Origin of the sequence: Pseudoalteromonas sp. R86517 (genome assembly GCF_042466295.1) — a bacterium.
GTDB lineage: Bacteria > Pseudomonadota > Gammaproteobacteria > Enterobacterales > Alteromonadaceae > Pseudoalteromonas > Pseudoalteromonas atlantica.
Genome location: NZ_JAXHCB010000001.1, coordinates 2985607 through 3043277, shown reverse-complemented (window position 1 = coordinate 3043277; position 57671 = coordinate 2985607). Strand labels below are relative to the sequence as shown.

The following is a 57671-nucleotide window of genomic DNA, read 5'->3' as shown; positions in this document are numbered from 1 at the left end:
GCAAGTAAACGAGTCATTAAAAGCAAAATTTGACGTATCTCGCTCAACAGCTGAAAACGACCGTGCTGGTAATGACCGCTTTAACGTAGTGGGTATTATTAACAGCTACAGCTTTGACGGCACCGGTAGCGTTCCTACCGTACAGCATGATGGTTTTGAAAATGGCTCGCTGCCAGATGCAAACCTTGCGCGCCTTCACTACAACGAAATTGGTAACCAGTTTACTGATGAAGATGAAATTACCGAAATCAAAGCCGATTTTGAATATGTACCAGATAAAGGCCCTGTTGATCGCATTAACTTTGGTGCTTATCGTCAAGAACGTGAAAAATCAAGCTTCCAAATTTTTGGTAGCCAATGTCAATTTTGTGGTTACGGCACTGAAGCACCACTTGATGAAATTGATTTTGAAGCTTACTCAGCAAGTAACTACTTCCCAGGTTTAATCGATACATTTTATAGCTACGACGGCGATAAAATGCTTGATTACCTTGCTGACCAAGGTTTCCCTGTAGAGCCAACACTACAAAATAACCGTTACACAATTAACGAAGACATCACTAGCCTTTACATGGACTTTACCATTGGTTTTGACCTAGCTGATATGCCAGTTACGGTTAACATGGGTGCACGTTACTCAGAAACTGATATTGAAGTAGCTGCTGTACAAAGCTTTATCAGCGATGTTATTCCTACCTCTGATGCCACTTTATTCCAAAACGTATTTGGCCCGGCAACAGACATTCAAGAAGGGACGAGTTACTCAAACTTACTTCCTTCTTTTAACGTTAAGCTTGAGCTGCAAGACAACATGATTTTACGCTTTGCAGCGTACGACAGTATTACTCGTCCTACTATGTCACAGTTATCACCTGCGACCACGTTTAACGAGCCTCGTCGTCAAAACTTAACAGCAAGTGGTGGTAACCCTGCACTTAAGCCGTTCCAATCTGAAAACTGGGATATCTCTTACGAGTGGTACTACAACGACGCTAACTTATTTAGCTTTGCCGTATTTAGTAAAGAAGTGGATGACTTTATTGTTACCCTAACCGGCGACGAAACATACGACATGACTGACCGTACAGGCCCTGATTTTGCGTGTACAACCTGTACTGATCAAACCGATGCCGAACTTAACGGTAGCTCAGAAGTTTACACTGTAAGCCGCCCGCAAAATGGCGAGTCTGCAACGGTAACGGGTTACGAAATCGGTGTAACTCATATGTTTGAAAACGGCTTTGGTTTTATTGCTAATGCCACGGTAGTAGATAGCGACATTAGTGTTGATGGCGATACAAGCCAAACATTTGCGCTTGAAGGGTTAGGTGATTCACAAAACTTAGTGCTGTTTTACGAGCAAGATAACTGGCAGGCACGTGTTGCATTTAACAACCGTGAGGGCTTTTTACGCTTAGTTGATAACGGCTTTAACGGCGAACCAGTGAATGTAGAAACGTACGGTCAATGGGATATTAGTGCAAGCTACGATATCAACGAAAACTTCACTATTTTTGCCGAAGGCATCAACATTACTGAAGAAGAGCTAGTGCAAACGGGCCGTTTTGCTAATCAAATCTACTCTGTAGAAGATAATGGCTCACGTTACGCGTTTGGTATTCGCGGTACGTTTTAATTGATAGCAGAGGCAGCGATTGCCTCTTAGTTTTCATTGCAGTGCATTATAAGTACTGTTACTAATAAAGTTAGTAGCTAATTTGCACAAAATGAGACTAATTTAAACAAATGCCCGAAAGGGCATTTGTTGTCTAACCGGTTATCAATAAAGTACTCAAAGAGTAGTCCGTTATGAATAAAGCAATAAAAACAATCGCCGTAATTGGTGGCGGCACAGCAGGATGGCTGAGCGCTGCAATTATCGCTTCGTATCACCAAGGTAATAAGGGTGATGGCTTAAAAGTGATGTTGGTAGAATCATCTGATATTCCAACAATTGGTGTAGGTGAAGGTACCTGGCCCACTATGAAAAACACGCTTCAGCAAATTGGTTTGCGGGAAGTGGATGTATTTAAAGCCTGTAATGCCACCTTTAAACAAGGCGGTAAATTTGTAAACTGGACGCATGGCAACAACGATTTTTACTACCATCCCTTTACGGTACCGCTAGGCTACGGCCGTATAGATTTAGCCCCCTATTTAGATAATGTTGAAAACTTTGCTCAGCAAACTAATTTTCAGCACGATATTTGCGAAGCAAACCTAGCACCGAGAGGCATTGCGCAAGGCGAGTATCAAGCAAATTGTAATTACGCATATCATTTAGATGCCGGTGCCTTTGCTGAGCTATTAAAGCAACATTGTAAGAGCAAACTCGGCATTGAGCACATTATTGGCACCGTTGATCAGGTAAAGCTTGATGAAAGCGGGGCTATAGACACCCTTACCTTAACCGATCAAACCCGCACCATAAACGCCGATTTATACATAGACTGCACGGGTTTTTCATCGCTGTTACTAGGCCAAGCCCTTAACGTGCCATTTAAAAAAATGGATCACGTATTATTTAACGACAGCGCCCTAGCTATGCAAGTCCCCTACGATGAAGGTGATGAGTCACTGGCCAGTCATACCATTGCCACCGCACAAAATGCTGGGTGGATTTGGGATATAGGCCTAACGCATCGCCGTGGTGTAGGGCATGTATATTCAAGCAAGTTTTTATCAGATGAAGAAGCCGAGCAAAACTTACGCAACTATTTAGGTGATGCCGCTAAAGGCTTAACTGCCCGAAAAATAAGTTTTGAGTCAGGCTATCGCGAAAAGTTTTGGCACAAAAACTGTGTTGCCGTGGGAATGTCGGCAGGTTTTGTAGAGCCCCTCGAAGCAACCGCCATTATGTTGGTTGAAATTTCGTCTCGCTTTGTTGCAGAGCACATGCCAGCCGATACCCAAGTAATGCCCATTGTTGCAAAGCGCTTTAATGAGCAAATGGATTATCGCTGGCAGCGTATTATCGACTTTTTAAAACTACATTACATGCTAACTAAGCGCCCAGAGCCTTATTGGCAAGCGCACGTACAACCACAAAGCATTCCGCAAAGTTTACAAGAAGATTTACTGCTTTGGGGGACGCGTGGCCCTCTTATTCAAGATTTTCATGGCGCATTAGAGCTATTTCCTGCCGCCAGTTACCAGTATGTTTTATACGGTATGGGCTTTAAGCCCGACTTTACTAAGCAAGCGTATTTGTACTCAAACGATGCGCAAGCAAATCAAATAATTGAACGTAACAGCCAGCTTACACAGCAGATGTTGCAAACGTTGCCGCCTCACCGTGCTTATATTGAGCAGTGGCTTGCGGCTAACCCAGTTTAAGGATGTGTAACTATGGCAATTAGTGAACTATCAAATACTCAACACCAAGCAATAAAAATTAACCCTAATGCGGGTGTTGAATACGCAAAAACACAGCATTTAGTTAATCTACGTGCAAACGAAGTAGCAAAAGCAGCCTGCGATTTACCTATTTTTTTAGCGCGTAACGCACACAACGGCAGCTACACCATTTCCGGCTTAACCAGCTTTAGTGCTCAGCAAAGTTTATTTGTGAGTAACAATCAATGGCAAGCGCTGTACACGCCTGTGTGCATGCAAACCCAGCCGCTTTATTTACTCACTCGTGAGGCAAATAGCAGTGATTACTTTATTGCTATTGATGAGCAAAGCTCAGCCGTTAATACCCAGCAAGGCGAGCCGTTATTTGATGCCAAAGGCAACCCAAGCCTGTATTTAAGTGCGCAGCAAAAGCTACTAGAAAGCGATTTAAAAAATGATTATCAAACGTACCAATTTACCCAAGAAATTGCCCGCTTAGGGCTTATTAAAAACATAGATATTGTTTTGCAGTTTGAACAAGGCGAGGCGCAAACTATTCAAGGTTTGAGCACTGTTGATGAAGATAAACTGCAAACTTTAGACAGCGATACCATTGCCAATTTACACAAACAAGGTTACCTGAGCGTACTTAACAGCATGCTTATTTCGTTGTTTCAGTTAAATGCGTTAGTAAAGCGTCACAACCAGCATCCTGAACTTATGCCATTAAAGCAAATTAAGTTAGAACTAAGTCGAGATGCACACGCACTGTAAGGTGCAATTTATTAATTAGCCTTGATAGGTTAATACGTTCACATAGACAGACATTGCGTTTAACGCGCTGGAGACACACACATGTCAGACAACATTTTGCAGTTGGTGGTTTTTTTCTTTGTAACCGCTTTAATTGGTGGACTTACATATTGGAAGTGCCGAGGCCAAAACCGTAATAGTGGTGATAATCAAACAAAAGAGTATTTTTTAGCGGGCGGTGGCCTTACTTGGATGTTTGTAGCAGGCTCAATTACGCTCACAAATTTAAGTACCGACCAGCTGGTGGGCATGAATGGCAATCAAATGGCCTTGCTCGTGTGGTGGGAATTGGCGGCTATTTTAGGGCTTATTATTTTAGCCAAAGTATTTATTCCTGTTTATTACAAGTACAACTGTACAACCACCACAGAGCTGTTAGAAAAACGCTACAACAACAAGCATATTCGCGCTGTTATTGGTGGCTTATTCTTTTTAGGTAATGCGCTAATTTACATGCCTGCGGTTATTTATTCTGGTGCGCTATTTATGCAAACCATGTTTAAGGTTGATATTCCGCTAATGTACATAGCGACCGCTTTTGCTTTAGTAGGCGCTATTTATGCATTTTTTGGTGGCTTACGAGCGGTTGCCGTATCCGATACCTACAATGGTTTATTAGTGTTAGGTATGGCAATACTGGTCGTATTTTTAGCGCTTAACGCGATTGATTACGACTTTAGCGGCATTCCACAAGAGCGCTTAACATTAATTGGTGATGCTGACTCGCCAATCCCTTGGCCTACGCTTTTAACTGGTATGATCTTTATTCAAATGTATTACTGGGGTACTAACCAAACCATTACCCAGCGTGCAATGGCTGCGCCAAACGTTAAAGAAGCGCAAAAAGGGATATTTGCAGCAGCGGGTATTCGCTTTTTAATTGTACCGGCGATTGTGGTGCTACCGGGTATTATTTCGTACAAACTGTATGGCGACATTGGCGATGCAGCTTATGGCCGAATTGTAGGTGATGTAATGCCTGCTTGGTTAACGGGTGTGTTTGCCGCAGCAATGGCGGCAGCAGTGCTTTCTACTTATAACAGCTTATTAAACTCGGCTACGGCACTTTACGTGTGTGATATTCACGAAGCTTACTTTAATAAAGAGCCAAGTGTAGTAAAGCTAAGTGGCTACGTTACGTTGTTACTTACTAGTTTAACGCTTGTGCTTGTGCCAATTTATCAGCAAGCTGACAGCATTATTAACTTACTACAACAGTTAAACGGCTTGTTAAGTATGCCTATATTCTCAATTTTTGTAGTGGGCTTATTGTTTAAAAATGTGGATGCGCGTGCAGGTATTGCCGCGGTAATTTTAGGCGTGGTTATGTATGGCATGCTGACGTTTGAAAATTCGCCACTACATACTGAACTACACTATATTCACTTAATGCCAATTACACTGATTGTATGTGTAGCCTTTGCGTTAATCGTTAATAAAGTGGTATTTGGTTTAAATGCACAGTGGGCAGGTAAAACACCTGCTATTGAAGATACGCCACCAGTGCACGCACCAAAATAACCAGCAATAAAAAGTTAAGTCACTTTTTATTAGCCAGTTAACACATTCCTAAATCGGCCTAAGGTAACTTAGGCCGATTTTTATTTATTCAATTAATCGACACTGTAGATAACACCTGTGGGCAATAATACTTAATCATTTTGCGGGGCTAAACGTGTGACTACCTGCTGGGGCTTTAAAGGCTACCCTAGGCTAAAAGCGCACTAAATATAATATTGCTCAAGGTGGTATTAAATTTTTTAACCGCTGTTTAAGTTAATTACTGGTATAGCCAGTAATAATATTGGCTAAATTACACCGTAAACACTATCTAAAAGTAATTTGTATGATATATACTATTATTTTAAAATCACTGACTGCAATTTGATGCAGTAAGCGGCGAGTAAGCACACATATAATGTACTCGCGTATTAAACTCATCTTCATTAAAGAGGACAGGAGAATCATGGCTGATATTAAACCATTCTTTCGATTAGACAGCGCAAACAGCACCGTTATTTTCGACTGCCAGAGCAAAACCCCAGCGTTACTTTATTTTGGTAAGCGCCTAACTGAGCAAACAACTGAAACAATGCTAACTCAGCTTGCGACTCGTCAGGAAGTAAAATGTGCCGTGGTTGAAGAAGCACCTATTTCTCTTTCTCCGCTATTAGGTGAAGGCTTTACCGGCGCGCCAGGACTAGAGCTGTCAAACGACACCATAGCTTGGTCAGTTGGGCCTGCTCTTCAAGATGTTCGTCAGCCAACCCCTTCTAGTTTAGAGTTTGTAAGTGTTGATGAGCTGCGTGGTATTGAAGTAGTGCACAGCATCACACTTGATAGCAACACCGATGTGCTAAGTGCGCATACCGTATTAACTAATTTAAGTGATGCACCGCTAAGCGTTAATTTTTGCGCCGCACCTACGTTCCAACTACCCGATAGCATGAACAAACTAGTGAGCTTTGAAGGACGTTGGTCTAACGAATTTCAACGCCAATCGGTTGATTTAGTATTAGGCAGCTTTGTACGCGAAAACCGCAAAGGTAAAACATCGCACGACGTATTCCCTGGCTTATTAGTTCATAGCGAAGGCGCAGGCGAGCAACAAGGCGAGTGTTATGGCTTTCATTTAGGTTGGAGCGGTAACAACAAGCTACGCGCTGAGCTATTACCAGAAGGGCGCCGTTATGTGCAAATGGGTGAGTTATTATTACCGGGCGAGCTAACCCTTGCTAAAGGCCAAACGTATCAAAGCCCAAGTATTTATGGCTCGTTTTCGAGCGATGGCTTTAGTGCACTGTCGCGTAATTTTCATCGTTTTGTTAAAGCTAACTTACTTAGCCAGGCGCAGCGCGAAAAAACACGCCCAGTGCATTACAACACGTGGGAAGGTATTTACTTCGATCATGATGTAGACACGCTAAAGCAGTTAGCCGATAAAGTAGCGCCATTAGGTATTGAGCGTTTTGTACTGGACGACGGTTGGTTTAAAGGTCGCCGTGGTGATTATGCAGGCCTAGGTGATTGGACCGTAGATTACGAAATTTACCCAGACGGCCTATCGCCAGTGATTGACCATGTAAACAGCTTAGGCATGGAGTTTGGTATTTGGTTTGAACCTGAAATGGTAAACCCAGATAGTGACTTATACCGCGCTCATCCTGATTGGGTATTAGGCTCAGAAAATAACGAGCAACTTAGCTTTAGAAACCAGCTAGTGCTTGATTTAACGCGCACTGAGGTTGTTGAATACCTATACAAAGCGATTGATGACATTTTAGTTGAATACCCAACAATTAAGTACATTAAATGGGATATGAACCGCGATATAAACCACGCGGGTAACTTCTCAGGCAAGCCTGCGGTGCATCAGCAAACACTGGCACTGTATCGCTTAATCGATCGCATTAAAGCGGCTCACCCTGGCCTTGAAATAGAAAGCTGTTCGTCAGGTGGTGCCCGTGTAGATTATGGTGTGCTTGCACACACAGACCGTGTATGGACGTCAGATTCTAACGATGCACTTGACCGTCTTGAAATTCAACGCGGCTGTTCGTTCTTCTTCCCATCGTCGGTTATGGGTGCACACGTAGGCCCTCGTGATTGTCATATCACAGGTCGTAATGTCAGTATTGAAATGCGTGCTGCGGTATCTATGTTTGGCCATATGGGTATAGAAATGGACCCACGTGAGCTGACCGATCACGAATACAATGCGCTTAAAGCGGCTATTTCGCTGCACAAAGAGCACCGTGAATTTATTCATGCTGCCGATTTGTACCGCCTCGATAGCGACGATTTATCAATTAACTTTGGTTTAATCGACGAGCAAAAATCAAAAGCGTTATTTGCGTATAACAGTGTACGCGAAACACCGCGCACTGCGCCTAATAAGCTTCGTTTTGTTGGTTTAGATGCAGATACACAGTACACACTTAATTTAGTGTGGCCTGTTAAATTTGAAGAATACCGACCTTCGTCTATTGCCGCTGTTAACGGGCAAACCTTTACGGGTGAAGCGTTGATGGAATTTGGCCTACAAATGCCAATTTCATTCCCGCAAACATCACTTATTTTTGAGCTTAACAAAGCTTAAAATATAGCAAGCAGTAAAAAGGGAGCTAATTAGCTCCCTTTTTACTAATGTTTTTTAAGCTATTAGTCGAGTTTAGACTCAATCAGCTCAAGCGCTTCTTCTAAAATAGTTTCTACTGCTTTTTTAGCGCGCTCTGGATTACGCGATTTAATCGTATCTAAAATATCAGCATGCTTTGCAACGTCGGCCCCTGGCACACCTTTAATGTGGTTGGTGTAACGAATACTTACGCGCAGCGCGGTGCTAATAAATTCAGTGAGCTGTACAAAAAAGCGGTTATTACTGGCTACTAAAATACTGGTATGAAAGGCAATATCGGCTTCAAGCGGATCGTCTAAGCCTTGGTCTGCATCGGCCATGCGGGCAAGTGCGTTGTCTATTTCAGCAAGTTGTTCGGCGCTGGCATTTTCAGCTGCTAGGGCAGCGGCTTGTGGCTCAAGTGCGACACGTACTTGCGTAAACTCTTTTAATAAAGAAAGCGACGGTTTACTGCTTAAAATCCAGCGCAGTACATCTGTGTCAAACATATTCCAGCTACTTTCTGGCAGTACGCGGATCCCTTGCTTAGGGCGAGAAGATATTAAGCCCTTAGCAGAGAGCATTTTTACAGCTTCGCGTGTTGCACTGCGGCTCACATCGTATTTTACGCATAGGTCAGCTTCTGAGGGCAGGCCTTCGTTAACAGGGTAAACGCCACGCACAATTGCAAAGCCTAAATCATGGGTTAATTGTTGTGTTAAATTTTGACGAGGTTGGCTTTTCATTGAGCGTTATCCGAATGAGTTATTGCTTTATTATATATCATATATCATATTAATGTACGAAAGGATATGTTATAAACTTTGTTAAAGGCAAGTATTTTAACACAGCTGTAACAGTAATCCTCTTTAGCAAATAATTATAAATATTAAGAGGGGCAGTCTGTATTATGGAGAAACGCATTTGAATAATCACGCTCACTACCCCAGTATTTCTGGCAAAGTTGTTTTTATTACCGGGGGCGCTTCAGGCATTGGCCGTGCAATGGTAAAGGCGTTCGCCGCTCAAGCTGCCAAAATTGCCTTTATAGATATTAATAACGAGGCTGCCCAATCTCTTATAGCCTCACTGCCTAATGCTAAATTATGGTTTAGGCAGGTTGATGTAACCGACTCAAATGCTTTACAGCAATCTTTGGTAGATGCATGTGCTGAACTAGGCGCTATTAATGTACTGGTAAACAATGTAGCCAATGACCGCCGCCAAGCCAGTGAAGACGTTACAGTACAAGATTGGGATCAATGCCTACAAATTAACTTAAATCCGGCGTTTTTTGCCTCGCAAGTCGCTATGTCTTTTATGAAAAGCGAAGGCGCGGGGAGCATTATTAATTTTAGCTCTATCAATGCCATCATGGGGCAGCCACAAATGGCGGGTTATGTAACGGCAAAGGCCGGTTTAATCGGCATGACTAAAGCACTGGCACGCGATTATGGTGAGTTTGGTATTCGGGTGAATGCTATTTTACCGGGTTGGGTTGCCACCGACCGCCAATTAGCCAGTTGGTTTACCGAGCAAGAGCAAGTGAAGTGGATGGAAGCCATGGCACTTAAAAAGTTAGTAACCCCTGAAGATGTAGCTAATTTGGCACTTTTTTTAGCTGCCGACGAAAGCAGTATGATCACCGGCCAAGGTATTAAAATTGACGGTGGGAGGCTCTAAGTTGCAGCACTTAAACCTTTTTATAGCCGTAGATTGGGGCACGAGTCATTTACGCGCCTATTTATGCAGCGTAAATACCACAGGGCAGTTAACTTTAATTGCTCAGCGCGACGGCCCAGGTGTGATTAGAGATAAACAAAACTTTGAACATACTTTAATTGGTGTCGTTGCGCCATGGACCAGCGAATACGGCGTTTTACCTATTTATATGGCAGGGCAAATCACCTCAAGTATTGGCTGGAAAGAAACCCCTTATTTAGCGTGCCCTATAAACCCCGAAAGCCTGCTTAGTGGCGCAATTAATTTTGATTGTGCAGGTAATAAAGTCAGTGCTTTGCCTGGTACAAAATGCACATTACAAAACAATTTATTTGATGTAATGCGCGGCGAAGAGCTGCAAATATTAGGTTTTTTAAAACAAAACCCGGCCTATCAGCACGGCAACGTACTCATTTGTTTACCCGGTACCCATACTAAATGGGTGCTGTTAAAAGATGGCCAAATTATCTGTTTTAAAACCGCAATGACCGGCGAATTATACGACTTGCTATGTCATCAAAGTGTGCTTATTCCTAACGACTGTGAAGCAGGGGAGTTTGATTGGCATGCATTTGAGCAAGGCTGTGATCTCACGTTAGGCAGTGACAGCGGTAATTTGGCGCACGGTATTTTTAGTGTCCGTACGCGCCAACTTTCAAAAGAGTTAACACCAGTGCAAGCCAAGGCATACTTGTCGGGCGTGCTTATTGGTAGTGATGTACGCGCTGCACGCCATGCAAGTGAATGGCAATTGGTGAATAATTCTAAAGTAGTGGTTATTGGCACAGAGCAACTAAATACCTGCTTTACCCATGCGTTAAATTGCATTGGTGTGCAATGTTTAGAGTTTGACGTGAAAGAGGCTACGTTAAGTGGTTTTAACTACTTATTTAATAGTAATAAAGCCAAGCAAATATAAAAAAGCCCCCAATATTGATTGTGCAATCATTGGGGGCTAGTTCTTAAATTAAGTAAGGGTTAAAGCTGCTGTTAAGCTGTTTTAGCCGCTTGGCTTTGCGTAATATAATGATTAAGCGTTGCCACTTGTGCTTCATTAAAGCGCAGCCCTAGTTTACTTCTGCGCCATAAAATATTGTAAGCGTTACCCGCCCATTCTTCATTTAGTAAGTAATCGACTTCTGCTGCAAATAAGCCATGACCAAAGTCTTGGCCTAAATCACTGAGCTGGGTTGCACTGCCTAAAATTAGTTTTGCACGAGTCCCGTAGGTACGTACAAAGCGTTTAAGAGTGATTTCTGGTAACCAACTATAAGTCGCTTTAAGCTCATTGGTCAGCGCTTCTACCGAGCTAAAATCGCCACCAGGTAAGGCGCTGTGTTTGGTCCACGCTTCACTCATTTGCGGGTAAAATTCTTCAAGCTTATTCACTGCAGCTTCGGCAAGTTTACGGTAAGTGGTAATTTTGCCACCAAACACACTTAACAGTGGTGTGTGTTTGCCTTCACTTGAAAGTTCTAACTTGTAGTCACGCGTTACTTTTTGTGCATTCACTGATTCGTCATCAAGCAGTGGACGCACACCCGAAAAGGTATGTACTATGTCTTCGCGTTTAATGTGGTTTTTAAAGTAGCTGTTAGTAATATCGATTAAGTAATCGATTTCTTCATCACTAATTTTTACATCTTGTGCTGCGCCTTTGTGTTCAACATCGGTGGTGCCTACTAGCGAGTAGTCATCCTCAAACGGTATAACAAACACAATGCGCTGATCTTTATTTTGTAAAATGTAGGCTTGTTTTTCATCGTGAATACGCGGCACAACAATATGGCTGCCTTTAACAAGGCGAATATTTTGTGGCGATTTTTCTATCAGTGCTTCGTCAAATAATTTTGCAACCCACGGGCCTGCTGCATTAACAATACCTTTGGCTTTAATAGTTTGTTGTGCCTTAGTTTGTTGTTGCTCAAGCGTTACCTGCCATTGGTTATCGATGCGTTTTGCACTTACACACTTGGTTTGCGTAGCAATGGTTGCGCCTTTGTTTTGGGCGGCCAAGGCGTTTAAAATTACCAAACGTGAATCATCAACCCAGCCATCTGAGTATTCAAACCCTTTGGTAATTGAAGGTTCTAATACGCTGTTTTCACCAAATTTAATGCCACGCGAGCCAGCAAGTGTTTCGCGCTTAGCTAGGTTGTCGTACATAAATAAGCCAATGCGGATCATCCATGCTGGGCGTAGGTGCGATTGGTGCGGTAGTCTAAAGGTAAGCGGCCACATAATATGCGGGGCATTTTTAAGCAGCACTTCGCGCTCAGCCAAGGCTTCTTTTACTAATCTAAATTCGTAATGTTCAAGGTAGCGTAAACCGCCGTGGATCAGCTTAGAACTATTTGAAGACGTTGCACTGGCAAGGTCTGATTGTTCACACAATAGAACTTTTAATCCTCTGCCTGCTGCATCAGCTGCTATTCCAGTGCCGTTTACACCGCCACCGACGACGAGTAAGTCGTATTCGTTATCTGCTAATTCCACCGAGCTAACCTTTTTATTTGTAATATAAATAAGACATATAGCATCATAAAGCTGCGGCTCTTATTTGACAATAGATAACCGCGCTTTTTGCTTGTTAATTTTTAATCCTGATCTTTTTAAAACATACAGCGTACAACGCGCCATTTAAGCGCTGTTGCCGGTGTTTTGTAAGCCGCTAATTTTAATTAGCGGCTAGGCGTATTACGCTTGTTTGCTATCGTCACTAGAGAGGCAAACTTGCGCTACACAGTGCTGCCACTTTGCGTATAAATCGTTACGTTCGTCAGCGCTCATTGTTGGCTCAAAGCGACGGTCGCAGGTCCACATTTTTGCTAATTGCTCAGTTGACTCATACACACCGGTTTGTAAGCCTGCTAAGTATGCTACGCCTAAAGAGGTGGTTTCGGTCACTGTTGGGCGCTCTACCGTTGCGCCTAAAATGTTTGATAAAAAGGTCAGTACCCAGTTATTTTTAACCATACCGCCATCTACCCGTAACACGCTTGGGCGTAAGCCATCACGTTCCATTGCTTTTTGTAAGTCTTTGGTTTGATACCCAACCGATTGCAGCGCAGCAGCAACAATGGTGCTAATGCCCGAGTCGCGGGTTAAACCTAAAATAGCGCCACGTGCATTTGGGTCCCAGTAGGGCGCGCCTAAACCTGTAAACGAAGGCACTAAAAATACCCCATGATCAAGCGGTACATCTTTTACTAACGATTCGCTCTCTCCGGCATGGCTTAATAGTTTTAAGCCTTCAACAATCCACTGCATCGTGGCGCCTGCCATAAAAATGCTGCCTTCAATGGCGTATGTTGGTTTGCCGTTTAGCCTGTAAGCCACCGTGGTTAGTAAGCGGTTTTCAGAGGTAAGTGCTTTTTCGCCGGTATTCAGCATTAAAAAACAGCCCGTACCGTAAGTACTTTTTGCCATGCCTTGTTCAAAACATGCGTGGCCAACAAGGGCTGCTTGTTGATCGCCGGCAATACCACATACGCGTATTGGTGCGCCAAAAATCTCATCGCTGGTTGAGCCAAATTCGTCGGCTGAGTCCATCACTTGGGGCAGCATAGATTCAGGAATTTCGAATAAATCGAGTAGTTCTTGATCCCATTGCTGAGTATGAATATTAAATAACATAGTGCGTGATGCATTGGTGGCGTCGGTGCGGTGCTCTTTACCACCGGTTAACTGCCATAGTAAGTAGGTATCAACGGTACCAAACGCCAGTTCACCTGCAAGGGCTTGTTCGCGTGCGCCTTCAACGTTGTCTAAAATCCAGCGTACTTTAGTGGCCGAAAAATACGGGTCTAGCAGTAAGCCGGTTTTATCGCTTATGGTTTGGCAAAGCTCGTCAGTGCTTAGGCTTTCGCAGTAATCGCTGGTGCGGCGGTCTTGCCACACAATGGCGTTATAAATAGGTTTGCCGGTTTTTTTGTTCCACACTAAAGTGGTTTCACGTTGGTTGGTGATACCAATGGCAATAATTTCTTCAGGCTTAACGTTTTTATCTGCTAATACTTCGCGGCTGGTACTTAGCACGGTTTGCCAAATATCGTTAGGGTTGTGTTCTACCCAACCATTTTGTGGAAAATGCTGCGAAAATTCTTGTTGTGCTGAGCCAAAAACGTCTGCATCTTTTGTAAACAAGATGGCCCGAGAGCTTGTGGTTCCTTGATCAATTGAGAGTATGTATTTTGACATGATATTTGTGTTATTTATCTTATCTTATATATGACTAGATTGCCTTTAACTTACATTAATGGCAATGATTTTTTCTTAAAATAGCCGTTTAAAAAATAAGCACGCTGTTTTTATTTGCTAACTCTTTTAAATAACAGGTGTTTTATAGCAGCATTATTTTAAGTGCGTATGCGGCTAAATATAAAAATAGCCGCCAAAGTTTGTGTTACTTGGTGCGCGGTTTAGCTTGTTGCCAATCCATACCAGTAGAAAAACGATTATCAAACCCATGCCATGCTGGCAGTGGCTTACCATTAACCACAGCTTGGTCGCCATTTTGTGGTAAGTCTAGGTATTCACACTGGCTGGTAATGCCTTTTACGTGGCAGTCCATCATAGCAAGTACAAAGTGTTTGTTGGTCTCGTTTAGGGTGCGCATTGACCACGATGGCTCGTAGTAATGGCCTATATCTAATTCGCTGCTACGTTTGGCAATAGCAGGAGCAGGGTGCGGCGCAATATTATGGCGCGCATTTTTGTAAGTAAGCAGGTACTTGTCGGGGCTGCCCGTTTGGTTATATAGGTTTTTAATGCCTTCATAACCGGATATATCATCTAAGTTACCCGCTACATAAAGCGAAGGCACTTTAATGTTTTGCATAGCACTGGCATTAAATAAGTTATGTCGCCCGCCCCAAGGCGCAAAGGCCACCATAGCTTTAATACGCGAATCGACTTGTGGGTTTTTATATTGCCCACCCGCACAGCTATTGAGTAATTGCTGCACTTGTTTAATTTGTGCCGAATCTTTTATACCGGTAAACATTGCAGTGGTTTGCTCGTTAAAGTCATAACAGCCACCAATTGTATTAACCGCGCCAAAACCACCCATAGAGTAACCAATTACGCCTGCTTTTTTGTTATCTACTTGCTTGCTGGCAAAGTTGTTTTGTTCGTTAAAGTAGTTAAGTACAAATTGTTGATCGCGTGAGCGGTTTATAAGGGTACTAAAAAAGCCCGAAAACGGCGCATTTTTAAAATCAACATCTGCATTGGTTGAGTCGGTATGATCTATGGCTGCCACAATGTACCCATGCGATGCTAAATGTTCGCCCAAGTAATACATAATTGTACGATAGCCGGTATAACCGTGTGAGAGCACAATAACAGGGTAGTGCTCTTTGTTATTAATGGCTACATCGCGCATGGCATCGGCTTGTAAGGTAAACGCTTTACCTGTACGGGTTATGTCGCTGTAGCTGGTTAAGGGTGCGTTTGCACTGTTTGCTGCTGGGTACCACACTTCTACTTTTAAAGGGCGATCTTTTTTCCCTTGGGTTGCAGGGTCAAACTGCGCGGGATTTATTAAATCAAGCGTTTGTACGCCAACGCTGTAACTACCTTTAGCAGCAAGCTCAGGAAGTACTTCGCTGGTTAAAGGTGGGTAGAGTTGCTCTGGCGTTTTTTGATCTGCAAAAACAGTACTTGCTGTTAAGCAGCCCGTTGCTAGCAGCAAGGCTTTTGAAAGCACCTTTAACGTGTGTGTGGTTGTCATTGTGTATCCTTGTTGTGTGTATTTTTTATTATTAATCTAGCTCATGGGCTTCAACGCTATCGCTATATTTAAGCTGCCACTGCGCCCGAAGCGTATCCATTATGTGCATTACCCGCAGGCTTGTGCTGAGCGGTAATACATTGCTTTGTGTTTGTTGTTGTAAAATACATTCGCTAACGTGCGCAATTTCAAATTTAAAGTTTTCATCGTCATTAAAGCTAAAATCAAACTGCTGTACTTGTTGTGCGTTTAAATGAAGCTCTAGCGACTGTGCACCAACAAATTCAGCAATGCGAATATACCCGTGCTCCCCTAAAATACAGGCTTCGGTAGGGCCATTTTGTTGTAACGCGCTACTAAGCTGCGCAAATTGCCCTTGGCCGTAATTTATAAGGGTTACACTGCGCTCATCTACGCCGGTCGTGCTTTTGTGTACTAATGATTTAATTTGTTCAGGGGCTTTATTAAATACCACATCGGCAATCGATATAGGGTAAATACCTAAATCAAGCAATGCGCCACCTGCGGTCGCAGGGTTCATTAAACGGTGTGAGTCAGCAAAGTTGCCCGCAAGGCTAAAGTTGGCATTAACACTGTGTACTTTGCCTATTACGCCCTCGCTTAATAACTGCTGCAGTTTTACTATGGCAGGTAAAAAGCGCATCCAAACACCTTCCATTAAAAAGCAGTTTTGTTGCTCGGCTAACTGGCTAAGGGTTGTGAGTTGCTGTGCATTAACAGTTATGGGCTTTTCGCTGAGTACATGCTTATCGTGCACTAAGCATTGCGCAATAGTTTTAAAGTGTTGCTCGTGGGTATTAGCAATATATATGGCGTCAATGTGTGGGCATTGCATAAGGGCCTGGTAGCTCTCATAGCCTTTAACTGAATAGTGTGTGGCAAATTCTTTTGCGCGTTGCTCGCTTGCAGCGCCAATAAGCTGTGCATTAGCGCAATGCGCAATGCTTTTAGCAAAGGTGTGAGCAATATTGCCACACCCAATAATACCCCAATTAACCTTTGCCATGCTTATTCCTTAATGATGTTTAAAAAGACGTAATTTGTAATCCTGAACCTGCTGAACATACGTAAATGTCGGCATTTAAATTAAAACGCTCAAAGTAGTGCTGCTCAACCGCTGCTTTGATAAGTGGTACTTCTGCATCACGGCATAAACACACAATCGCACCGCCAAAACCGCCACCGGTCATACGTACTGCACCGCGTTCGCCCATCGCTTCTTTACAAATTTCTACTAGGCCGTCGGTCGCTGGCACGGTTACTTCAAAGTAATGTTTAAGCGATTGGTGCGATGCCGCCATTAGCTCGCGCAGCGTATCAATGTCGTTATTTTGCAGCGCTTTAGTTGCTGCAATTACACGCTCGTTTTCGCTAATTACATGGTGTGCACGTTTGTATTCGTTTTCGCTTAGTGCATCTTTAGTTGCTTCAAGCGTGTCCATGGTGGCTTTACGAAGCGTGGCTACATTCATTTTTGCAGCTGCTTGCTCACAGTCAACACGACGTTGGTTGTACTCGCTATCTACCAATTTGCGTGGGTAGTTAGAGTTAACAATAACAATGTTTAAATCATCGGGTACTTTTACTGATTCAGTCGCTAGGTTTTCACAGTCAATTAAAAGCGCATGGCCGTTTTCGCCTTTTGCCGAAATAAGCTGATCCATAATGCCCGATTGGCAATGCATAAAGTCGTTTTCGGCTTCTTGGCCTAGTAAGGCAATTTTTTCTTCGCTTAAACCAAGCTGTGCAATATGGTTAAACATACCACCAATGGCCACTTCTAATGCCGCCGATGACGATAAGCCACTGCCTTGCGGTAAGTTACTGTCAATAAGTAAATCGGCGCCGCGTAAAGTATGGCCCGCGCGCTTTAGTACAAATGACACGGCACGGATATAGTTACCCCATTGCGATTGCCCTTCGCTGATGTCTTCATCAACACTAAAGCTGTCTTTTTCGCCTGGGTAATTTAACGAATGCACAGTAATGATGTTGTCGTCGCGCTCTTTAAACATAACTTGAGTACGAAACTCTAACGAGCACGGAAATACAAAGCCGTCGTTGTAATCGGTAAATTCGCCAATTAGGTTTACACGCCCAGGTGCTGCAGCAATACCTTGAGCAGGCGCACCGTACAGTGATAAAAATTGTTGTTGAAAATCGTTAAGCGTCATCTGTGTGTCCTGCTGTTTTTTTGTAGTGTGTGGTACTGGCTGCTTGTAAAATAGAGGCAGCTGTTTCTGCGCTTAAATCGCGCTGGCTTTCACCTAGCATTTCGTAGCCAACCATATGTTTTTTAACGGTGGCAGAGCGAAGTAGTGGCGGGTAAAAATGGGCATGTAAGCGCCAATGTTGCTCATCTGAGCCACGATTAGCCGGTGCATTGTGCCATCCCATAGAATACGGGAAGCTACAATTAAATACGTTGTCGTATTTAGTGGTTAATACTTTAAGCGCTTGTGCTAAGGCGTCTGTTTGCGCATCGTTTAGCTGGCTAAAGTTTTGAATGTTATCTTTAGTTACAAGCAGTGTTTCAAACGGCCATGCTGCCCAAAATGGCACCACAACAAGCCAGTGCTCGTTTTCAAATACGACGCGGGTTTTATCTGTTTGCTCTTTTTGCACATAATCGGCAAGCATCGCGCTGCCATGCTTTTTATAATAAGCAAGCTGCTGGGTATCTTCGGCCTCTATTTCGGTTGATAAATGCGCGTGTGCCCATACTTGGCCATGTGGATGAGGTTGCGAGCAACCCATGATCTCGCCTTTATTTTCAAATACCTGAACACACTCATAGTGTTGTGCAAGTTCTGTGTAGTTGTTTTTCCAGGTTTTTACTACTTCGTGTAGGGCATCGTGCTCAAGCTCTGGCAGTGTTTTGTTATGCTCTGGCGAAAAACAAATCACACGGCATTCGCCGCTTGCTTCATCAGCAATAAATAAATCGCTGTCTGAGTCTAAGCTTTGTGATTGCTCGCTCTCATTAGGGGTAAGTGCGCCAAAGTCATTTCTAAATACATGGGTGTATTTGTAATCTGGGTTGCTGTCGCCATTTGCACGGGTGTTGCCTGGGCAAAGTGGGCAGCTTTCATCGTGTTTTGGTAATATGCTTTCGTTTACTGCTTCTGTAGCACCTAACCACGGGCGGTTATTACGATGCGGTGATACTAATACCCAGCGCCCCGTTAGCGGGTTTTTACGTCTGTGAGTACTTTCTAATAAAGCCATGTTAACTCTCCAACCCACTTGGGTAATTAGTTTGCCAGCGCCATGTGTCGTTGGTCATGTCGCTCAGTGTTAGTTCTGCGTGCCAGTTAAGGGTGGTTTGCGCTTTTGTGGCATCGGCGTAATTACAGGCAATATCGCCTGCACGGCGCGGTGCACTTTTATACGGAATATCTTTATTGGCTGATGCGCTAAATGCTTTGATCATATCAAGCACCGAATAACCTTGGCCTGTGCCTAAGTTGTAAGCATGAAAGGCGGTATCTGTTTTGTGTTGCATAAAGGCCGCTACATGGCCTTTAGCTAAATCTAAAACGTGAATATAGTCGCGCACGCCGGTGCCATCTTTGGTGTCGTAGTCGTCACCAAAAATATTAACCACTTCGCGTTTACCTACCGCAGTTTGAGCAATAAATGGCATTAAGTTATTTGGGATACCATTTGGGCTTTCGCCTAATAAGCCGCTTGGGTGTGCACCAACAGGGTTAAAGTAGCGAAGAGCAATGCCCATAAATTGGCTGTTGGCATTACATACGTCTTGCATGGCTTGTTCAACCATAACTTTGGTCCAACCGTAAGGGTTAGTAGCGCGTATAGGGTGTTTTTCATCAATAGGTAGGTAGTCTGGCTCGCCGTACACAGTGGCCGATGAGCTAAATATAATATGGTTAACGCCTACCTCTTGCATGTTTTGTAGCATGCTTAATGTGCCCGACACATTGTTTTGGTAATAACGCAGTGGTTGCTCGGTTGATTCACCTACCGCTTTAAGTGCTGCAAAGTGAAATACAGCCTCAGCTTGGCTGTGTTTAAGCGCAAGTTTAAATTGCTGTTCGTCTTGAATGTCACCTAAAATAAACTCAAAACGGGTGCCGGTAATTTTTTCGAGTTGATCAAGCACACGGGGGCTTGCGTTAGATAAGTTGTCGTAAATGACTGGGGTAATGCCTGCCTCATGAAGGGCAATACATGTGTGGCTACCTATATAACCCATACCGCCTGTAACTAAAACTTTCATGTGTTTTCTCGAAAAGTGTATTTATATGATAAATACTACTATTAAGGTAATTTAAAAACAATAGTTATGATTGCCCGTTATTTCAAATAAACGCTTAAAATTCACCCAAGCAAAGGCACAATGGCTATACCTACTTAATAAGGGCGCATAGGTTTATCAATTAATTCTATAAACTGATTCTACTGAGCCACTAATTATTAGTCGCTAAAAGTGGTGGTACTATTAATAAATAGCAGTGAGCTAATGCGTGTGTAATTTGTCGTTAATGCAATGGCCAAAGTCTTAATATAAAAAGGAACGTTCAACATGAAAAAAACAATTTTATTAACCGGTGCCACCGACGGTATTGGCCTAGAGACCGCTAAAATGTTGTTAGCGCAAGGGCATACTGTATTATTACATGGCCGCGACCAAGACAAGTTAAATACCGTACAAGCAAGCTTAAACGCTGATTACCCGCAAGCAAGCACAGCCACCTACATTGCCGATTTAAGCGATATGTCGCAAGTAAACACCTTGGCTCAGTCAGTGTTAGCCGACTTACAAAACGCGAATAAAATACTTGATGTAGTTATTAATAACGCCGGTGTTTATAAATTGGCAAATATCACTACTGTAGATGGGCTAGATGCACGGTTTGCAGTTAATACGTTAGCGCCTTATTTACTTACTAAAGCGTTACTGCCTGTAATGAACAAGCAATCACGCGTGGTTAACGTGTCATCGGCTGCACAAACCAGCGTTAACTTTGACTCGTTAGTGGGCAAAAAGCCGCTATCAGATAGCGCAGCCTACGCGCAAAGCAAATTGGCTATTACTATGTGGTCGCGTCATTTAGGTTTAGCACTTAAAGGCAGTGGGCCGTTAGTTGTTGCGGTAAACCCTAAGTCGTTACTAGGTAGTAAAATGGTAAAAGATGCCTACGGGCTTGCTGGTGGCGACTTAAAACTAGGCGCCGATATTTTTTGCCGCGCCGCATTAAGTGACGAATTTAAAGATGCCACTGGCCTTTATTTCGATAACGATGCAGAGCGCTTTGCACCGCCACATCCAGATGCGCTTAACCCTGCTAAAAATCAGCAGTTAGTTGATACGTTAGATAGCCTGCTTGCTCAGCTAAATGCTGATAGCTAGTAGCAATTTAACGCGAAAAGATTTTACTCATGCCTTATAAGGCCTAGTTGTTTTTATAAAGCCGATATGTGCTTTAAATGTTTTACCCTTTGTTGATCGTCAAAGAGTTCACCTAACGGTGAACTCTTTTTTTTGCGTGCAACATTACTCTTGTTGTAAACGCTCGTACAACCAATCTTTTAATTCTGAACGCTCATGTTTTAGTTGATTCATTTGCTCATCGCTAATGGGCGCATCTTTAAGCTCTAAAACACGAATCTCTTTATCTAGCTTGTCGTATTTATCTGCCTTTTTAGCAAATTCTGTGTCGCTTTTGTTTAGCTCTGCAATGGTATTTAGGTACTGCGGAAAGTCATTGGTAAGTGAGTGGTCTTCGCCTAACATATTCGCTCCTTAGTAGGATAAATGAGTTACTTAAGTGAATTACTACCTTTTCATATATTACTCTGGGGCTTAGACAATAATAAATCAACCATAGCTAGCTTAAATTGATATAGCGCAGCGACTGTGTAGGATTTTGTTTAATGCCTACTTTTAAACAGTGATAGAGTGATTTTTAAACTCTATTATAAATATTATTTTGAAACTGATTGTGTGTTTAGCCTTATTATCATTTGTAAAGGGTGTGTCTAGAATGAAGCTTCATTACATAATTACTTATCAACAGATAACAGAGGCAATACCCATGAAAGCAATGACAATTAATAATTTTGGTGGCACTGAAGAGTTTGTAGCAGCTGAGGTTGCAAAACCACAAGTAACAGCAGGTAATGTGTTAGTTCGTATTGCCGCAACAAGCGTAAATACAATTGATATGATGATTCGTCAAATGGGTGCTGACTTACCCTTTGCTCCAAAACTACCAGGCATTTTAGGGATGGACTTTGCAGGCACCGTTGAAGCTGTTGGCGAAGGCGTAACAGACTTTGCAGTAGGTGATGAAGTATATGGTTGTGCTGGTGGCCTAGGCGATTTACCAGGTGCACTTGCTGAGTTTATTCTTGCTGATAAGCGCTTAATCGCTCACAAACCTAAAAATCTAAGCATGAAAGAAGCAGCCGCTATTCCACTTGTAGGTATTACAGCACTTGAAGGCTTAACACGTGCAAGTGTAAGTGCAGGCCAAAAAGTATTAGTACACGGCGGCGCAGGTGGTGTAGGCCATTTAGCAGTACAACTAGCTAAGCATTTTGGCGCTGATGTTTACTCAACTGGCGGTAACGCAGAGCAACTAGCACTAATAGAAAGCTTTGGCGCTACAGGCATAAACTTTAAAGACGAAACCGTAGAGCAGTACGTTGAAAAACACACAAGCAACGTTGGTTTTGACATGGTATTTGACACCGTAGGTGGTGGTAACCTGACTAACTCATTTGCTGCAGCAAAGCTAAATGCACAGGTATCTACAACGCTTTCTTTATTAGAAGTAGATTTAAGCCCTGTACACTTTAAAGGGTTATCGTTAAACGTAATCTTTATGCTTATTCCAATGATCCACGACTTTAACCGTCAAGACCACGGCGACAAACTTACTAAACTTGCACAAATTGTTGAAGCAGGTGGTATGCGCCCAGTACTTGATGAGCAAGACTTTAGTTTAGAAGAAGCAGCTAAAGCGCATGACCGCTTAGCAAGTGGCCAAGCTATGGGTAAAGTTGTTATTTCTGTACAATAAATTATACCAATCCGCATAATTAAGTGATCTATTTTGAGGATGGAAAAGCGTGTTGATAGCAAGGCAAAAAATTCGCTATTTAGTTGCTCTAAATGAGAATTTTTTAACGTAGATAGCGACACGTTTAGCCCCTGAAAATGATTAAGTATTATTGCGGATTGGTATCATTAAGGCCGGCATCCTCGCCGGCCTCTTTCTTTTTTATGCCCGCCTGATTAACGTTTGCGCACCCTTTTTTATAACCAAATATAAACAATAGTGCTTTTATTAATCGTATATAATTACGCTTTAAAATGAGTTGTTAATATTTTAGGGTCAGATCAAGCGTTTATATGAAAATATTCACTAATAAATTTGCCAGTAAAGCTAAGCAGTTTTATATCGGTATTGTGCTGGTAGGCTGTGTACTGTCTGCGATGGTTTATTATCAGGCAGAAACCATTAAGCGCACCTCATCGACCTTAATGGAACAACAAATTCCGGCGCTGCGCGATATTCGTTTAATCGAAACCTACCTAGTAAAGCAAGAGCGCTTATTATATGAGTATTACGCAACGAGTAAGCGTGAACTTTATTTAATCGACTTTTTAGAAAACCATGTACGTATACTTGCGCTAATAAAAAACCTAGATCAAAACCACAGCACATTAGCGCTAGAAAGCAGCTTAAGTGATGAATTTAAAAGTGGTTTAGACTTAGCACTTAAATTACACGAAAACCTATCAAGCAGCAGCACTAGTTGGGATTTAGCCAGAGAACAACTAGAGCAACTCACCGAACTGCAAGCCCAAGTGATGGGGCACTTAACAAATGCAGAAACGGTTATTTCAAATGCGGTTGATAGCGGCTACAAAGACACCGAAAGCAACCTGCACACCACAGTCAATATTGTGTTTTTGTTTACGTTTGCCATAGTGCTGGTAAGCATTTATACAGGGCGTTACGCATCTAAATTTATAAAACTTAGTACCCGTAACGAACGTTTAGCGCTATTTCCAACGCGCAACCCTAACCCAATTGTGAGTTTAAGCGCCAACCTTGAGCTTAACTACTGTAACCCTGCCGCTATTGCTATGCATAAAGCGTACGTAAGCGATAAACATAGCACGCCCATTGCATTACTAAGCCCTAATATAAAGCAGCAACTAATAGACACTAAACAGTCGGCTAGTCATGTTGAGCGTTTTTATACACAGCTAGATAACCATTACCTCACTTACCAAGTACATTGGCTGCAAGAAATAGATGCCTTTGATATACACATACGCGATGTAACAGAGCAATTTGAGGCAGAGCGCTCATTAGAGTATTTAGCCTTTCATCACCCGTATTCAAAGTTGCCAAACCAAGCCAGTTTAGAAACATACACCAATGAGCTAATTTCGCTTGAGCAGCCTTTTAGTTTAATGCTGATTGATGTAAGCCACTTTAAGCTATTGCTTGAGCAATATGGTTTATCGGGCGCTAACGAGTGTATAAATGCCTTTGCTATGCACTTATCGCACAGCGCTAATAAATTTTCTCAGCAATTAAAAAGCAAAAACAAACTGACCTTCTACCACATTGCCGATGCAAACTTTGTGGTTATTTATACCGAGCAAGATTGCTCAACAACCCTAGATGACTTACTCAAAGGCGTACAAAGCCGTTTAAGCCAGGCTATCAGCACACCGTACGGTGAAATGCGCATGAGCTTTAACTGCGGTGTAACACGCTACCCAACTAGTAATGACTATAAAACGCTTCTACTGCACGCCAATATTGCCTTAGAAGAGGCGGTAAAACGTAATATTCCCTACGCTCATTTTGATACCGAAAGCGGAGTTAAGCACGCCCAACAGCTGCATATTGCTCGGCGCCTTGATACCGCGATTGAAAAGCAGCAGTTTGAGCTTTATTTTCAGCCTAAAATGCACCTTAAATCGCAAACCATAAACAGCTGCGAATGTTTAATTAGGTGGTTTGATGATGGGAAATTTGTCTCTCCGGCGCAGTTTATTCCTATTGCCGAGCACAGCGGGTTTATATTGCCATTAGGCGAATGGATACTTGATAGTGCCTTTGCCCAAGCTAAAAAGTGGCATCAGCAAAACTTAAATATCCGCTTGGCTATTAATATATCGGCAAGGCAATTTACACAGCAAGACTTTGTGCAAAGCATAAAACAGCGGTTGGCGCACTTTAACGTGCCCGCGCATTTAATTGAGCTAGAAATTACCGAAACCGCCATTATGGACGATGAAGCGTTTGGTATTTCAGTACTGCAGGCGCTGAGTGCACTGGGTATTAGCTTATCAATTGATGACTTTGGTACGGGCTATTCGTCGCTGGGTTACTTACAGCGTTTTCCGGTTAATAAATTAAAAATAGATCAGTCGTTTGTGCGCAATATGGCCACAGACACACGCGATCAGGCTTTAGTATTGAGTATTTGCCAATTAGCTAAAAACTTAGGGCTCGATATTATCGCCGAAGGCGTAGAAGAGCATGCCCAACTTGAAAAACTAAAAGAGTATAACTGCGACCTAATTCAAGGGTACTTGTTAAGCCGGCCAATACCAGCAAACGAATTTGAAGCACTTTTAGCTAAAGGCGTAAGTTTTTAAGGCGTTTTGCTAATGTATGTTGGGTAATTATTAGTGATAGAATGGCCCTATAAAAGCTTCTATCGCTCATTTTACAAGCCACACATGTGAGCAAAGAGCACTACATTATTAAATAAGGTCGTTGTGTAATGCTGTTGATGATCGACAACTACGATTCGTTTACTTATAACCTAGTACAATACTTTCAGCGCTTAAACCAAGAGGTGCTGGTAAAGCGTAATGACGAAATATCTGTTGCGCAAATTAAGCAACTTAACCCCAAGCATATTGTTATTTCTCCGGGGCCATGTACGCCAAACGAAGCGGGTGTGTCACTCAATGTCGTTGAGCAGCTAAAAGGCATTTACCCTATTTTGGGTATTTGCTTAGGGCATCAAACTATAGCGCAAGCGCTAGGGGGCAAGGTTATACGTGCTAAGCAAGTCATGCATGGTAAAACCTCACCTATTGTTCATAATAATAAAGGGGTATTTACCGGTTTAGAAAACCCGCTTACTGTGTGTCGTTATCACTCGCTGGTGGTCGAAAAACACAGTTTACCGAGTGAATTAGCCATTACCGCATGGAGCCAAACCGAGCAAGGTGAGTTTGACGAAATTATGGGGCTACTTCACACAGAGCTTGCTCTTGAAGGCGTGCAATTTCATCCCGAGGCTATTTTAACAACTCAAGGGCTCGAATTGCTTGCTAACTTTTTATCTCGCTTCTAACCTTACAGTAACCACCGAATGGTAATACTTATACTGAATGGACTTTATGACTGAACTTGCGTCGCAAAAGCGAATAGCCTCAATGCTTGACCAGCGTGCTCACGACTTGCTGCTTGGCCATAGTTTTGCACATCAACAAATTGGCTTTATTCATACGCTGGAAATTGATTATGGCGAACCAATGAAGCAACGCACTTTATTAGAAGTAGAAGTTGCCGCACAGCATAAACGTCAGCAAAGTAGCACCGCGCATCATAAGTACCGAGCACAAGCGAGCAAACAACTTCATAAAGTAATAGAAACAGCCATATTTAAGCAATTAGAAGATATGGATGCTGTTATTCAAAACACCATAGGCATAGAAGATAACGTTGCTACCATGCTAGATATACTGGCGGTTAAGTCGGCAAGTGTTGGGCGTTTAGAGCCATTGGTAAATGATTCTAGTTGGCTTGGCCGCGAATTAGTGTCATTGGTAAACCTGCCTTACTACCGAAAGCAGCGCAGCAAAAGTACCTCAGTTAAAGTAGACAGCCCCGCACTTGCACTGCGCTATATTGGCCTTGATAACTTACAATTGGTAATTCCTACTTTTGCTATGCGCCATTGGATGCCACACAGCACAGAGCCATTTCCATTATTAAAACGCCGCCTGCGCGATGCCGCCATGGCTAATGCAATTGCGGCGCAAAAAATTGCAGAGCTTAACGATGTAAACCCCGTACATGCGTTTACACTGGGCATGCTTATAGATGTTGGGCGTATTGCCTTAGTGCGTTTGTACTTAAAAACCTTTGAACAGGTATGGCAACGCAAAGTGCAAATAGCACGCGAAGCACAGCAAAAAGATTTACACACGGCATTGATGGAGCTAAAGCCAGATCCCTTATTTTTAACCACGTTGTTAAGTAATAAGTCGCTTGAGTTAAGTGCTAAAGTTATACGAAAAATGGCTTTTAAGTTTTTGCCGTTTAATCATGTTATGGCGCAACTTGTTCATGGTATTGAGCAAAGTAGTGATGTTTTCCCTATGAGTGAAGTCATGCTTAAAGCGCGATGCTATTCGCAGTATTTAAATCTAAAACAGCACCAACTTATTGAACAAGATGAAATGCAGGCATGGTTTTCGTATCACCAATTCACTAAAAATGAGCTAAAAGCCCTCGAAACAAGCAATTTTACCAACCTTGCTATTCAAATTGACTAAAAAGCAGCTTACTCGCTGGTCCTTATATCGGTAAATTGCCGTTGGTGGCGGCAAATTTTCATTAACTATTGAATTTTTTGTTAATTTTTTTGCGACTATTCATTCATTAACATCTCCCCAAGCACACCTCGCTTTAAGCACTTAATGTAAGGCGCGACTCACTGCGCAGGCGCATAAGTATTAAAAAATGGCATTTATTTTCTATGCAGATAGTTATTCACTATCTATGAAATAATATCCCAAGGCCTTTATTTTAAAGGCCTGCATGAAAGTTTTTAACGAGACAGCACCACAAATATCTGAAATAATGAGCGCCTGAAAATTGAACCACAAGGCAGTTTTACGCTCAACCTTTTGCTATTTAGTGCGTAAATATCTTGGTTACATTTATAACCAAACACCTATTTTGATGTTTTGTGTTGCTCACAATTAAGAGGAAAAAAAATGACAGTCAATCGCGAATTATTTGATCACGTAATGGTTCCTAACTACGCGCCTTCAAGCGTTATTCCTGTTCGAGGCGAAGGCTCTCGCGTATGGGATCAACAAGGTAAAGAATTTATCGACTTTGCCGGTGGTATTGCTGTTAACTGTCTTGGCCATTGCCATCCTGCATTAGTAGGTGCATTAAAAGAGCAAGGCGAAAAAATTTGGCACCTATCAAACGTAATGACTAACGAGCCTGCGCTGCGTTTAGCTAAAAAAATGGTCGATGCGACCTTTGCTGAAAAAGTTTACTTTGCAAACTCAGGCGCAGAAGCAAACGAAGCTGCACTTAAATTAGCTCGTCGTTTTGCACTTGATAAATTTGGTGCTGAAAAATCACAAATTATCTCATTTAACAAAGGTTTTCACGGTCGTACGTTCTTTACCGTAACCGTAGGCGGTCAAGCTGCATACTCAGATGGTTTTGGTCCTAAGCCAGGCGACATCGTACATTGTGATTACAATGACCTAGCTGCATTCGAAGCGCTAATTAGCGACAAAACATGTGCCGTAATGATGGAGCCACTGCAAGGTGAGGGCGGTATTATTTCGCCAACTGACGAATTTGCACAAGGCGTTCGTGAGCTATGTACTAAACACAATGCACTGCTTATTTTTGATGAAGTACAAACAGGTGTTGGCCGTACTGGTGAGCTATACGCATACCAAGGTTTAAACGTAGTGCCTGATATTTTAACGTCAGCTAAAGCACTTGGCGGCGGTTTCCCTATTGGCGCTATGCTAACGACTACTGAGATTGCACAGCACTTAAAAGTAGGGACTCATGGTTCTACTTACGGTGGTAACCCTCTGGCGTGTGCAGTAGCTGAAGCCGCATTTGATACTGTAAATACCCCTGAAGTACTGGCGGGCGTAAAAGAAAAAGCAGCATTATTTAACGAGCTTCTTAACGCGGTAAACGAAAAGTACAACGTGTTTAGCGAAATTCGTGGCCAAGGTTTATTAATTGGTGCAGCCGTTAACGAGCAATACAAAGGCCGTGCTAAAGAGTTTTTAGTAGCAGCTACCGAGCAAGGGCTTATGTCGCTTGTAGCGGGTGCTGATGTAGTACGCTTTACGCCATCGTTAGTAATCACCGAAGCGGATATTCGCGAAGGTATGGCGCGTTTTGAAAAAGCAGTAGCAAGCGTAGTAAACGCTTAAGCGCGTTAAACCACCTTATTAAGGGCAAGCCTGCTTGCCCTGCATATTCTATTTACCGTTATTGATAAGGGAGCAAGCGGACTCATGATGATCCTTCGCCCAATCCAGCAAAATGATTACGCAGCGTTATTAAAAATTGCCCACGAATCGGGTCATGGTTTTACATCTTTGCCGTTAAACGAAGAGTTACTGCAAAAGAAAATTGACCATTCTGTAAGTTCATTTGCTAAACAAACGTCACAACCTGGTGACGAAGGCTACCTGTTTGTTCTTGAAGATACCGAAACCGGTGAAGTAGTCGGTACTTCAGCTATTGAAGCTGCAGTAGGGCTTGATGATGCGTTTTATCATTACCACTTAAGTAAAGTAATTCACTCATCACGCACGTTAGATGTATACAAAGCGGTTGATATTTTAACCCTATGTAACGACTACACCGGCGCGACAGAACTATGTACCTTATTTTTGAAAGATGGCTATCGTAAAAATTGTAACGGTAAACTTCTTTCAAAAGCGCGCTTTATGTTTATAAAACAACATGAGCAGCGTTTTGCACAAACAGTAATAGCAGAAATGCGCGGCGTGTCTGACGAAAACGGCAGCAGCCCGTTTTGGCAGTGGCTAGAAGAGCACTTTTTCTCAATGGACTTTCCTACCGCCGATTACCTAACAGGTATAGGCCAAAAAGTGTTTATTGCTGAACTAATGCCAAAGTACCCAATTTACGTAAACTTGCTGAGCAAAGACGCTCAAGCGGTGATTGGTAAAGTACACGACAACACACGCCCAGCTATCGAGCTATTAAAAAATGAAGGATTTACCTTCAACGGTTACGTCGATATTTTTGATGCGGGCCCTACAGTAGAAGCAAAAGTAGATAACATTGCCACTATTCGTAATGCAAAAGACTTTAAAGTAGAAATAGGCGAAGCATCGGGCGATACCATGGTACTGCTTGCTAACGGCAAGTTAGAAGATTACCGTGCAACGGTTGCAGCGCTTAGCTTTGATGAGCGTGCAAGCAGCCTTATTTTATCGCAACAAATAGCCGATGCCCTACAGCTACAATCGGGCGGCACCGTAAGCGCAACCCCAGTTTAATTAAGGAGAAAGTATAATGACTCATCCTGCACAATTTATTAATGGTCAGTGGTCACAAGGCCAAGGCAACGCATTTAATTCAGTAAACCCTGCAAATAACGACGTTATTTGGCAGGCATCTTCAGCGACTGCAGAGCAAGTAGATAGCGCGGTAAATTCGGCGCGCGAAGCATTTTACAGCTGGGCAGATAAAAGCTTTAACGAGCGCCTAGAGATAGTTAAAACCTTTGCAGCAACACTTAAAGAGCACAGCGAAGAACTTGCTGTTGCGATTGCCCAAGAAACCGGCAAGCCACTGTGGGAAACGCGTACAGAAGCGGGCGCAATGGTAGGTAAAATTGCCATTTCTGAAAAAGCATTTTTAGAGCGCACTGGCGACGTTGAAAACGCTATGCCAGTAGGGCGTGCGATGATCCGTCATAAACCACATGGTGTAGTTGCCGTATTTGGCCCATATAACTTCCCTGGGCACTTACCTAATGGCCACATTGTGCCAGCGCTTTTAGCCGGTAACACCGTGGTATTTAAGCCATCAGAGCTTACGCCAATGGTTGCTGAGCTTACGCTTAAACTATGGGAAAAAGCCGGTTTACCTGCCGGTGTAATTAACCTTGTTCAAGGTGAAGTAGAAACAGGTAAAGCCCTTGCTGCGCATAAAGGCATAGATGGTTTATTCTTTACAGGTTCTTCGCGTACTGGTCATATTTTACATGAGCAGTTTGCGGGTCAACCGGGTAAAATTTTAGCGCTTGAAATGGGTGGCAATAACCCACTGATTATTAAAGATGTGGCAGATACTAAAGCCGCGGTACACGATATTATTCAATCGGCGTTTATTTCAAGCGGCCAACGTTGTACGTGTGCTCGTAAAGTATTTTTACCTAAAGGCCAGCAAGGCGATGACATTTTAGCGCGCCTTATCACTGCAACTAAAGCTATTAAAGTAGGCAACTACGATGATGAAGATCAGCCATTTATGGGCTCTATGATCTCATCTGCGGCTGCAGCAGGCATGGTAAAAGCACAAAACGAGCTTGTTGAACTTGGCGGTGAAGTACTAGTAGAGCTTGAGCACACAGCCAATACAGGTTTTGTAACACCGGGTATTATTGAGTGTTCAGCAATTAGCGACTTCCCAGATGAAGAGCACTTTGGCCCATTATTAAAAGTGTTCCGCTTTGATGACTTTGACCACGCTATTGATAAAGCAAACGATACCAGCTTTGGTTTATCAGCAGGTTTATTAAGCGACAGCGAAGCCGACTACAATCATTTTTTACGTCGTATTCGTGCCGGTATTGTTAACTGGAATCGCCCAATTACAGGCGCATCAAGTGCAGCCCCATTTGGTGGTATTGGCGCATCAGGAAATCACAGAGCAAGCGCATATTATGCAGCCGACTACTGTGCATACCCTGTTGCATCGGTAGAACTTGAAAAAGTGACGATGCCAGCAACACTAAGCCCAGGCTTAAAAATAGATTAATTACTGTTCTATTTATAGTTATAAAGAATGAGAAAAGCAGCTTAGGCTGCTTTTTTTGTATTGGTATCGCGCAAAGCTAGTAATTAGTGGCGCTTTCTGCTTAAATCTATGCAATTAGTTATTCAAAGGTGAAAATCACAATGGTTTTAGACAGGCAAGGGTACGATGACTTGATCATGTATCTAACTCAAAATTTAGCGTTATTTGAGAAGCCAGGCGAAATCAAACCCGGTGCCCCTACCGTTATGGAACTCATAGAAGACGTAATAGCGCATAACGTTATGCTAATTTGTGAACAACATACCAATCTTAATACCGAACAACGCAGCCAAATAGTGCGCGAGGTAGACGGTATTGTTTACGACTTACAAGAAGTGCTAAGCAGCATAACCTCACAACCCGTTACGGTTGAACAACACGCATTTATAGATGAGTTTGCTGGGCTTATTAAAAACTTATTTGATAACGCGGTAACACAAACCTCTTAACGTTACCCGTTAACACAGCGCAGTATGACCTAATGACTGCGCTTCTATTACTTCTCGCCTTATTAATAACACCACTAAATTTAATCTCAGCGCTCACGTATCGTTGCAGATTGTTATACAATCAACAAAATTTTTTTAGAGATAAACACATGCAAGCAAATGTAAAATGGGTTGAAGGCGACACCTTTATTGGCCGTTCTAATTCTAATCACAATGTAGTTTTTGATGCCGGCAGCGACAGCGCTGCACCAAGTCCAATGGAAATGGTACTTATGTCGGTAGGTTGTTGCTCGTCGGTAGATGTTGTAAGTATTTTAAAAAAAGCCAAACAAGATTTTTCTGATGTGCAAGTACAACTAAGCTCAGAGCGCGCCGAAACAGCGCCTCGTGTATTTACTAAAATTAATTTACACTTTGTTGTTACAGGCAATAATGTCTCGGAAAAACACCTTGCGCGTGCGGTTTCGCTCTCTGCTGAAAAGTATTGTTCTGTTGCTTTAATGCTTGATAAAACAGTAGAAATTACCCACAGCCACGAAGTTGTGCAAGAACAGGTAAAATAACGCTTTTTCCGTGAGGAAAATTCGTATAAAATCCGCGAACTTTTCATTCTGCAGGTGCAGATTTCACTAATTTATAGGTTGGTTTATCATGAACAAACCCTTCGATAAACTTAAACTTCATGGCTTTAATAATTTAACCAAAAGTTTAAGCTTTAGTATTTACGACATTTGCTACGCAAAGACCGAGCAACAACGTAAAGAATATATTGAATATATCGACGAGCAGTACAGTGCAGATAGACTAACCGACATACTAGGTGATGTTGTTGATATTATTGGTGCTAACATTTTAAATGTGGCGCGCCAAGATTATGAACCACAAGGCGCAAGTGTGACTATTTTGGTTTCGGAAGAGCCGGTAGAAGAGCAGCAAAATTACGATGCTGACGAAGCGCCAGGCCCATTACCAGATTCAGTTGTTGCGCACCTAGATAAAAGCCACATTTGTGTACATACCTACCCAGAAGCGCACCCTGATGATGGTATTTGTACATTCCGTGCTGATATTGAAGTATCTACCTGTGGCATTATTTCGCCACTTAAAGCGTTAAACTTCTTAATTCATAGCCTTGAGTCAGACGTAGTAACCATTGACTACCGCGTACGTGGTTTTACCCGCGACGTAAACGGTGTTAAACACTACATTGACCATGCAATTAACTCGATTCAAAACTTCATGACAGAAGATACCAAAGAAGCGTACCAAATGATGGACGTGAACGTGTATCAAGAAAACCTGTTCCACACCAAAATGATGTTAAAAGAAACCGACTTAAACACTTACCTGTTCGGCCTATCTACTGATGAGCTGTCGGATGAGGAAGAAGAAGAAATTCGCTCTAAACTAACCCGCGAAATGCAGGAAATATTCTACGGTCGTAACCTACCAGACGCAGAATAAATTAGTTTAAAAGCAATTTAGTTGTATTAAAAATGGCGCTCAGTGAGCGCCATTTTTTGTGGGGGTATTTATAGCAATTCGCTTAATTAAGCATGCTGTAAATAAGCGCGCATACGGCCAGAGAGCCCACAGCAAGTACAAACAAGGTACTTAAACGGTTGCGGTATTTACTCAGCGCAGGCACTTTGTATACGGCAATCATTGGCATAATAAATAAAATCATCGCAATGATAGGGCCAGAGAGCTGATCCATCATGTCTAAAATGCTTGGGTTTTTAACCGCGCAAAACCAAATAGCAAAAAACATAATGAGTACGCCAATTTTGTCGGCTACTTTTGCACTTAAGCTGGTTTGCTTAGTCACCAAACCGGTAAAGCTTTCGCGTGCACCTAAAAAGTGCCCTAAAAACGATGACGTAATCGCAATAAAGGCAACCAGCGGCCCAAGAGTCGCTATATACGAGTTACTGGTGATATTAGCAAGGTAAGATAAAATCGATACGTTAGCCGCTTTAGCAGCAGCCATTTGCTCGCTAGTAAGCGAAAGTACGCACGAAAACACAAACAGCAGTACAAATACAATAAGCAGTAAGCTAGTGCGCTTTAAAATAGCCTCAGCCTTATTAGTGGCCTGATTGCCATAATGCCCACGCTGCACGTTCACAAAGCTTGAAATAGCCGCCGCATGGCTAAACGAAAACACAATAATAGGAATAGATAACCACAGCGTTTTTGTAAAGCTGCCCGCCTCAGGTAGGCTCATATCAGGCATTTGCCAGCTAGGGATTAAATAGAGCGATAAGCAAAATAAAATACCTACAAGCGGATACACCAAAATAGCGAACGCGCGCAGCATTAAGCGCTCACCGCCCATCATTAGGCTAATCATACCGGCAACCAATACACCCGAAAGCAACACGCGAGAAGGTGACTCAAGGCCGATTTGGTTAACCATAAAGCTGTCAACGGTATTGGTTAAGCCTACGCCGTAAATAAGCAAAATGGGGAATATAGATAAAAAGTATAATAAAGAGATTAATCTACCCGCCGTTACACCAAAGTGCTCTTCAACAACATCAGTAAAATCTGAATCTTTGTTTTTAGACGACAACACAAAGCGGGCTAAGCCGCGGTGTGCTAAAAAGGTCATTGGAAAGGCTAAACACGCCATAATAATAAGCGGCCAAAAACCACCTATACCAATGTTAATAGGTAAAAATAAAATGCCCGCGCCAACGGCGGTACCAAAAAGGCTTAACGTCCACTGCGTATCGTGCAGATTCCATTTAGAAGTAGGTGTGTGTTCACCTGTTGTTGATGCATTTGAAAGCGTTGCATCTTGTGATGGTGTCATGTGTGTGCTCATCCATTATTTAAATAATAATCGCGCGCAAGAATATAGTTTTTAGCTAAAACTTTCATGTTTTGAGGGGGTTTGTAGACTAATTAATTAGACGCCGTTGCACCAAAAGTGTCATGAATACGAAACAGCGCTGTAAAAATAAACAAATACCTCAACCAGCACAGTTGTAGGTTGGGTAGAGCGAAGCGAAACCCAACACGCCATAGCGTCATTCGAGCGGTAAAGCCAAGAGGCGACTTTATTTCTTAAACTTGCTTATCCAATAATATTCAATTGATATACACTGGCAAGGTAACGTATTGATAAGGATATTAAGTTGTCACAAGTTAAAACTCTCCCTATTACAGCCACACGCTGGCTTTCCCTTTTATTGTGCGCAATTACCGCTGCAACAATTACCGTATTTTTAAGTAAGGTCGGTTTTGTTCAAAAGGCATATTCAAGCTTGGGCGCTATTTTAAATGCGAATCCGGTTTTGCATTACAGCAGCGCACTTTTAGCGGGAATTGGCATAAAGCTGCTGCTTGATAAGTTTTATATATCGCACCCCAAACGCAGTATTGGGTTTAACTGGCGATATCCGCCGGTGACAATTGCTGTATTAGTGTCATTACTTCTGACTGCTTTGTACGTAATAAATACAGTATCAAAACTTGATGAAGCTACGTTATACGCACGAAGTTTTATGAGCTTAAAATACCTAGCACTTACGTTTATTGCCATGCTAATAACCGTGATTTATCAAATAAAGCTTTATACCAAAAAGCCAATATTTACTGCTGTATTGGTTGCTCTTAGTGCAACCTTTATCATTTTTGCAGTCAACCTAGCTGATACAACACCTGCCTTTAATGTCTTTATGTACCTAGCTGCTAGTTATTTTATATTGGCGGCTTACTTGTTATTTGATGAGTATAGGCAAAGTAAACAGCCAAGCATCATTACTGAAAAAGAAGATGTAACCATTCAAGTAAATCCAGAGCTGAATAGTTTAAAAGATTTTCAAAAATGGTTTGCTGATGATCGGCCTATTGTTCATAAAAGTGATTTAGAGCCAGACCTACAAGTTTATGCAGATCGAATTTATAACCGTTTACTTAAAGGTGGTGATGAATATCAACAGCAACCTTTAGCGCAACATATTGCTTTATGTGGCTCATTTGGCTGTGGTAAAAGTAGCATTGTTAATGCCATAGCTAATGATTTAAAAACGCTTCCTGAAAAAGACGTAGTTTGGATACATAGCGATATATCAACATGGGGCGCAGAAAGTGGTAGCGTTGCTCATGTGTTACTTGGTCATATTATTGATGATATAAGCCAGTACATTGATATGTGCGCTTTCCGTGCCTTACCCAAGCATTATACTGAAGCACTTAAGTCTGGTGGTAGTGTATTTCAGTTTGCGTCTACGCTGCTCACTGGTCCTGTTGATTCAGATACACGTTTTCAAATGCTCAATGATGTACTCGAAACTACATGCAACAAAGTACTTATAACTCTTCAAGATGTTGATCGTGGTACTGGAAACGAAAATGAAAAACGTTTAAATGATATCGCCGCCCTATTAGATAGACTAAAAGGCAAAGGCTTAAATAATATTAACTTTATAATAGCTATGGGAAATAGTAAAAAAGAGGAAGTTGAAGTACTAAGTAAGATTGCCGATCATATTGAAAACATAGCTGTACTCGATCATACAAAGCTTATATGTAAATGGGCTGAACTCAATACCAAAAAAGTATTTGATAATCAGATGAAACTCTTGGTTAATCCAAGTCATGTTTGTTTCGAAAGCTTTTTAAAAAGTGAACCATTGAGTTTTAACTCTATTACTTATAAGCCATGAATCGCCCCGAGTTCATCGGAGACCAGTTTGTTTAAGTCAGGCCACTTTACCTGACTCGTTTAAATTATCATAGTAGTCTGTTTCATATTGAGCTGGTGAAATATACCCAATTGAAGATAATAAGCGTTGATTATTAAACCAATTGACCCACTCTAACGTTGCGTATTCAACAGCATCAACATTCTTCCACGGGCCATTTCTGCGAATAATCTCTGTTTTAAATAATCCATTTATTGTTTCAGCCAATGCATTGTCATAAGAGTCACCCACACTGCCTACAGACGCTTGAATTCCAGCTTCAGCAAGTCGCTCAGTGTATCGTATAGACAAATATTGGCTGCCTCTGTCGCTGTGGTGAATTAACCCTTCGGGGTTGCCACGATGCCAAATAGCTTGCTCTAACGCATCAAGAATAAGCTCTGTGTGCATTGTCGTTGATACACGCCAACCTACAATGTATCGTGAAAAAACATCTATCACGAAAGCGACATAAACAAACCCACTCCATGTGGCAACATAGGTGATGTCAGCTACCCAAAGTTGATTTGGCTGCTCAGCAGTAAATTGACGATTAACTAAATCAAGTGGCTTATCTTGTTGCTCGTCAGGTATCGTTGTCTTATGTGCTTTACCCCGACGAACACCTTGAATTCCCATAACTCGCATCAATCGTTCGACTGTACAGCGGGCGACTTGATGGTCGTCAAGCTGTAGCTGCTTCCATATTTTTCTTGCACCATAAACTGACATATTATCCTCCCACACTTCGCGAATGAGTATTATCAGCTCAGCATCACGCTTTTTGCGGTTAGACAGTCGCTCAGGCTCTCTTTGTATCTGTTTATGAGAATAATACGTTGATGGTGCAATCGGCAATTCCTTGCAAATTGACTCGACACCGTAATGCTCTCTGCAAGCATCAATAAAATCCGCTATTACTTCTGTTTGCGGTCGAGCTCCGCTTGGGCGAAAAAAGCGGCAGCTTGCCTCAGGATATCATTCGTTCGCTTGAGCTCTTTATTCTCGCGCTCTAAGACGGCAAGGCGTTCTTCAGTTGATTGCGTATTAGAAGAGGGTTTAGACGGTTGAGCTTGAGATTTCTTGACCCATGCTCTAAGTGTTTCTGGGGTACATCCCAGTTTATCTGAAATCGATACTAGCGCAGCCCAAAGAGAAGGGTATTCATGCTGTTGTGTGGTAACAAGCCTAATTGCACGTTCACGAAATTCTGATGTATAGCGATTTGATTTTTTCATAGTTCCAGTTTCTCAAGTTATTGAGTCTCTGGCAAACACGGGGCGATTCACCAGCCCAAATATCAAGTAACTTGATAGGCTCTATAAGGATACTTAAAAGAGTTATGAGGCGAGTAGATAGCTGTTGGACTAAAGATAGACTTCTAGGTGAAGTGAGCTTTGATAGTTTACTACTGCTAATGGTTTTGAGAGAGTTTAGTCCTTACACTTTCAATACTCTAATTTCTGAATATAAAAAATTAGATAGCATATCGCTTTTGGATAAGGTTTTTGAACCTCCTTTACCACCAGAAGCGCTCTTCAAAAGAATCATTAAAAAAGTGGAGCTAATTCCCGAGCAGTTTTCACTAGAGCTATTACTTAAATTTTTACTAGGTATAGACAACTCTAATAGTACTGCTAGTTACAGAGAGCAGGGGCTGAACTATAAAATTAAAGGCATAAATTATTTAGAGCGCGTCCTATTAGAAAATGTTCCTGAAACAGAGCTTAGAGATCAAGTTGTTTTTAAAAACTATTTTGAACCCTCGCCAAGCTCAATGGATAGCTTAATCCATAAAATTTTAGCTCATGAAAATTGGGCAATATCATTTGGCAGGTTTGGTAAATGTTTTTGTCTAGGCAGTAGTCAAGAGGAGGTAAGTAGGAGAAAAAACTTTGCTTTAGGTATATTAAGCGCCCAAGGTGAAAAAAATACAGAATTATTACTTAAGAGTGAAGCTTTTGAAAATCTATTAGTGAAAGTTGCTGAAGATGGGGGACTTGAGGATATATTGACCAAGCTAGTTCTTTTGAACTCTAGTGAGCATCTCTTAGATACTATTATAATAAAGTACCATGAGCTATTAAAGCGCCAGCTTAGCATGCTTGGCTATTCTCCAAGTTCTTCAGAGGTTATAAAAACAGCTGAAATTTTTGATTTTTTGGAACAATACAAGTCACATACAGAAAAAATCAATATCATAGAATTTTTAGAAATACATTTTCAACATTTATGTATTGAATCTATAAGGATATTAATTGAATACATAACGATCCAAAAGCTTATATGTTTGGAGCAGAATTATTTAAATGAATATTCAAAATCATACATTGAGATTATTTGTAAAGTACGGAGCCATAAAGCGTATAAGTTACTAGCTGAGTTTACACTGGACAGTAGTGCTAAATCGGATTCAGTAAAAGAACATATTAAAACATTAAGCTTGGAAGAAAAGGACGGCATAAAAGCGGGAATAAAAAATCTACCTGAGTTTGAATTGGGTAGAGTGCATAAGAACCAGACCTTAATTAGTATGGGTCTTAATTATTGAATACTGTGATTTGGATTAACTATCACTTATCTTGCTGACAACTGATAGCTAACCACTCAAAACTGCTCTTATCCCTCTAAAGCCGAAACAATAAAATACGGATTCAAATACTCATCTTTGGTGTTATAAATAAGCGGGCTGCCATCGAGCTTGGTTACTTTAGCGCCGGCTATTTCAGCAATAGCATGGCCAGCTCCCGTATCCCACTCACAGGTTGGGCCTAAGCGCGGGTAAATATCAGCACTGCCCTCAGCCACTAAACATAATTTTAGTGAACTGCCTTTTGAGACCATTTCAACGTCGTCAAAGCGTTTTACAAACTCGGCTAAATCGGGTGATGGGTGCGAGCGACTGCCAACAACGCGGATTAACCCTTTATTAGGTTTGGTGGTTACTTTAAGCTCAATACGCTCATCGCCTTTGTCTTTAAACGCGCCAATATCGTTACTGGCTAAGTAGGATACGCCAAGCGCGGGCGCGTCAACGACAGCAAGCACGGGTTTGCCGTTTTCGATTAGGGCTATATTTACGGTAAATTCGCCGTTCTTTTTAATAAACTCTTTAGTGCCGTCGATTGGGTCTACTAACCAGTAGCTTTTCCATGTTTGACGAATGTCCCAGCTTATATCAGCGCTTTCTTCGCTAAGTATAGGTGTGTCGGGCGTGAGCTGTTTTAGCCCTGTCACAATGACTTTATGAGCTGCTAAGTCGGCGTCGGTTACTGGGCTTTCATCGGCTTTGTATTCAACGTTAAAGTCCTTTTCGTAAATCCCCATTATGGCTTGGCCTGCTTTGCGGGCAAGGATGAGGGTTTCTTCTAGTAGCTCGGTTTGGTTCATTGGGGTTAACCTATAATATGCTTTTGTTTTAGATACGTTATCAGTTGTGTAACCGATTGGTCTAGGGTGTTTTTACTGGTATCTAAAATTATTTCTGGGTTGTTGGGTACTTCGTAGCTTGAGTCGATACCGGTAAAGTGTTTAATCTCACCTGCGCGGGCTTTTTTGTATAAGCCTTTAGGGTCGCGGCTTTCGCATACATCAAGCGGGGTATCTATAAATACTTCAATAAACTCGCCGTCATCTACTAGGTTGCGCACCATGTCGCGCTCTGCTCTAAATGGCGAGATAAACGCGGTAAGCACTAATAGGCCGGCATCGGTCATTAGTTTTGCGGTTTCGCCAACGCGGCGTATGTTTTCGATGCGGTCTTCGTCGCTAAAGCCAAGGTCTTTACATAAGCCGTGACGCACGTTGTCGCCATCAAGCAGGTAAGTGTGCGCACCTTGCTGATTAAGCGCAGCTTCTAGTGCGTTGGCTACGGTGCTTTTGCCAGAGCCAGAAAAACCGGTAAACCATAAAATGGCCGGTTTATGCTTTTTTTGCTCACTACGCTGTGCTTTTGTGGTTGCGTAGTTATGCCAAACAATATTTTCATCCATAGTGGTGTGTCTCTTGTACTGTAAGCGCCCGTATTAAAAAGGAAATACGAGCGGGATCAAGGTTAATACCGTGATTGAATAAATAATAGAAAGGGGCAAGCCCATTGTTATGTAATCTTTTAAGCGGTAGTTACCCGCGCTGTAAACCATAAGGTTTGTTTGATACCCAAACGGCGATATGAAACTGGCAGATGCACCAAACGCTACCGCCATAATAAAGGGTAGAGGGTCTACATTAAAACCCACTGCTAGCGAGTAAGCCACAGGAAATGAAAGCGCTGCTGCGGCATTATTAGTAATAAGCTCGGTGAATAATACGGTCATTAAAAATATGGCGATAAACGCGCCATAAGGGCCAAAATCACCTAGTACCATAAATAGGGCATCTGATATTTGCCCGGCAAGCCCGGTTTCTATCATTAATTTAGCAAGGCCTATGGCACTGCCTACAACGGCGAGTAGCTCAATGGGAAAGCGACGTTTTACTTCGCTCAGTTTAACTGTACCGCTAAGCAATAAGCCAATGAGTAACACCAGCAGGCCTTTTACTAAAGGAACTATACCTACAATGCTTAACCCTAACACGGCGGCAAAGCCTGCCAATACAATATTAGATTGTTTAGGTTTTAGATGTGTTTGTAAATCAAACCCCGATATATACACAAATTCGCGGTTTAAATTAGGTAAAGAGTAAAAGTTTTTACCTGGGGCGAGTATTAAGGAGTCGCCGGCTTGCAATTGCACTTGCCCAAGGCCGCCTTGTAAGCGATCGTGCCCTCGGCGAATGGCAATAACAGCGGCATGAAACTGCTCTCTAAAACGCGCCTCTTTTACGGTTTTGCCAATAAACTTTGATGATTGGCTCACAACCACTTCAACTAAGTGTTCTATGTCTTTTTCGTGGTTGTCGTGCACCACTTTTAATCCGTCAAAGCGTCTTAATAAGGGTACCGATTTAATATCGCCAACAAACAGCAGTACATCGTTTTGTCTAATAATTTGCTGAGGTGTTACTGCGTATATACGCTCATCGCCACGAATAATTTCGGCGAGGAATAAATCTTTTAAATCGCGTAGGCCGTTTTCTTCTACGGTGCGGCCAATAAGTTTAGAGCCTGCCTGCACTTTTCCCTCTAAGTAAAAGGGAATAACCTCTTGTGTGTTTTTGCCGTTGTCGGGCAGGTATTTGAGCATCACTAAAATAGTAATGAGGCCCACACTTAATGCGCCAATGCCCACTAAGGTAAAATCAAAAAAGCCCAGTGGCGCCATACCTGCATCTACGGCAAAGCCGTTCACTATTAAATTGGTTGATGTACCAATAAGTGTAATGGTGCCGCCTAATATAGCGGTGTACGACAGCGGTAATAGTAGCTTTGAGGGTGAATGATTTGGGTTGTCTTTTATGGCGGTAATAAGCGATGCCACAACCGCGGTGTTGTTAGTAAATGACGATAAAAACGCGGTTGATAAACCAAGCTTTGTTACCGACTTTACTAAGCTTCCTTTAGATAAGGATTGGGAAAGCTGTTGTATGAGTGTGGTTTTTTCAATAGCGATTGAAACCAGCACTAATAATACGAGGGTAATGAGCGACGGGTTTGCGTAGTTTACTAACATGCTTTCAAGGTCAATCAGGCCTGTTAAATAACCCGTACCAATAGCACTTACAAATAACCATGCTGGATTAATGCGGGTGCCAAAAAGGCACCCAACTAAGGTAAGCATAATGCCTGTTAAAACGAGCTGCTCTACCATGCTTTTATATTCCTAACAGACATTTTTATACTTACAGTTTTGAAATATCAAGCGCTTGCCAATGTGGGAAGTGCTTGCGTACTAAGCTATTAAACTCAATTTCAAAGTCGCTGAAATCGCTGTTTTGTTTTTCGCTTTTTAGTACTTGCTCAATCATACCTGCGGCAACCGTTAAGTTAGATAAACGGTCGATAAGGATAAATGAGCCAGTTTCGTGGTTGTTGTGATACTCATCAGCTAATATTGTTTCGCTTAGTTCAAGCGTGACAATGGCAATTTCGTTTAGCTGAAGTGAATCGGCTGTGCCGTGCTCTAAAGTGTTTACATCAATAGTGTGGTCAATCTTTTTAACCACGGCTGATGTATTTTTGCTACCTAGTTTAATGTTGTAGCTTTTGCCTAGTACCAGCGGTTCTTCGTGCATCCACACAAGTTTAGCTTGTATAAGGTTAGTAACCGTTGCACTTGAGCTTTGCGGCACAATGACATCGCCGCGGCTAATATCAATTTCGCTATTTAGGGTAACGGTAATTGCTTGGCCGGCCTCTGCGTGATCTAGGTTGCCATTAAAGGTCACAATTTCTTTAATGCTTGATGTTTTACCCGACGGTAATACTTTTATTGCATCGCCAACTTGTAATTTACCTGATGCCAATGTGCCCTGAAAACCACGGAAGTTTAAGTTAGGGCGCACTACATATTGCACAGGCAAGCGAGCTTCAAAGCCGGTATCGGTTTCGGCCGCTGGTGAGTCTTCTAAAAGCTCAAGCAATGGCTTGTCGGTGTAATAAGGCGTATGAGCAGAGCGTGTTACTACGTTATCGCCTTTAAGCGCCGACATAGGCACAAACTTAATGTTTGATACGTTAAGTTGCTCAGCAAATTTAAGGTAGTCGGCTTTAATTTTTTCATAAACGGTTTCGTCAAAATCAACGATATCCATTTTATTAATCGCGACCACAAACTGTTTAATACCTAGCGAGTCACAAATAAAGCTATGACGCTTAGTTTGTACTTGCACACCGTAGCGGGCATCAACCAAAATAATGGCTACATCGCTTGTTGATGCGCCTGTTACCATGTTGCGTGTGTATTGCTCATGCCCTGGGGTGTCGGCAATAATAAATTTACGCTTAGCCGTTGAAAAATAACGGTACGCTACGTCAATAGTAATACCTTGCTCGCGCTCAGCTTGTAGGCCATCTACTAGTAGCGCTAAGTCTAGCTCTTCGCCTGCGTTACCTACTTTTTCGTTATCTTTATGAAGAGCAGCTAGCTGATCTTCATAAATTTGGTGGCTGTCGTGCAGTAGGCGGCCAATCAGTGTTGATTTACCGTCATCTACGCTGCCACAGGTAAGCATACGCAATAAGCTTTTATCTTGTTGGCGTGCTAGGTAGGCGTCTATGCCAATCTCTTTTACTTCGTTAATGGTGTCGTTAGTATTGGTAGACATTAGAAATACCCCTCACGTTTTTTCTTCTCCATTGAGCCTGCTGAGTCGTGATCTATTACACGGCCTTCACGTTCAGATGACGTAGATAGCAGCATTTCTTCAATAATTTCTGTTAGGTTACTGGCTGTAGATTCAACTGCCCCGGTAAGTGGGTAACAGCCTAAAGTACGAAAACGTACCGACTTCATTTGTGGTACTTCGCCCTCAGCAAGTGGCATGCGCTCATCGTCAACCATAATTAAGGTCCCGTCGCGCTCTACTACTGGGCGCTCTTTCGCTAAATAAAGCGGAACCATTTCAATGTTTTCTTGGTAAATGTATTGCCAAATATCAAGCTCAGTCCAGTTAGACAGTGGGAATACACGAATGCTCTCACCTGGGTTAACTTGGCTGTTGTAAGTATTCCAAAGCTCTGGGCGTTGGTTTTTAGGGTCCCAACGGTGGTGTTTATCGCGGAACGAGTAAACACGCTCTTTAGCGCGAGACTTTTCTTCATCGCGGCGTGCGCCACCAAATGCAGCATCAAAGCCGTATTTATCTAGCGCTTGCTTTAAGCCTTGGGTTTTCATTATGTCGGTATGTTTACCCGAGCCATGCTCAAACGGGCTAATGCCCATTGCCATGCCTTCTGGGTTTTTGTGTACCAGCAGGTCAAAACCGTATTCTTTTGCAAGGCGATCGCGAAACTCAATCATTTCACGAAACTTCCAGTTGGTGTCTACGTGTAATAACGGAAACGGAATTTTTGCAGGGTAAAATGCTTTACGCGCTAAGTGCAAAAGTACCGATGAATCTTTACCAATAGAGTAAAGCATTACTGGGTTCTCAAACTCAGCGGCGACTTCGCGCATGATTTTGATACTTTCAGCTTCAAGTTGCTGAAGGTGAGTTAAAGCCATTGTTAGTCGTCCTACTAAAATGATTAAAAGTGATTAAGTAAAATATAATTATGTATTTGATACGCCGGTTAGCGGCTGAGCAAAGCTACTGGTTTGCTCGTTTTGGCCAAACCATGCAAGCTGCGAGTGCAGGGCGGCTACTTCGCCAATAATAAGTAATGCTGGCGATACCACACTGTTGCGCTCTATTAAATCTGCAAGCTCACCTAATTGCCCCGTAACAACACGCTGGTTTTTACGCGTGCCGTTTTCGATTATGGCAACTGGCGTATTAGCGCTGCGGCCATGTTTTAAAAGCTGAGCCTGTATATGTGGCGATTTAATAACGCCCATATAAATAGCTAAAGTTTGATGCGCTTTAGCAAGCGATTGCCAATCGAGCTCCTGGCCATCTTTTTTACAATGCCCTGTTACAAACTGGATGGCTTGTGCGTGGTCGCGGTGAGTAAGCGGAATACCCGCATACGCGCTACAACCAGCGGCGGCAGTTATACCCGGTACTATTTGATAATTAACATTATTGGCAGCCAGTACTTGTACTTCTTCGCCACCACGGCCGTAAATAAATGGGTCGCCGCCTTTAATGCGGCATACTTTTTTGCCTTGCTTGGCAAAATCAACCAGCATTTGGTTGGTATCTTCTTGCGCTACACTGTGATCGCCCATACGCTTGCCTACGCAAACTAAATCGGCATCACGGCGTACTAATTCCATAATTTCATCAGACACTAAATAGTCGTATACAACGACATCGGCTTGCTGCATTAATTGCAATGCTTTAAGTGTTAAAAGCTCAGGGTCGCCTGGGCCTGCACCCACTACATACACTTCGCCTTCTGGCTCGGCTTTGGCATCAAGCATTTGCTCTAGTTGTGCTTGTGCTGCATCGGTATTACCTGTTTGCACTTTGCTTACTACTGATGAATCAAACACGCCTTCCCAAAATTGGCGACGATCGGCAAAGTGCTTAAAGCGCTGTTTTACTTTGTCTCTAAAACTGCCAACTAAAGTAGCCAGTGGGCCAATGTGTTGTGGGATTAACGTTTCAAGCTTTTCACGTAGTCGCCGAGCAAGTACTGGCGCGGTGCCTGCACTTGAAATAGCAATGGTTATTGGGTCACGGTCTACAATTGATGGGAATATAAACGTACATTTAGGCTGGTCATCAACCACATTTACAAATACATTGCGTGCGTTAGCTAGCTCAAATACATTGTTGTTTACTTCGTCTAAGTCTGTGGCTGCTATAACCAGCATTTTGCCATCAAGGTGCGACTCATCAAAATAGGCATCAATAAGCGTTACTTCATTGTTTTGTGCATGTTCTTTTAGTTCATCACAAAACCAAGGTGCCACTAAGGTTACATTTGCGCGGGCTTTTAAAAACGCGCGACATTTGCGTAATGCGACCTCTCCACCGCCAACAACCAGCACAGGTTTGTTGTCGAGTTTGGTAAAGATAGGTAAATACTGCACGTGGTTAACACCTCTAAGTAAAATCTAAAATAAAACGCTATTGAGCAGGGGGCAGAATATAGCGCGCACTAGTAAGTAAAAAATAATTAAAACCAAGTTTATATAACCAAAAGTTATAATGGGTGGTTGTTTTAGGTTTAAGCCTTAATCTATAGGGGATTAACGCGCATTACACGCAAAATAATGTGCTTATAGTGTTTGGTTATGAGCTATAGCGAGATTACGTTAATTTGTTACTATGACGCTAAACCTAATTTATCGCCTACTTAAAGGGATTACGTATGACTGAACAACTCAACGATGCACACTTAGCTGTGTCGCTTATGGATTTAACAAGCCTAAACACCTCAGACACGGCCAGTGATATTCAGCAGCTTGTAAATAGTATTAACCCTAAATTGGGCACGCCTGCTGCAGTATGCGTTTACAGTGATTTTGTAGATGATGCAAAAATAGCATTGGCTGCGCGTGAGCTTAACCATGTAAAAGTAGCAACGGTTACAAATTTTCCTAGTGGTGATGCGCCACTGAGCGATGTGATAAACGAAACACTGATAGCAATTGAGCGCGGCGCGGATGAAATAGATTTAGTGATCCCGTATAAAGCACTTATTGCTGGCGAGCACAGCAAAGTGCTGGAGTATGTAACTCAAAGCAAAAAAGCCTGTGGTACAAAAGCGCAATTAAAAGTAATTATAGAAAGTGGCGAACTTAAAACTGCAGAGCTAATCACTAAAGCTACAAACTTAGCTATTCAAGGCGGGGCTGATTTTGTAAAAACCAGCACAGGTAAAGTGGCTGTAAATGCAACGCTTGACGCAACAAACGTGATGCTCAGCACTATTAAAGAGTCGGGTAAGGTTGTTGGTTTTAAAGCCGCAGGCGGAGTTAAAACCGTTACTGATGCAAAGGAGTATTTAGCACTGACATGCTCAATTATGGGTGATGACTACTTACAGGCCACTACATTTAGGTTTGGCGCATCAAGCTTACTAAGTGATGTATATAAAGTATTAGAAAAATAACCAAGGACATATAATGAAACCAAGAAATTCAGGGATGCAAAACCTGGTCAATAACCTTGTTAAAGGTGCCATTTTGGCCGGTGTTGTAGGGTTTGGCTTAACTGCATGTACTAACCCAAGCACGCCTGCAGGTGAAGAAGGGTATGTGTACGAAAAACCAAGAATATTTGGCGAAGGGGGCTACCAAGGCACCATGAAAGGACCTGCTAACTATGGTGTTTCTTTACTTCGTAATGAAGTGGTAAATATTGATATGCGACCTAATACGTATACTGAAACATTCAGAATTCTTGCTAATGATGATTTAAATATAAAATTTGATTTTCATGCAGTAATAGGGATTCAAAGTGGCTCGGTAAAAACAGTTGTAGAAGAGTATGGCGCTGAGAACTGGTATAAACGCTTTGTGCGTGAAACGTTTAGAACCTATGTGCGTGACATTGTGCAAAAGTACGACAGTGGTGAGCTGAAAACAAACCGCGAACAAATAGCGCAAGAAGTTAGTTTGCGTTTACAAACTTATTTATCATCAACGCCCTTTAAATTAGCAAATGTAGTAGTGGGAGATATTAATTACCCAGCCATTGTCGCAAATGCTGTAGAGAAAAAGCTTGCCGCGCAGCAGTTACTAGCAGAGAAAGAAACACAAAAAGAAATAGCACGCAAAGATGCTGAAATAAGAGTGGAAGAAGCAAAAGGTATTGCCCAAGCCCAAAAAATAATTAACGCAACGCTTACTGCAAATTATTTACAACATGAAGCTATAAACGCGCAGGCAAAAATGGCTGAGTCGCCAAACCATACAACGGTTTATATTCCAGTTGGTAATAATGGCGTGCCGCTAGTAAAAGGGGCTAATTAAGCCTTTTTATTATTAAGGACTTAATAGTTTATCGAGATTTTGCAATGTGGGTATCTTTTAGGCTTGTGTTAATGATTTGCGTAAGTATAATAGGCATCCACTTTGCAGGGGCGTAGTTCCAATTGGTAGAACAGCGGTCTCCAAAACCGACGGTTGGGAGTTCGAATCTCTCCGCCCCTGCCATTTTTACTCATAAGTTGAGTAAGTCTGGGGTTAAAAATCGGTTTAAATAAGTCTGTTTTTAAGTTTAGATTTTAATGGATTAACCCTGCCGTTGTGTAGGGTTGTTGTGTCTGTAGTTAAGGTAATAATATTATGAGCACGAATGTAGAAACACCATCAAGTGCGATGGAGTCGGTAAAGTGGTTAGTAGCAATCGCGCTACTTGCAGGCGCAGTTGTTGGTAATCACATGTTTGCAGATCAGTCTGTATTACTACGTGCAATTGGCGTTGTGGTTGCTATAGCAGCAGGTTTAGGTATTGCCTCGCAAACCGCTAAAGGCCGTGACTTTTTAGCATTTGCTAAAGAAGCACGCATCGAAGTACGTAAAGTTGTTTGGCCAACGCGTCAAGAAACTACCCACACGACATTAATCGTAATGGTTGCAACAGTGATTATGGCGCTTATCCTTTGGGGATTAGATGGTATTTTATTCCGCGCTGTAGGCTTTTTAACTGGATTGGAGATCTGATCCCATGTCGGATGAGAACAAAGAAATTAAATTACGCTGGTACGTTGTACAAGCATTCTCTGGTTACGAAAAGCGTGTAGCGCAAACGTTATCAGAGCACATTAAAATTGAAGGTCTTGAAGAGAGCTTTGGTGAGATATTAGTACCAACAGAAGAAGTTGTTGAGATGCGCGCTGGTCAAAAGCGTAAATCTGAGCGTAAATTCTTCCCAGGTTACGTACTAGTACAAATGGATATGAACGATGCAAGCTGGCACTTAGTGAACAGCACTGAACGTGTAATGGGCTTTATTGGTGGTACTTCTGACCGCCCAGCGCCTATTAGTTCTAAAGAAGCAGAACGCATTCTTAACCGTCTTCAAGAAAACGCTGAAGCACCTAAACCAGCTACATTATTTGAGCCAGGTGAAGTTGTTCGTGTTACTGATGGTCCATTTGCTGACTTTAGCGGTGTTGTTGAAGAAGTTGACTACGAAAAGAGCCGCGTGAAAGTGTCGGTACTTATTTTTGGTCGTTCTACACCGGTTGAACTTGAATTTGGTCAAGTTGAACAAGATAAGTAATTGATTAAAAAAGCTTCGCCATTATTTACTAAAATTTTGGCACGAAGCTTGAAAAAGGCCGCTGATTAACTTATAATCAGCGGCCTTTTTGTATTAAGGCAAAAATTTATTTTTGCTCGCAAAAAGTACGAAACCAATTTTTAAACTGGGAAGCCGTTAGAGTACGCGTCCTCGCGCGCACAAGGCTAAGACCCACCAAATGAGGTATTTATAATGGCTAAAAAAGTTGAAGCTTTAATCAAGCTACAAGTTGCCGCTGGTATGGCTAATCCTAGTCCTCCAGTAGGTCCTGCACTAGGTCAACACGGTGTAAACATCATGGAATTCTGTAAAGCGTTTAACGCGCGTACAGAGTCTATCGAAAAAGGCGCTCCAGTTCCTGTAGTGATCTCTGTTTACGGTGACCGTTCATTTACGTTCGATATGAAAACGCCACCTGCTGCTTACTTACTTAAGAAAGCTGCTGGTATCAAATCAGGCTCAGGCCGTCCTAACACTGAAAAAGTAGGCACAGTAACTCGTGCTCAACTTGAAGAGATCGTTGAGACAAAACGAGCTGACCTTACAGCGGCTGATATGGACGCTGCGGTTCGCACTATCGCAGGTTCTGCGCGTGCGATGGGCTTGAACGTAGAGGACTAAGAAATGGCTAAATTAACTAAACGTATGCGTACTATCCGCGAAAAAGTGGAAGTAACTAAAGATTACGAAATCAATGAAGCAGTTGCTCTTTTAAAAGAGTTAGCGACAGCTAAATTCGTAGAAAGTGTTGACGTTGCTGTTAACCTTGGTATTGACGCTCGTAAATCTGACCAGAACGTTCGTGGTGCAACTGTACTACCTAACGGTACTGGCCGTGATGTTCGTGTTGCTGTATTCACTCAAGGCGCTAATGCAGAAGCTGCAAAAGAAGCCGGTGCTGAATTAGTAGGCATGGAAGATCTTGCTGAACTAGTTAAGAAAGGCGAGATGGATTTTGACGTTGTTGTTGCATCACCAGACGCTATGCGTGTTGTTGGTCAACTAGGTCAAATCTTAGGTCCACGTGGTCTTATGCCTAACCCTAAAACTGGTACTGTAACACCTAACGTTGCAGAAGCAGTTAAAAATGCGAAAGCAGGTCAAGTACGTTACCGTAATGACAAAAATGGTATCATCCATACTACTATCGGTAAGGTTGATTTCACTGCTGAGCAACTTCAACAAAACCTTGAAGCTCTAATCGTTGCGCTTAAGAAGGCTAAACCTTCTCAAGCTAAAGGTGTTTACGTTAAGAAAGTAACCATCTCTACAACAATGGGCGCAGGTGTTGCTGTTGACCAAAACACTTTAAGCACTTCTGTAGCTTAATAGGTGTTTACATGGCGTGAAATTTGTACTATAATTTTGCGCCATTTTGTTGAATAATTTATTATTTAACAAGTAAAGAATTCGGGTTGAAGTCCATAATTTCGCTAAGCTCTTGAGTGATGCGATAAATTGGGCTTCCGTCCAAGACCGTAGGCGGCTTCGGCCTTAATATTACCTACGTAGACGGTGTGAATCCCCAGATAGATTTTTCCTAATCTCTTCTGGCTCTCGCCGTAAAAAGCATCTCTATCAAGTTTGTTGATAGGGAAGAGTAAAACAGGGAAGCCGAGTGTCGGTGACCCATTAAACCAGGAGTAACACCCATGGCTTTAAATCTTCAAGGCAAAAAAGCAATTGTTGCTGAAGTCAACGAAGCAGCCAATGGTGCTCTTTCTGCAGTTGTTGCAGATTCTCGTGGTGTAGCAGTAGGCGCAATTACAGCCCTTCGTAAAGAAGCTCGTGAAGCTGGTGTATGGATGAAAGTTGTTCGTAACACTCTAGCAAAACGTGCTGTTGAAGGTACTGAATTTGAATGTCTATCTGATTCGTTAGTTGGTCCAAGCTTAATCGCTTTCTCATCAGAGCACCCTGGTGCTGCTGCGCGTATCTTCGCAGATTTCGCGAAAAAGAATGAGAAATTCGAAGTTAAAACGGCCGCTTTTGAAGGAAATGTTGTAGATGCAGCAATGCTTGCTACATTACCTACATACGATGAAGCTGTTGCACGCTTAATGAGCGCTATGAAAGAAGCGTCTGCTGGCAAATTGTGTAAAACAATTGAAGCAGTACGTGTACAGAAAGAAGAGCAAGCTGCTTAATTTTAAGCTGTTTAACCTCTCTTTCGGTGTAAATTTATTTGGACCTAGAGTCCGTTAATTATTAGGAAATTTGTAATGTCTGTAACTAAAGACCAAATCCTTGACGCAATTGCTGAAATGTCAGTAATGGACGTTGTTGCTCTTGTTGAAGCAATGGAAGAAAAATTCGGCGTAACTGCTGCAGCTGCTATGGTAGCAGGTCCTGCTGCTGAAGCTGCTGAAGAGAAAACTGAATTTGACGTAATCCTTACTGGCGCTGGCGCTAACAAGGTTGCGGCAATCAAAGCTGTACGTAGCGCAACAGGCCTAGGCCTTAAAGAAGCGAAAGCTCTTGTTGAAGCTGCTCCTGCACCTATCAAAGAAGGTGTATCTAAAGAAGAAGCTGAAGCACTTCAAAAAGACCTTACTGAAGCTGGTGCTGAAGTTGAGGTTAAGTAATCTAGCTCACGCTAGGTTCGCTGCCTGAGTAATCAGGCAAGGGCTGGTGATTATTTAATCACCGGCCTTTTTGCGCTATAGAGTTATGTATTCCTATAGCTCAAATAAAATCTGATTTTCTCTTTACTTTCAACGCTTTATAGTTTGCTAGTGTTGCTAAGGCGGAGTTAATTAGAACAACAATTAAATGTTGTAAATCTTGGCATAGATGCCAGTTAAGTCTGTTCTTACAAGAACAGGTCGGGTCAAAGATCAGCAAGCTGAGGAACCCCATGGCTTACTCTTATTCTGAAAAGAAACGTATCCGTAAGGATTTTGGTAAACGTCCACAAGTTTTGGATATACCTTTCTTACTGTCGACACAGTTAGAATCGTTTAAAAAATTCTTAGTCCCAGACGCTGATGGCGATCATGGTTTGGAAGCAGCCTTCCGTTCTGTGTTCCCTATTAAAAGCTACTCGGGAAATTCTGAGCTTCAATACGTAAGTTATCGTATTGGTGAGCCAGTATTCGATGTAAAAGAATGTCAAATTCGCGGTGTGACTTATTCTGCTCCACTTCGCGTGAAACTGCGTCTTGTAGTTATGGACAAAGAAGCTCCAGGCACAGTTAAAGACATTAAAGAGCAAGAAGTTTACATGGGCGAAATTCCGCTCATGACTGATACCGGTACTTTTGTAATCAATGGTACAGAGCGTGTTATCGTTTCTCAGCTACACCGTAGCCCTGGTGTATTCTTTGATAACGACCGCGGTAAAACCCATTCATCGGGTAAAGTATTATATAACGCACGCGTTATACCTTACCGTGGTTCATGGTTAGACTTCGAATTTGATGCAAAAGATAACTTATATGTACGTATAGACCGTCGTCGTAAATTACCGGCGTCTATTATTTTACGTGCACTTGAGTACTCTAGCGAAGAAATCTTAGATATGTTCTTCGATACTACCGCGTTTGAAGTAACTGACGGTAAAGTTCTTATGGAACTTGTGCCTTCACGTTTACGTGGTGAAACTGCCGCTTTTGATATCAAAGGCGAAGACGGTGAAGTACTTGTTGAAAGCGGTCGTCGTATTACGGCTCGCCACATCAAGAGCATCGAGAAAAAAGGCATTAATCAATTAGAAGTACCACATGAGTACATCATTGGCCGTATTGTAGCTAAAAACTATGTTGATGAGTCAACAGGTGAAGTTATTGCAAACGCTAATGACGAGCTATCACTAGAGCTGATGGCTGAATTGGTTAAAGCAGGTCACACTAAAATTGAGACGTTATACATCAATGAGGTGGACAGCGGCGCTTACATGTCAAATACATTAAATATTGACTCGTCTAGCAACCGTTTAGAAGCATTAGTAGAAATTTACCGCATGATGCGCCCAGGCGAGCCACCGACGAAAGACGCGGCTGAAGCCTTATTCGAGAACTTATTCTTCTCTGAAGAACGTTATGACTTATCTACTGTAGGTCGTATGAAGTTCAATAGCCGTGTTGGTTACGATACAGACACAGGCCCTGGCACATTAAGCAAAGAAGACATCGTGTCTGTTATGAAAGTATTAATTGCTATTCGTAACGGTCAAGGCGATGTTGATGATATTGACCACTTAGGCAACCGTCGTATACGTAGTGTTGGCGAAATGGCTGAGAACCAATTCCGTGTTGGTCTAGTACGTGTAGAACGTGCTGTACGTGAGCGTTTAAGCTTAGGTGACCTTGACGCGATAATGCCACAAGATCTTATTAACGCTAAGCCTATTTCGGCAGCGGTTAAAGAGTTCTTCGGCTCGTCTCAGTTATCACAGTTTATGGACCAAAATAACCCGCTATCAGAAGTAACGCATAAGCGTCGTATTTCTGCATTAGGTCCGGGCGGTCTAACGCGTGAGCGCGCTGGCTTTGAAGTACGTGACGTTCACGTAACTCACTATGGTCGCGTATGTCCAATCGAGACTCCTGAGGGTCCAAACATCGGTCTAATTAACTCGTTATCTACGTACGCACGTACAAATGATTACGGTTTCTTAGAAACACCTTACCGTAAAGTGGTAGATGGTGTAGTAACTGATGAAGTTGATTATTTATCAGCCATTGAAGAAGGTCAGTTTGTTATCGCACAGGCGAACTCAAACTTAACTGAAACCAATGAGTTTGTTGATGAACTTATTCCGTGTCGTCACAAAGGTGAATCTACCTTTATGGGTCGCATGGACCAGCAATATATGGATGTATCACCACAACAGGTGATCTCTGTAGCGGCAGCACTTATCCCGTTCCTAGAACACGATGATGCTAACCGTGCATTGATGGGTTCAAACATGCAACGTCAAGCAGTACCAACATTGAAAGCGGATAAGCCGTTAGTAGGTACAGGTATTGAGTTAACACTAGCGAAAGATTCTGGTGTAACGATTGTTGCTAAACGTGGTGGTGAAGTAATGTACGCCGATGCTAGCCGCATCGTTGTAAACGTACATGACGATGAGCGTATTCCTGGTGAAGCGGGCATCGACATTTACAACCTTACTAAATACACACGTTCTAACCAAAATACATGTATTAACCAAAAACCAACGTGCATGGTTGGCGAACCGGTTACTCGTGGTGACGTGTTAGCAGATGGTCCTTCGACTGACTTAGGTGACTTAGCCCTTGGTCAAAACCTTCGCGTGGCATTCATGCCATGGAACGGTTATAACTTCGAGGATTCAATCTTACTATCAGAGCGCGTAGTTGAAGAAGATCGTCTAACGACTATCCACATTCAAGAACTACAGTGTGTTGCCCGTGATACTAAATTAGGTCCTGAAGAAATCACTGCAGATATCCCGAATGTGGGTGAGTCTGCGCTAGGCAAGCTTGATGAATCAGGCGTTGTTTATATTGGTGCTGAAGTTAAAGGCGGCGATATCCTAGTAGGTAAAGTGACTCCGAAAGGCGAGACGCAATTAACACCTGAAGAGAAGCTACTGCGTGCTATCTTCGGCGAAAAAGCGTCTGACGTTAAAGACAGCTCTTTACGTGTACCAAACTCTGTAACTGGTACTGTAATTGACGTACAAGTTTTCACCCGTGATGGTGTTGAAAAAGATAAGCGTGCGTTAGAAGTTGAAGACATGCAGCTTCGCGAAGCGAAGAAAGACTTCAACGAAGAGTTCCGTATTCTAGAAGCCGGTGTATTAGACCGTGCTCGCAAGCTACTTGCTGCAGCAGGCTTCGATGAAGACAACTTAGCGTCACTAAATGCTGAAAAGCTACTTACTCAAAGCCTTGCACAAGAAGACAAGCAAGCTGAACTTGAGCAACTAGCTGCACAGTACGATGAGCTTAAAGCTGAATACGATAAGAAGTTTGAAAACAAACGTCGTAAAATTACTCAAGGTGATGACTTAGCACCAGGCGTACTTAAGATTGTTAAAGTATACCTAGCTGTTAAACGTCGTATCCAACCGGGTGATAAAATGGCGGGTCGTCACGGTAACAAAGGTGTTATCTCGACTATCGTACCAGTAGAAGATATGCCATACGATGATAAAGGTCGTACGGTAGATATCGTACTAAATCCACTAGGTGTACCATCACGAATGAACATCGGTCAGATCCTTGAAACACATATGGGTCTAGCTGCACGTGGTATTGGTGAGCGCTTAGAGGAAATGATGAAGGAACAACGTGAGCTACATGAGCTACGTGAATTCATCAAACAAGCTTATGAAATCGGTGAATCTCGTCAAGAAGTAGATATTGCAAGCTTCTCTGATGATGAAATTCGTCGTTTAGCTGATAACTTAAAAGGTGGTTTACCAATCGCTACTCCTGCATTTGATGGCGCTAAAGAAGACGAAATCAAAGACATGCTAGAGCTTGGTGGATACCCAAGAAGTGGTCAGGTTACACTCTATGATGGCCGTACTGGCGATCAGTTTGAACGTCAAGTAACTGTTGGTTACATGTACATGCTTAAACTTAACCACTTGGTTGACGATAAGATGCACGCACGTTCTACTGGTTCTTACAGCCTTGTTACTCAGCAGCCGCTGGGTGGTAAAGCACAGTTCGGTGGCCAGCGTTTTGGTGAGATGGAAGTATGGGCACTTGAAGCTTACGGTGCTGCTTACACTCTACAAGAAATGCTAACAGTGAAATCGGATGACGTGAACGGTCGTACTAAGATGTATAAAAACATCGTTGATGGTAACCATAAAATGGAACCAGGTATGCCAGAATCGTTCAACGTATTGTTGAAAGAAATCCGCTCACTGGGTATCAACATCGAGTTGGAAGAAAATTAAGCCAATTAGATGCTGCAGTTAACACTGCAGCATCTGTTACGGCTGAATAGAATGTAGGGGCGAGATTATCCGCCCTCAAGATTAACTCCGACAGGAGAGCTAAGGTGAAAGACTTACTTAAGTTTCTGAAGCAACAAAATAAGACCGAAGAATTCGATGCAATTCGCATTGGTCTTGCTTCACCAGACATGGTTCGTTCATGGTCATACGGTGAAGTAAAGAAACCTGAGACTATTAACTACCGTACTTTCAAGCCTGAGCGTGATGGCTTATTCTGTGCCCGTATTTTCGGCCCAGTGAAAGATTATGAGTGTTTATGTGGTAAATATAAACGCCTTAAACACCGTGGTGTGATCTGTGAGAAGTGTGGCGTTGAAGTTACACTTACAAAAGTGCGTCGTGATCGTATGGGTCATATCGACCTTGCGAGCCCAGTAGCACATATATGGTTTTTAAAATCATTACCGTCTCGTATTGGCTTAATGCTTGATATGACACTTCGTGATATTGAACGTGTTCTTTACTTCGAATCATTCGTAGTAACTGAGCCTGGTATGACAACGCTTGAGCGTGGTCAACTATTAGGTGAAGAAGAATACCTAGATGCACTTGAAGAGCACGGTGATGAATTTGAAGCTAAGATGGGTGCAGAAGCAGTATTAGACTTGCTTCGTGAACTTGATCTTGGCCAATTAATTGCTGAAATGCGTGAAGAGTTACCAACAATTAACTCTGAAACGAAGCGTAAAAAGATCACTAAGCGTCTTAAGTTAATGGAATCGTTCCACCAATCAGGTAATAACCCTGAGTGGATGATCATGACAGTACTTCCAGTATTGCCACCTGACTTACGTCCATTAGTACCACTAGACGGTGGTCGTTTTGCGACATCTGATCTAAACGACCTTTACCGTCGTGTTATTAACCGTAATAACCGTCTTAAGCGTCTATTAGATTTAGCTGCACCAGATATTATCGTACGCAACGAAAAACGTATGTTACAAGAAGCGGTAGATGCGCTACTTGATAACGGTCGTCGTGGTCGTGCAATTACAGGTTCTAACAAGCGTCCGCTTAAATCTCTTGCTGATATGATCAAGGGTAAGCAAGGTCGTTTCCGTCAGAACTTACTTGGTAAGCGTGTAGATTACTCTGGCCGTTCTGTAATCACGGTTGGTCCTACACTTAAGCTTCACCAATGTGGTCTTCCTAAGAAGATGGCACTTGAGCTATTCAAACCATTTATCTATGGCAAATTAGAGCGTCGCGGCATGGCTACGACAATCAAAGCTGCTAAGAAAATGGTA

47 protein-coding genes, 1 tRNA gene and 1 other annotated feature (2 of these 49 only partly in view) are annotated in these 57671 nt (G+C 42.4%); of the genes, 31 read left to right on the top strand and 17 right to left on the bottom strand.

The window, feature by feature from the left end; all coding sequences use genetic code 11:
* From SJY38_RS13740 to SJY38_RS13720, 5 genes are all read left to right on the top strand, one after another.
* On the top strand, positions 1-1636 hold the 3' portion of the coding sequence (locus SJY38_RS13740; protein ID WP_286743705.1) for a TonB-dependent receptor. The gene continues 1112 nt to the left of window position 1, outside the view; only the last 1636 of its 2748 coding nucleotides appear in the window; its start codon lies beyond the left edge, outside the window; its stop codon occupies positions 1634-1636.
* 173 nt (positions 1637-1809) lie between these two features.
* Entirely contained in the window at positions 1810-3336 is a 1527-nt protein-coding gene (locus SJY38_RS13735) for a tryptophan halogenase family protein (RefSeq protein ID WP_054983383.1), read from the top strand.
* Positions 3337-3348: 12 nt separating this feature from the next.
* Positions 3349-4110 (top strand): SapC family protein, encoded by a 762-nt coding sequence (locus tag SJY38_RS13730; RefSeq protein ID WP_029774126.1) that lies wholly within the window; start codon positions 3349-3351, stop codon positions 4108-4110.
* Positions 4111-4191: 81 nt separating this feature from the next.
* On the top strand, positions 4192-5670 hold the full coding sequence (locus SJY38_RS13725; protein ID WP_024032020.1) for an SLC5 family protein: 1479 nt from the start codon (positions 4192-4194) through the stop codon (positions 5668-5670).
* A 445-nt stretch (positions 5671-6115) separates the two neighbouring features.
* A complete protein-coding gene (locus tag SJY38_RS13720) occupies positions 6116-8248 on the top strand; it encodes an alpha-galactosidase (protein ID WP_377109983.1) in 2133 nt (710 codons plus the stop codon).
* A gap of 62 nt (positions 8249-8310) precedes the next feature.
* Here SJY38_RS13720 and SJY38_RS13715 read toward each other — a convergent pair whose 3' ends face one another.
* Positions 8311-9012, bottom strand: coding sequence for a FadR/GntR family transcriptional regulator (locus tag SJY38_RS13715; protein ID WP_004588172.1), 702 nt, complete (start codon positions 9010-9012; stop codon positions 8311-8313).
* A 178-nt stretch (positions 9013-9190) separates the two neighbouring features.
* Here SJY38_RS13715 and SJY38_RS13710 point away from each other — a divergent pair, with 178 nt between their 5' ends.
* Positions 9191-9949, top strand: coding sequence for an SDR family NAD(P)-dependent oxidoreductase (locus SJY38_RS13710; RefSeq protein WP_024032022.1), 759 nt, complete (start codon positions 9191-9193; stop codon positions 9947-9949).
* A gap of 1 nt (position 9950) precedes the next feature.
* Positions 9951-10907 (top strand): 2-dehydro-3-deoxygalactonokinase, encoded by a 957-nt coding sequence (locus tag SJY38_RS13705; protein WP_377109981.1) that lies wholly within the window; start codon positions 9951-9953, stop codon positions 10905-10907.
* Positions 10908-10978: 71 nt separating this feature from the next.
* Here SJY38_RS13705 and glpD read toward each other — a convergent pair whose 3' ends face one another.
* From glpD to galE, 7 genes are all read right to left on the bottom strand, one after another.
* A complete protein-coding gene (gene glpD / locus SJY38_RS13700) occupies positions 10979-12484 on the bottom strand; it encodes a glycerol-3-phosphate dehydrogenase (protein WP_004588174.1) in 1506 nt (501 codons plus the stop codon).
* A 201-nt stretch (positions 12485-12685) separates the two neighbouring features.
* A complete protein-coding gene (glpK, locus tag SJY38_RS13695) occupies positions 12686-14188 on the bottom strand; it encodes a glycerol kinase GlpK (protein ID WP_096738943.1) in 1503 nt (500 codons plus the stop codon).
* Positions 14189-14393: 205 nt separating this feature from the next.
* Positions 14394-15722 (bottom strand): alpha/beta hydrolase family protein, encoded by a 1329-nt coding sequence (locus SJY38_RS13690; protein ID WP_377109980.1) that lies wholly within the window; start codon positions 15720-15722, stop codon positions 14394-14396.
* A gap of 31 nt (positions 15723-15753) precedes the next feature.
* Positions 15754-16749, bottom strand: coding sequence for a Gfo/Idh/MocA family protein (locus tag SJY38_RS13685; protein WP_377109979.1), 996 nt, complete (start codon positions 16747-16749; stop codon positions 15754-15756).
* A gap of 19 nt (positions 16750-16768) precedes the next feature.
* A complete protein-coding gene (gene galK / locus SJY38_RS13680) occupies positions 16769-17917 on the bottom strand; it encodes a galactokinase (RefSeq protein ID WP_024032028.1) in 1149 nt (382 codons plus the stop codon).
* Positions 17907-18971: a UDP-glucose--hexose-1-phosphate uridylyltransferase gene (locus SJY38_RS13675; protein ID WP_377109978.1), complete on the bottom strand. Its 1065-nt coding sequence runs from the start codon at positions 18969-18971 to the stop codon at positions 17907-17909. The genes galK and SJY38_RS13675 overlap by 11 nt, the downstream gene beginning before the upstream one ends.
* A gap of 1 nt (position 18972) precedes the next feature.
* A complete protein-coding gene (gene galE / locus SJY38_RS13670; RefSeq protein WP_004588180.1) occupies positions 18973-19986 on the bottom strand; it encodes a UDP-glucose 4-epimerase GalE in 1014 nt (337 codons plus the stop codon).
* A gap of 306 nt (positions 19987-20292) precedes the next feature.
* On the opposite strand from galE, the gene SJY38_RS13665 reads away from it, so the two are divergent.
* On the top strand, positions 20293-21120 hold the full coding sequence (locus SJY38_RS13665; protein ID WP_377109977.1) for an SDR family NAD(P)-dependent oxidoreductase: 828 nt from the start codon (positions 20293-20295) through the stop codon (positions 21118-21120).
* Positions 21121-21264: 144 nt separating this feature from the next.
* On the opposite strand, the gene SJY38_RS13660 is transcribed toward SJY38_RS13665, so the two are convergent.
* Positions 21265-21504: a YdcH family protein gene (locus SJY38_RS13660; RefSeq protein WP_004588182.1), complete on the bottom strand. Its 240-nt coding sequence runs from the start codon at positions 21502-21504 to the stop codon at positions 21265-21267.
* A 301-nt stretch (positions 21505-21805) separates the two neighbouring features.
* Here SJY38_RS13660 and SJY38_RS13655 point away from each other — a divergent pair, with 301 nt between their 5' ends.
* The 10 genes from SJY38_RS13655 to speD all read left to right on the top strand — a co-directional run bounded on the left by SJY38_RS13655 (position 21806) and on the right by speD (position 33507).
* Positions 21806-22795 (top strand): zinc-dependent alcohol dehydrogenase family protein, encoded by a 990-nt coding sequence (locus SJY38_RS13655; RefSeq protein WP_054983394.1) that lies wholly within the window; start codon positions 21806-21808, stop codon positions 22793-22795.
* A gap of 332 nt (positions 22796-23127) precedes the next feature.
* Positions 23128-25401: a putative bifunctional diguanylate cyclase/phosphodiesterase gene (locus tag SJY38_RS13650; protein ID WP_377109976.1), complete on the top strand. Its 2274-nt coding sequence runs from the start codon at positions 23128-23130 to the stop codon at positions 25399-25401.
* Positions 25402-25529: 128 nt separating this feature from the next.
* Positions 25530-26111, top strand: a complete 582-nt coding sequence (locus tag SJY38_RS13645; RefSeq protein ID WP_004588186.1) for an aminodeoxychorismate/anthranilate synthase component II — start codon at positions 25530-25532, stop codon at positions 26109-26111.
* Positions 26112-26157: 46 nt separating this feature from the next.
* Positions 26158-27318, top strand: coding sequence for an HDOD domain-containing protein (locus SJY38_RS13640; protein WP_138685754.1), 1161 nt, complete (start codon positions 26158-26160; stop codon positions 27316-27318).
* Between the two features lie 444 nt (positions 27319-27762).
* A complete protein-coding gene (locus SJY38_RS13635) occupies positions 27763-28968 on the top strand; it encodes an aspartate aminotransferase family protein (RefSeq protein WP_004588188.1) in 1206 nt (401 codons plus the stop codon).
* A gap of 84 nt (positions 28969-29052) precedes the next feature.
* On the top strand, positions 29053-30069 hold the full coding sequence (gene astA, locus SJY38_RS13630) for an arginine N-succinyltransferase (RefSeq protein ID WP_377109975.1): 1017 nt from the start codon (positions 29053-29055) through the stop codon (positions 30067-30069).
* A gap of 16 nt (positions 30070-30085) precedes the next feature.
* Positions 30086-31555 (top strand): succinylglutamate-semialdehyde dehydrogenase, encoded by a 1470-nt coding sequence (astD, locus tag SJY38_RS13625; protein WP_029774138.1) that lies wholly within the window; start codon positions 30086-30088, stop codon positions 31553-31555.
* 140 nt (positions 31556-31695) lie between these two features.
* Positions 31696-32043, top strand: a complete 348-nt coding sequence (locus SJY38_RS13620; RefSeq protein ID WP_004588191.1) for a DUF3802 family protein — start codon at positions 31696-31698, stop codon at positions 32041-32043.
* A gap of 149 nt (positions 32044-32192) precedes the next feature.
* Positions 32193-32606: an OsmC family protein gene (locus SJY38_RS13615; protein WP_004588192.1), complete on the top strand. Its 414-nt coding sequence runs from the start codon at positions 32193-32195 to the stop codon at positions 32604-32606.
* Between the two features lie 88 nt (positions 32607-32694).
* Positions 32695-33507: an adenosylmethionine decarboxylase gene (gene speD, locus SJY38_RS13610; RefSeq protein ID WP_004588193.1), complete on the top strand. Its 813-nt coding sequence runs from the start codon at positions 32695-32697 to the stop codon at positions 33505-33507.
* An 82-nt stretch (positions 33508-33589) separates the two neighbouring features.
* Here speD and SJY38_RS13605 read toward each other — a convergent pair whose 3' ends face one another.
* Positions 33590-34861, bottom strand: coding sequence for an aromatic amino acid transport family protein (locus tag SJY38_RS13605; RefSeq protein ID WP_286742075.1), 1272 nt, complete (start codon positions 34859-34861; stop codon positions 33590-33592).
* Between the two features lie 325 nt (positions 34862-35186).
* On the opposite strand from SJY38_RS13605, the gene SJY38_RS13600 reads away from it, so the two are divergent.
* On the top strand, positions 35187-36719 hold the full coding sequence (locus tag SJY38_RS13600; RefSeq protein ID WP_377109974.1) for a hypothetical protein: 1533 nt from the start codon (positions 35187-35189) through the stop codon (positions 36717-36719).
* A 36-nt stretch (positions 36720-36755) separates the two neighbouring features.
* Here the strand turns inward: SJY38_RS13600 and SJY38_RS13595 are convergent.
* A protein-coding gene (locus SJY38_RS13595) for an IS3 family transposase (RefSeq protein WP_232510977.1) occupies positions 36756-37975 on the bottom strand; the annotation gives its coding sequence in 2 pieces (ribosomal slippage) (positions 36756-37687 and positions 37687-37975; 1221 coding nt in all).
* Positions 37581-37697: a sequence feature (AL1L pseudoknot), on the bottom strand. It overlaps the preceding gene by 117 nt.
* Positions 37976-38127: 152 nt before the next feature.
* Here SJY38_RS13595 and SJY38_RS13590 point away from each other — a divergent pair.
* Positions 38128-39288, top strand: a complete 1161-nt coding sequence (locus SJY38_RS13590; protein ID WP_377109973.1) for a hypothetical protein — start codon at positions 38128-38130, stop codon at positions 39286-39288.
* A gap of 68 nt (positions 39289-39356) precedes the next feature.
* Here the strand turns inward: SJY38_RS13590 and cysQ are convergent, their stop codons facing one another.
* The 6 genes from cysQ to cysG are packed head-to-tail and all read right to left on the bottom strand — an operon-like array spanning position 39357 to position 46318.
* The gene (gene cysQ / locus SJY38_RS13585; RefSeq protein ID WP_029774142.1) at positions 39357-40127 is read right to left on the bottom strand and encodes a 3'(2'),5'-bisphosphate nucleotidase CysQ; all 771 of its coding nucleotides are present in this window, start codon (positions 40125-40127) and stop codon (positions 39357-39359) included.
* A gap of 5 nt (positions 40128-40132) precedes the next feature.
* Positions 40133-40729, bottom strand: a complete 597-nt coding sequence (gene cysC, locus SJY38_RS13580; RefSeq protein ID WP_055255187.1) for an adenylyl-sulfate kinase — start codon at positions 40727-40729, stop codon at positions 40133-40135.
* Positions 40730-40762: 33 nt separating this feature from the next.
* Positions 40763-42487, bottom strand: coding sequence for an SLC13 family permease (locus SJY38_RS13575; RefSeq protein ID WP_004588197.1), 1725 nt, complete (start codon positions 42485-42487; stop codon positions 40763-40765).
* Between the two features lie 31 nt (positions 42488-42518).
* Complete coding sequence (gene cysN / locus SJY38_RS13570) at positions 42519-43943, bottom strand: sulfate adenylyltransferase subunit CysN (RefSeq protein ID WP_024032042.1); 1425 nt, start codon at positions 43941-43943, stop codon at positions 42519-42521.
* Positions 43943-44842 carry a sulfate adenylyltransferase subunit CysD gene (cysD, locus tag SJY38_RS13565; protein ID WP_004588199.1) on the bottom strand — a complete coding sequence of 300 codons (900 nt, stop codon included), beginning with the start codon at positions 44840-44842 and terminating at the stop codon, positions 43943-43945. Before cysD ends, cysN begins: the two co-directional genes overlap by 1 nt.
* A 48-nt stretch (positions 44843-44890) precedes the next feature.
* Positions 44891-46318: a siroheme synthase CysG gene (gene cysG / locus SJY38_RS13560; RefSeq protein WP_024032043.1), complete on the bottom strand. Its 1428-nt coding sequence runs from the start codon at positions 46316-46318 to the stop codon at positions 44891-44893.
* Between the two features lie 281 nt (positions 46319-46599).
* On the opposite strand from cysG, the gene deoC reads away from it, so the two are divergent.
* The 11 genes from deoC to rpoC form a co-directional block, all read left to right on the top strand.
* Complete coding sequence (gene deoC / locus SJY38_RS13555) at positions 46600-47343, top strand: deoxyribose-phosphate aldolase (RefSeq protein ID WP_377109972.1); 744 nt, start codon at positions 46600-46602, stop codon at positions 47341-47343.
* A gap of 13 nt (positions 47344-47356) precedes the next feature.
* A complete protein-coding gene (locus SJY38_RS13550; protein ID WP_029774147.1) occupies positions 47357-48205 on the top strand; it encodes an SPFH domain-containing protein in 849 nt (282 codons plus the stop codon).
* Between the two features lie 106 nt (positions 48206-48311).
* Positions 48312-48388: transfer RNA gene (locus tag SJY38_RS13545), tRNA-Trp, on the top strand.
* 132 nt (positions 48389-48520) lie between these two features.
* On the top strand, positions 48521-48898 hold the full coding sequence (gene secE, locus SJY38_RS13540; RefSeq protein WP_004588203.1) for a preprotein translocase subunit SecE: 378 nt from the start codon (positions 48521-48523) through the stop codon (positions 48896-48898).
* Positions 48899-48902: 4 nt separating this feature from the next.
* Complete coding sequence (gene nusG / locus SJY38_RS13535; protein WP_024032045.1) at positions 48903-49460, top strand: transcription termination/antitermination protein NusG; 558 nt, start codon at positions 48903-48905, stop codon at positions 49458-49460.
* Positions 49461-49673: 213 nt separating this feature from the next.
* Positions 49674-50102, top strand: coding sequence for a 50S ribosomal protein L11 (gene rplK / locus SJY38_RS13530; protein ID WP_004588205.1), 429 nt, complete (start codon positions 49674-49676; stop codon positions 50100-50102).
* A gap of 3 nt (positions 50103-50105) precedes the next feature.
* Positions 50106-50810, top strand: coding sequence for a 50S ribosomal protein L1 (gene rplA / locus SJY38_RS13525; RefSeq protein ID WP_004588206.1), 705 nt, complete (start codon positions 50106-50108; stop codon positions 50808-50810).
* Between the two features lie 323 nt (positions 50811-51133).
* Positions 51134-51628 carry a 50S ribosomal protein L10 gene (rplJ, locus tag SJY38_RS13520; RefSeq protein ID WP_024032046.1) on the top strand — a complete coding sequence of 165 codons (495 nt, stop codon included), beginning with the start codon at positions 51134-51136 and terminating at the stop codon, positions 51626-51628.
* A gap of 75 nt (positions 51629-51703) precedes the next feature.
* On the top strand, positions 51704-52066 hold the full coding sequence (rplL, locus tag SJY38_RS13515) for a 50S ribosomal protein L7/L12 (RefSeq protein ID WP_004588208.1): 363 nt from the start codon (positions 51704-51706) through the stop codon (positions 52064-52066).
* A 272-nt stretch (positions 52067-52338) separates the two neighbouring features.
* Positions 52339-56364: a DNA-directed RNA polymerase subunit beta gene (gene rpoB, locus SJY38_RS13510; protein WP_004588209.1), complete on the top strand. Its 4026-nt coding sequence runs from the start codon at positions 52339-52341 to the stop codon at positions 56362-56364.
* A gap of 104 nt (positions 56365-56468) precedes the next feature.
* On the top strand, positions 56469-57671 hold the 5' end (the start) of the coding sequence (gene rpoC / locus SJY38_RS13505) for a DNA-directed RNA polymerase subunit beta' (RefSeq protein WP_054983402.1). It continues 2970 nt past the right edge of the window; the window shows 1203 of its 4173 coding nt (coding positions 1-1203); it begins with the start codon at positions 56469-56471; the stop codon falls past the right edge of the window.

What these genes read in the sequence shown, in the direction of transcription:
- SJY38_RS13550 (WP_029774147.1), top strand. Translation starts at nt 47,357, where the DNA reads ATGAAACCAAGAAATTCAGGGATGCAAAACCTGGTCAATAACCTTGTT.
- rplL (WP_004588208.1), top strand. Translation starts at nt 51,704, where the DNA reads ATGTCTGTAACTAAAGACCAAATCCTTGACGCAATTGCTGAAATGTCA.
- SJY38_RS13615 (WP_004588192.1), top strand. Translation starts at nt 32,193, where the DNA reads ATGCAAGCAAATGTAAAATGGGTTGAAGGCGACACCTTTATTGGCCGT.
- cysQ (WP_029774142.1), bottom strand. Translation starts at nt 40,127, where the DNA reads ATGAACCAAACCGAGCTACTAGAAGAAACCCTCATCCTTGCCCGCAAA.
- rplJ (WP_024032046.1), top strand. Translation starts at nt 51,134, where the DNA reads ATGGCTTTAAATCTTCAAGGCAAAAAAGCAATTGTTGCTGAAGTCAAC.
- SJY38_RS13650 (WP_377109976.1), top strand. Translation starts at nt 23,128, where the DNA reads ATGAAAATATTCACTAATAAATTTGCCAGTAAAGCTAAGCAGTTTTAT.
- secE (WP_004588203.1), top strand. Translation starts at nt 48,521, where the DNA reads ATGAGCACGAATGTAGAAACACCATCAAGTGCGATGGAGTCGGTAAAG.
- galK (WP_024032028.1), bottom strand. Translation starts at nt 17,917, where the DNA reads ATGACGCTTAACGATTTTCAACAACAATTTTTATCACTGTACGGTGCG.
- SJY38_RS13605 (WP_286742075.1), bottom strand. Translation starts at nt 34,861, where the DNA reads ATGACACCATCACAAGATGCAACGCTTTCAAATGCATCAACAACAGGT.
- rpoB (WP_004588209.1), top strand. Translation starts at nt 52,339, where the DNA reads ATGGCTTACTCTTATTCTGAAAAGAAACGTATCCGTAAGGATTTTGGT.
- astD (WP_029774138.1), top strand. Translation starts at nt 30,086, where the DNA reads ATGACTCATCCTGCACAATTTATTAATGGTCAGTGGTCACAAGGCCAA.
- SJY38_RS13655 (WP_054983394.1), top strand. Translation starts at nt 21,806, where the DNA reads ATGAAAGCAATGACAATTAATAATTTTGGTGGCACTGAAGAGTTTGTA.
- nusG (WP_024032045.1), top strand. Translation starts at nt 48,903, where the DNA reads ATGTCGGATGAGAACAAAGAAATTAAATTACGCTGGTACGTTGTACAA.
- SJY38_RS13720 (WP_377109983.1), top strand. Translation starts at nt 6,116, where the DNA reads ATGGCTGATATTAAACCATTCTTTCGATTAGACAGCGCAAACAGCACC.
- SJY38_RS13715 (WP_004588172.1), bottom strand. Translation starts at nt 9,012, where the DNA reads ATGAAAAGCCAACCTCGTCAAAATTTAACACAACAATTAACCCATGAT.
- SJY38_RS13725 (WP_024032020.1), top strand. Translation starts at nt 4,192, where the DNA reads ATGTCAGACAACATTTTGCAGTTGGTGGTTTTTTTCTTTGTAACCGCT.
- SJY38_RS13575 (WP_004588197.1), bottom strand. Translation starts at nt 42,487, where the DNA reads ATGGTAGAGCAGCTCGTTTTAACAGGCATTATGCTTACCTTAGTTGGG.
- SJY38_RS13730 (WP_029774126.1), top strand. Translation starts at nt 3,349, where the DNA reads ATGGCAATTAGTGAACTATCAAATACTCAACACCAAGCAATAAAAATT.
- SJY38_RS13645 (WP_004588186.1), top strand. Translation starts at nt 25,530, where the DNA reads ATGCTGTTGATGATCGACAACTACGATTCGTTTACTTATAACCTAGTA.
- cysC (WP_055255187.1), bottom strand. Translation starts at nt 40,729, where the DNA reads ATGGATGAAAATATTGTTTGGCATAACTACGCAACCACAAAAGCACAG.
- SJY38_RS13620 (WP_004588191.1), top strand. Translation starts at nt 31,696, where the DNA reads ATGGTTTTAGACAGGCAAGGGTACGATGACTTGATCATGTATCTAACT.
- SJY38_RS13660 (WP_004588182.1), bottom strand. Translation starts at nt 21,504, where the DNA reads ATGTTAGGCGAAGACCACTCACTTACCAATGACTTTCCGCAGTACCTA.
- SJY38_RS13635 (WP_004588188.1), top strand. Translation starts at nt 27,763, where the DNA reads ATGACAGTCAATCGCGAATTATTTGATCACGTAATGGTTCCTAACTAC.
- cysN (WP_024032042.1), bottom strand. Translation starts at nt 43,943, where the DNA reads ATGTCTACCAATACTAACGACACCATTAACGAAGTAAAAGAGATTGGC.
- SJY38_RS13675 (WP_377109978.1), bottom strand. Translation starts at nt 18,971, where the DNA reads ATGGCTTTATTAGAAAGTACTCACAGACGTAAAAACCCGCTAACGGGG.
- speD (WP_004588193.1), top strand. Translation starts at nt 32,695, where the DNA reads ATGAACAAACCCTTCGATAAACTTAAACTTCATGGCTTTAATAATTTA.
- deoC (WP_377109972.1), top strand. Translation starts at nt 46,600, where the DNA reads ATGACTGAACAACTCAACGATGCACACTTAGCTGTGTCGCTTATGGAT.
- SJY38_RS13665 (WP_377109977.1), top strand. Translation starts at nt 20,293, where the DNA reads ATGAAAAAAACAATTTTATTAACCGGTGCCACCGACGGTATTGGCCTA.
- rplK (WP_004588205.1), top strand. Translation starts at nt 49,674, where the DNA reads ATGGCTAAAAAAGTTGAAGCTTTAATCAAGCTACAAGTTGCCGCTGGT.
- SJY38_RS13640 (WP_138685754.1), top strand. Translation starts at nt 26,158, where the DNA reads ATGACTGAACTTGCGTCGCAAAAGCGAATAGCCTCAATGCTTGACCAG.
- SJY38_RS13685 (WP_377109979.1), bottom strand. Translation starts at nt 16,749, where the DNA reads ATGGCAAAGGTTAATTGGGGTATTATTGGGTGTGGCAATATTGCTCAC.
- galE (WP_004588180.1), bottom strand. Translation starts at nt 19,986, where the DNA reads ATGAAAGTTTTAGTTACAGGCGGTATGGGTTATATAGGTAGCCACACA.
- rplA (WP_004588206.1), top strand. Translation starts at nt 50,106, where the DNA reads ATGGCTAAATTAACTAAACGTATGCGTACTATCCGCGAAAAAGTGGAA.
- astA (WP_377109975.1), top strand. Translation starts at nt 29,053, where the DNA reads ATGATGATCCTTCGCCCAATCCAGCAAAATGATTACGCAGCGTTATTA.
- SJY38_RS13735 (WP_054983383.1), top strand. Translation starts at nt 1,810, where the DNA reads ATGAATAAAGCAATAAAAACAATCGCCGTAATTGGTGGCGGCACAGCA.
- cysD (WP_004588199.1), bottom strand. Translation starts at nt 44,842, where the DNA reads ATGGCTTTAACTCACCTTCAGCAACTTGAAGCTGAAAGTATCAAAATC.
- glpK (WP_096738943.1), bottom strand. Translation starts at nt 14,188, where the DNA reads ATGTCAAAATACATACTCTCAATTGATCAAGGAACCACAAGCTCTCGG.
- SJY38_RS13690 (WP_377109980.1), bottom strand. Translation starts at nt 15,722, where the DNA reads ATGACAACCACACACACGTTAAAGGTGCTTTCAAAAGCCTTGCTGCTA.